We start from the raw sequence: 55,265 nt of genomic DNA on the forward strand, positions 1-55,265 counted from the left end.
AGCGGAATCACATGATCGCCCGGCTTCACCGACATCACGCCCGCGCCGACCTCGCGCACGATCCCTGCGCCCTCATGCCCCAGCACGCTCGGGAACAGCCCCTCGCTGTCGAGGCCGTCGAGCGTGTAGGCGTCGGTGTGGCAGATGCCCGTCGCCATGATCTCGACCAGCACCTCGCCCGCCTTCGGGCCTTCGAGGTCGAGTTCGACGATCTCCAGCGGCTTCTTCGCTTCGAACGCAACGGCGGCGCGGGTCTTCATGGGCGGTCTCCTTCTCGGCGCTCCCAATCAGGCAAATGGGGCGGCATTGCAAGATGCGAGGGGCCGATCCCCACCTTCGTCATCCCGGGCTTGGTCCGGGATCCATTATTCCGGCGCTCGTATGAATGCACCCGGATCAAGTCGGCGATTATCCCGCTTGCATCCGTAGGCGTCATTGCGAGCGCAGCGAAGCAATCTCCAGCTCTCGCAGCACATGGGCGATGGCTGGAAAGTGCTTCGTCGCGACGCTCCTCCCAATGACGAAGGGGGCTACGGATGGTGGCGGGATAATCGCCGATCAAGTGCAGAGTGACGGTGGAGGGAAGCCCCCTCAACACTCCACCACGCTGACCGCCAGCCCGCCCTTCGACGTTTCCTTATATTTGTCGCGCATGTCGCGGCCCGTTTGCAGCATCGTCGCGATCACCGTGTCGAGGCTGACGACATGGGTGCCGTCGCCGATCATCGCGATGCGGCTCGCGTCGATCGCCTTGATCGCGCCCATTGCGTTGCGCTCGATGCACGGAATCTGGACGAGGCCGCCAATGGGATCGCAGGTGAGGCCGAGGTTGTGCTCCATGCCGATTTCGGCGGCGTTCTCGATCTGGGCGTTGGTGCCGCCGAGCGCGGCGGTCAGCCCCGCGGCGGCCATCGAGCAGGCGACGCCGACCTCGCCCTGGCAGCCGACTTCGGCGCCCGAGATGCTGGCGTTGCGCTTGTAGAGCGCGCCGATGGCGGCGGCGGTGAGCAGAAAGGTTCGCACGCCCTTCGCATCGCCGCGGCAGCCGCGGCGGTAATAGCGGATGACGGCGGGGATGATGCCGGCAGCGCCGTTGGTTGGCGCGGTGACGACGCGGCCGCCGGCGGCGTTTTCCTCGTTCACCGCCATCGCCCACAGGTTGATCCAGTCCATCATCGCGAGCGGTTCGGACAGGTTCGCCTCGTGCCGTTCACGGATGTCGGCGGCGATCTGCGGCGCGCGGCGCTTGACCTTGAGCCCGCCGGGCAGCGTGCCGGTGCTGGCGCAGCCGGCGTCGATCGAGGCGTCCATCGCCGCCGCGACCGCGTCGAGCCCCGCCTCGACCTCTGGCAGGCTGCGGCGCGCGAGCTCGTTGTCGAGCATCATCTCGCCGAAACTCTTTCCCGACGCCGCGCCCATCGTCATCAGGTCGGCGCCCGAGGTGAAGGCGAAGGGCAGGTCCACCTCGTCCTCGCCGCCGCGGCTGTTGCGGCCCGCCTCCTCCTCGTCGACGACGAAGCCGCCGCCGATCGAGAAATACATGCGCTTGGCGAGGATTTCGCCCTCGCCGTCGCGCGCGGTGAAGCTGAGCGCGTTGCTGTGGAAGGGCTGGCGCTGCTTCATCTGGAAATGCAGGTCGCGCGCCGGCTGGAAACGGACGCGCACGCGGCCGAGCAGGTCCAGGACACCCTCACCCTCCGCGCGGTCCCAATGCGCGCGGATCGCGGCGAGGCTGGTCGAGGCGGGAATCTCGCCCGCCAGCCCAGCGACGAGCGCGGTGTCGGCGGCGTGCCCCTTTCCGGTCAGCGCGAGCGAGCCGTAGAGGTCGGCCTCGACATGCGCGATGGATTCGAGCAGGGCGTGTGCGTCCAGCCATTCGGCAAAGCGCCGCGCCGCGACCATGGGGCCCACGGTGTGCGAACTCGATGGGCCGACGCCGATCTTGAAGAGGTCGAAGAGGCTGATCGTCATGGCCGCGCCTATAGGCGATGGGGCGCCGTCACGATAGGGCCAGAACCGGAATCCGGAGGGGTACGCGCCGCGGGCGGCGTAACCTTAGTTTGACCGTTCGTGTCGAGCGAAGTCGAGACACCCATCAGCCTTGCGCCGTCCCGATGGGTGTCTCGACTTCGCTCGACACGAACGGATAGAGAGGTGGGGTGCCCCTGCGCAAGGCCAAGACGGCACCCCACCGCTGCGACCAGAAAACAAGCCGCCAAGTCTCGCTGCCTCCCCCCATCAAGGGGGAGGCAGCTCAGGTTACGCCGGGTAGGTCCAGGGCGCGCCGCGCGCGAGATTCTCGGCGGCGAAGTCCCAGTTCAGCAGTTCGTCGACCACCGCGTTGACGTAATCGGGGCGGACATTCTTGCGGTCGATGTAATAGGCGTGTTCCCAAACGTCGATGACGAGCAGCGGCGTGATGCCGGTCGTCAGCTCGGTGCCCGCGTCGTGGGTATCGGTGACCGACAGCGTGCCGTCGCGCGAGACGAGCCAGGCCCAGCCCGACGCGAAATGGTTGACGGCGGTTTCCTTCAGCTTCTTCTTGAGATCGTCGAGCGAGCCGAAATCGCGGTCGATCGCCGCGGCGAGATCGCCCGACGGCGCGGTCTTCGTCGGCGACAGGCTGTTCCAGTAAAAGGCGTGGTTCCACGACTGGGCGCTATTGTTGAACAGGCCCTTGTTGCCCGATCCTTCGGCGTGGTGGATGATTTCCTCGAGGCTCTTGTCCGCAAGGTCGGTGCCTTCGATCGCGGCATTGACCTTGTCGACATAAGCCTTGTGATGTTTGCCATGATGCGTCGCGAGCGTGTCGGCCGAGATGTGCGGCGCCAGCGCGTCCTGAGCATAGGGCAGCGGCGGGAAAGCGATCGTCATGGCAGTCTCCATTTTCTTTTGCGGATGGCCCCTTAACTCGGCCCTTCCCCCGACGGTTGCAAGCCCCCCGAGCGGCAATTTTTCCTTCCCCGCCTTCAAATCTCACGTCACCATCGCCCGCAATGTCGCGATACGGTCGGCCTCTTCGGCGGGCTTGTCGCAGCGGATGCGCGAAATGCGCGGGAAGCGCATGGCAAGGCCAGACTTGTGGCGCTTCGAGGCGTGGATCGAGTCGAACGCCACCTCCAGCACCAGTGTCTTTTCGACCTCGCGCACCGGGCCGAAGCGGTCGATCGTGTGGTCGCGGACGAATTTGTCGAGCCACTTGAGCTCTTCGTCGGTAAAGCCCGAATAGGCCTTGCCCACCGGCAGCAGTTCCCCCGCGTCGGTCCAGCAGCCGAAGGTATAGTCCGAATAGAAGCTCGCGCGGCGGCCATTGCCGCGCTGCGCATATAGCATCACGCAATCGGCGACGAGCGGATCGCGCTTCCATTTATACCAGAACCCGGCGCGGCGGCCCGCGACATAGGGCGCGTCGCGGCGCTTGAGCATCATGCCCTCGATCGCCGCGTCGCGGGCGCCGGCGCGCAATTCCGCCAGTTCGTCGAAATGCGCGGCCTCGATCACCGGCGACAGGTCGAAATGGCTCGCGGCGAGGCGCGGGACGAAGGCTTCGAGCTGGCGCCGCCGCTCGATCCACGACAGGCCGCGCAGGTCGTTCCCGTCGACGGCGAGCAGATCATAGACGCGGACGAAGGCCGGATAGTCGGCGAGCATCCTTTTCGTCACCGTCTTGCGCCCGAGCCGCTGCTGGAGCGCGTTGAAGCTGGCGGCGCCGCCCGCCGCCCCGCCCTGCGCCTCGCCGCGAACGAGCAGTTCGCCGTCGATCACCGCATCCTGATCGAAGGCGGCGAGCAGTTCGGGAAAGGCGCCGCCGATCTCCTCGCCGCCGCGGCTGTAAAGGCGCGTCTCGCCGCCCCCGTGCACGAGCTGGACGCGGATGCCGTCCCACTTCCATTCGGCGGCGAAATCGGAAAGGTCGAGACTCTCGCCTTCGAGCGGATGCGCGAGCATGAAGGGGCGAAAGAAGGCAACGTCGGCGAGGTCGGGGCACGGCGCCCGTCCCTCGCCCCAGGCGAAGAGCGGCGCATAGGGCGGCGGGATCGCGTGCCACAGCTCCTCGACATCGTCGACGGGCACGGCGAAGGCCTGCGCGAACGCCTGTTTCGCGAGCCGCGCCGAGACGCCGACGCGCATCCCACCGAGCGCGAGCTTGAGCAGCGCGTAGCGGCCGTCGGCGTCGAGGCGGTCGAGCAGCGACGCGAGGATCGCGGGCGCGTCGCTGCGGGTGGCGGTGGAGAGGGCGTCGACGGCCTGCGAGATGGATAATCCCCCTTCCCCTTCTGGGGAGGGCCGGGGTGGGGCCTGTTGCAGTTGCGCACCATCGACATGCCCCACCCCAACCCCTTCCCTGAAGGGGAGGGGCTTTTCCGGCCACAGCAGCGCCGCGGTCTCGGCGGTATCGCCGACGAAATGGCGCGACAGGCGGAACAATTCCTCGTCGACGCGGGCGCCGAGCAGGGCGCGCACCGTCCCCGCCTTGACCGCCGGAAAGTCGAGCGCGTCGGTCAGCGCGGCGAGTGCCCAGCCGCGGTCGGGATCGGGGGTGTGTTTCAGATAATCGACGATCAGCGCGAGCTTGCTGTTGCGCGAGCGCGTGTAAACGAGCCGGTCGATCAGGGCCGCGAAACGCTTCACGCCTCCTCCTCCAGATCGCGGCCGACGAGGTGGAGGGCGCGCGCGCGGCGCTGGGTCATCTCGCACCAGCGCAGCAGGCCTTCCTCGCTGCCGTGGGTGATCCAGCTTTCCTGGGGGTCCACCTCGACGATCGTCGCGGTCAGCTCGTCCCAGTCGGCGTGATCGGAGATGACGAGCGGCAGTTCGACCATCCGTTGCCGCGCGCGCTGGCGCACGCGCATCCAGCCCGAGGCCATGGCGGTGACGGGATCGGGCAGCCGCCGCGACCAGCGGTCGTTCAGCGCCGAGGGCGGCGCGAGGACGATCTGGCCTGCCATCTCGGCCTTGTCACTCTCGCCGACGAGCCGCAGTTCGCCGAGGTCGACGCCGTGATCGGCATAGAGCGCGCACATCCGTTCGAGCGCGCCATGGATATAGATCGGGGCCTGCCAGCCCGCGGCGCGCAGTTCGGCGATCACCCGCTGCGCCTTGCCGAGCGCATAGGCGCCGACGAGGACGCAGCGGTCGGGCTCGGCGCGCACCGCGGCGAGCAGCTTGGCGATCTCGTCCCGCGTGGGCGGATGGCGGAACACCGGCAGGCCGAAGGTCGCCTCGGTGATGAAGATGTCGCACGGGACGATTTCGAACGGCGCGCAGGTCGGGTCGGGGCGGCGCTTGTAGTCGCCGGTGACGACGATCCGTTCGCCGCGATATTCCATCGCGATCTGCGCGCTGCCGAGGACGTGACCGGCGGGGTGGAAGGAAAAACGCACCCCGCCACGCTCGAACCCGTCGCCATAAGCAACCGCCTGATTATGGCCCGCCGCCGCGTCGACGCCATAGCGCAGCGCCATGATCGCCAGCGTCTCGGGCGTCGCGAACACCGCATGATGGCCGCTGCGCGCATGATCGGCGTGACCGTGGGTCACCGCGGCGCGCTCGACCGGGCGCGCGGGATCGATCCAGAGGTCGGCGGGCCGCACATAGAGGCCGTGCGGATGCGGTTCGAGCCAGGGTTTCGTTCGCGCCATCAGGCGGCGAGCTTTCGCGCGCGGACGAGGTCGGCGACGAACGCCTGGCGCTCGCGCGCGGCCCGGGCGCGGTCGGGCATGCGGAGGAGGAAGGAGGGATGGATCGTCGCGATCAGCCGGACGCCGCCTTCGAGTTCGACCGCGTCGCCGCGCATCGACTTGATGCTCGCGCTCCGCCCCGTCACTCCGCGCAGCGCGGTCGCGCCAAGCGTCACGATCAGCCGGGGCCGGACCAGCCGGCGTTCCCTATTTAGCCACCAGCGGCAGGCGTCGATCTCGCCCGCGGTCGGCCGCTGGTGCAACCGCCGCTTGCCGCGCGGTTCATATTTGAAATGCTTGACCGCATTGGTGAGGAAGAGCCGGCGGCGGTCGAGCCCGGCCTCCGCGATCGCCTCGTCGAGCAGGCGGCCGGCGGGGCCGACGAAGGGCCGGCCCTGTACATCCTCCTGATCGCCCGGCTGTTCGCCCACCAGCATGATGCGCGCCGACGCCGGCCCCTCGCCCGCCACCCCCTGCGTCGCGTGGCGATAGAGCGGGCAGCGGGTGCAGCGGTCGACCGCGCGGACAAGGTCGTCCAGCGTTTCGAGGGGAGCGGCGGCGTCGGGCACGGCATGTCCTTCCTTCGTCGGACAAACGGCCGCGAACCCCCTTCCGTTCCGCCGCGGCGGCGCAGCCGTCACCGCCGCGCGAGCCGCATCCGGAAGGCGTCGAGATGGAAATAGCCCGGATCGAAATCGCACATTTCGGCGAGCCTGTCGGGGGCGAGGAAGCGGATCCACTGCCGGTTCATTTCGATCAGCCCGGCGCGGACCAGCCGGCGCAGCACGCGGTTGGTGTGGATCGGCGTCAGCCCCAGCGTGTCGGCGATCTGCGTCTGGGTCAACGGCAGCGGCATGGCATCGGCGCTCGCCTGGTCGACGATCTGGGCGCGGCGATGGAGTTCGAGCAGCAGGTGGCCGATCCGTTCCTGCGCGGTCTGGCGGCCGTTGCGGACGATCTGTTCGCGCAGGAACGCCTCTTCCTGCACCTGCGTCCACCAGAAGGCCATGGTCAGCGGGCCCGATCCGGCGAGCATCTTGCGCACCGCCGCGGGCGCCACCGCATAGAGCGAGCCGTCGGTCACGGTGACGACGCTGTGGTCGGCCTCGGCCGCGACGAGCACCTGGAGATCGAAGATATCGCCGGGAAGCAGGATATTGAGGATCTGGCGACGGCCGTCCTCGAGCGTCTTGAACCGCGCCGCCCAGCCTTCGCGCATCACCAGCACGGCGTCCATTTCCTGGCCGGCGGTGATAATTTCGCTGTGGGCGCGGAAGTTGCGGATAGTGCCGCGCAGCGTTGCCAGATCGGCCCGGTCGGCATCGTCGAGATCGCTGTAGAAACTGAGGCGTCGAATCAGCGCATCCAATAGGTTAACCCCTGATTACAGGGAATAATCCCCGCACCTACGCCTCGCGCCACCTGGCGGGGAGCGCGATGGTCACGACCAGCCCCGCCGGGTCCCAGCGGCGTTCGATCGTGCCGCCGAGATTATTACGCACGCTGCGTTCCATCAGCAAGGTGCCGAAACTGGTACGCTGCGGCTCGGAAATCGCGCCTTCCCCGCCGCTTTCGGTCCAGATCAGGCGGAACTGGCGATCGTCCACATCCGCGCCGTCCTGGGTCCAGTGTATTTCGACGCGGCCCGAATCGGACGATAGCGCGCCATGCTTGACCGCGTTGGTCGCGAGTTCGTTGAACAGCAGCGCCATCGCGACCAGCGCGTTTTCGGGCAGCAGCAGATCGGGACCCGACCAGCGCAGGCGCGGAAAGGCCGCCTCCACCTCGCGCATCAGGGCGTGCATCGACCCGGTCAGGAAATTGGCGCCGAGCAGGACATTCTGCGCCCGGTTGAGCGCGTCGAGCCGGCTGCTGATCCGCTCGACATAATCATCGACGTCGCGCGCCGAATGGCGGGTGAGCGAGATGATCGCGCCGACGGTGGCGAACAGGTTGCGCATCCGGTGATGCAGCTCGCGCATCAGCAGATTGGCATTTTCCTGCCGGCTCTTCTGCTCGGTGATGTCGATGCAGATGCCGGTCAGGATCGCATCGTCGGAGCGCACGTCCCAGTCGCCGCGCCCCGCGATCCAGCGCACGCCGCGTTCGGGATGGTCGATGCGATATTCCATCGCATAGGGATCGCCGGTCGCGATCGATTCCTGAAGCGCGCGGCGCACCGCGTCGCGATCGCCGGGATGGACGCGCGCATAAAAGCCCTCGCCGGTCGCGAGCGCGCTTTCATAGTCGGCACCCCACAGCGCGGCGGTCGCGCCGTGCCAGCGCAGCGCATCGGTGCGCGGGTCGAGCTGCCATGTCGCGATGGAGGAAAAGTCGAGCGCGCGTTCGAGCATATGCTGCGCTTCGTCGCGCTCGATCGCGGTGCGGCGCAGTTCGGCCTCGGCCATGATGATGGCGGCGAAATCCTCCAGCCGTTCGATGTCGCGCGCGCCCAGCGCCGGGCGCGGCCTGCGGTCGACGATGCAGAGCGCGCCGAGAATCGCGCCATTATAGGCGCGCAGCGGCATCCCGGCGTAGAAACGGATATGGGGTTCGCCGGTGACGAGCGGATTGTCCCGGAAGCGCGGGTCGGCAGCGGCATCGGGGACGACCAGCGGCTTTCCGGTCGCGATCGCATATTGGCAGAAGCCGATGTCGCGCGGGGTTTCGGGCCGGTCGAACCCGTGCGCCGACTTGAACCATTGCCGGCTTTCGTCGATCAGCGACACCAGCGCGATCGGCACGTCGAACAGGTCGGCGAGCAGCTTGGTCACCCGGTCGAAGCCGGGTTCGGGGGCGGTGTCGAGAAGATGGTATTCGCGAAGGGTGCGCAGCCGCCGGGCTTCCTCGGCCGCCGCATCCCTGCCCCCATCGTCTGCCAAATCCCGCCCCTCGCGCTCCGCCGATGCACCGGCACCGGTCTTGTCCGCGGGCCGCTGTGCCATGAATCCGGTCCCTAAAAAAGCTTGCTGGCGGCGCACGTCGCAAGGCGATGATATTCCACCCTTTCCTCCCGCGGTTTCCCTTTGCCTGGGTAGAGTCTACGCACCGGGCGGCGACAAGTTGCGCGGTACGCGGCGCTTTTTCGTCCCGAAGCGGGAACCCGATATCGCGCGGCGGCGTATGATCTGATCAAGAGGGAGGTTTTCGAATGAGCCTGGGCGACGAAATCCGCGGACATCTTCCGTTCCTGCGCCGCTATGCGCGCGCGCTGACCGGCAGCCAGCAGCATGGCGACAATTTCGTCCACACGCTGCTGGAAGTGGTGGTCGCGGCGCCCGACGAATTTGCCTCGGTGCACGGCACCCGCATCGACCTTTACCGCGCCTTTCACCGCATCTGGGAAAGCGCGTTCATCGAGGATGGCGAGGGGCAGGACGACGAGGACCCGCTGCTGCGCGCCGCCGACCGCCGCCTCGCCCGCATCACGCCGCTGGGGCGCCAGATATTGCTGCTGACCGCGCTCGAAGGCTTTTCGACCGAGGACGCGGCGATCATCACCGGCGCCGACGCGGCGACCGTCGAGACGCTGCTGGGCGAGGCGGTCGCCGATCTCGATCGCGAATCGCGCACCTCGGTGCTCATCATCGAGGACGAGCCGCTGATCGCGCTCGAACTGGAAGCGATCGTGCGCGACCTGGGGCACGAGGTCGCGGGAATCGCGACGACGCACGACGATGCGGTGGCGGCGTTCGAGCAGAGCGACGCCGGGCTGGTGCTCGCCGATATCCAGCTTGCCGACGGGTCGTCGGGGATCGACGCGGTGCAGGACATATTGGCGCTCGCCCCGGTGCCGGCGATCTTCATCACCGCCTTTCCCGAACGCCTGCTGACCGGCAGCCGCGTCGAGCCGACCTTCCTGATTTCCAAGCCGTTCCGCGAGAATACGGTGCGCGCGGCGATCAGCCAGAGCCTGCTCTTCACGCCCGAACTGGCGGCCTGAGGCCGCGATTCAGGCGGCGGCTTCCAGATAGTCGGCGATGTTCTGTCCGGGCTCGGCACGAGATACTTGAGCTGAAGCACGGCGCCGCGCGGACAAATTCCATGCCAGGCGAACGTCCGCTTCGAAACAACGGGTCGGAGGCGATGAAATGGCGGGAACGGGGTGGGGAGCAGTCATTCACCCCACCTTGCCATTCCCGCGAAAGCGGGAATCCAAGGGTTGGGTTAGCCTACGCACATTCTGGATTCCCGCTTTCGCGGGAATGACACGGTTATGAAATGTCGATCATCGCCTATCAGTCGAAACCAGAGGTCAAGGCTTCACCCCCTCACCATAGACCCGCTCGTCGCGGCGCAGGGTCAGGACTTCGACGCCGGTTTCCGTCACCGCGACCGTATGTTCGAACTGGGCGGAAAGCTTGCCGTCGCGCGTCACGACCGTCCATCCGTCCTTCTCTGTCGCGACCTTGCGGCTGCCCTGGTTGAGCATCGGCTCGATGGTGAAGACCATGCCCTCGCGCAGTTTCATCCCCGTACCCGGCCGGCCGAAATGGAGGATATTCGGTTCCTCGTGCATCTCGCGGCCGATGCCATGGCCGCAATAGTCACGCACGACCGAATAGCCGTTCCGTTTCGCGTGCCGCTCGATCGCGAAGCCGATGTCGCCGAGATGGGCGCCGGGGCGCACCTGGCCGATGCCCTTCCACATCGCTTCCTGCGCGACGCGCACGAGCCGCCGCGCGGCGGGCGCGACGGCGCCGACCAGATAGGTCTTGCTCGAATCGGCGATGAAGCCGTTCTTTTCGAGCGTGATGTCGAGGTTGACGATGTCGCCGCCCTGGATGATCGCGCGGGCGTCGGGCACGCCGTGGCAAACGACATGGTTGATCGAGCAGTTCAAACCATAGGCGAAGCCATATTGCCCCTTGCTCGCCGGGCGCGCGGCGAGATCGACGGTGATGAAGCGCTCGACCAGATCGTTGACCGCCATCGTCGAGCGGCCGGCGAGGTCGAGCCCGTCGAGCATTTCGAAGACCGAGGCGAGCAACCGGCCCGATTCGCGCATCAGCGCCAGCTCGGCCGGGGTCTTGACCATGTCAGGCGACGGCCGAATCCGCGAGCCGGACCTGCGCCGCGGCGAACTGCATCCGGACGATCTCGTTGAAGGACAGGGTCGGATGGGCTTCGGCGAGCATTCCGACCTTCATCCAATATTCGGCCTGCGCGTTGATCGAGCGGCACATCACCGCGCTCGCCCGGCGGGCTTCTTCATGCAACTCGTCGTCGATCTTCACGATGCCCACTGGGGTGTCCTTTGACGATGATTAGAGCGGCGTGCCGTAAATCTGCATCACTCATCCCCGTTCGCCCTGAGCTTGTCGAAGGGCTGTTCTTTCTTTCAAGCGTAGCAAGAAAAAGGACGGTGCTTCGACAAGCTCAGCACGAACGGAAGAAAGGGTGATCCAGATTTAACGCACGCCGCTCTAATATACGAAGCGTATATGATCCGTATATTGTCTACTGTCAATGCGAGCGATGGAGTGGCGGTGAAATCTCTCCCGGTCGCGGAGCGATGGAGGCGCCCTCCTACGTTCCCGCCTTGTCGCTCACCGCCCTGATGACCAGCGCCCGGTCGTCGGTCAGATAGCGGCGCGCCAGCGCCTGCAGGTCGGCGGGCGTCGCGGCCTCGATCTCGGCGATCGCGTTGCGGCTGCGGTCGAGGCGGTCGGGGTGGGTCGTCGCCTCGCCGACATATTTCAGCCAATAGGCGTTTTCGCGCCGCGCCTTGGTCGTCGATTCGAGCAACGGGCGGCGCGCCCGGTCGAGCAGGTCGGCGTCGACCGGCTGATCGCGCAGCTTTTTCGCGATGGCGAAGATCGCGGCGCGCGTCGCCTTCAACTCCTTGTAATCGACGTTGCTCCGCGCCAGCAGCCAGCCATAGCCGGGGAATTCGTCGGACAGGTCGGCACCCGCGCCGGGGCTGTAGGTTTCGCCGAGCCGTTCGCGCAGTTCCTCGGTCAGCTCGAGCTGCATCGCCCGCATCAGCAGATTGAGCCGCATCGCCTCCGCCAGATCGCTGTCGTCGCGCGCGGGCCAATAGACGCGGATCTCCGCCTGATCGGCCGGACCTTTATGAATCAGCGTCCGCTCGCTGCGGTCGGCGGCGAAGTGGCGGACGCGTGCCGCTTCGCGCGGGTCGAAAGCCGCGCGTCGCGGCGGCAACGCGCCGAAAGTCGCCGCGATCGCCTGAATCGCCGCCGCCTCGTCGATGTCGCCGACCACCCCGATCTCGATCGCGCCATGCGCGAGGCTGTCGGCGATCGTGGGCTTCAGCCCGGCCCAGTCGAGCGTCATCAGCGTCGCGAGCGGCGGGGTCTGCGCGCGCGGATCGCCGTCCGCGAGGATGCCGCCCACATCGCGCGCGAGCACCGCGGCCGGGGTCGCGTCATTGGCGGCATAGCGCTGCGGCAGCACGCGGCGGATCAGCGCCAGTCCGTCGGCGCGATAGCCGGGATGGGTGAGATAGGCGGCCATCAGATCGGCCTGGAACCGGAAATCCTGGGACGAGGTCAGCGCGCTGCCGCCAAAGGCATCGACGCCCGTGCCGAAGCTGGGGTTCACCGTCTTGCCGGCGAAGATCGTCCGAAGATCGTCGAAGCTGTGCGCCTGAAGCCCGCCGACGGCGAGCGACCCGGCGAGCGCCACCCGCGTCGGATCGTCGCGGGTCGCGAGCAAGGTGCCGCCATCGACGCGCACCGACAGCCAGACCTTGTCCTTCTGGAAATCGGTGGTCTTGATGTTCAGCATCACATTGTTGGCGAAGCGGATGCGGCGGATGCCGAGGTCGGCGATGCGGTCGTCCGACACGATTCGGCCGGGGGCGCCGAAATCGGTGTAGGCGAAGGCAGCGCCGGTCGCGACGGCGGGCGGCGCGACCGCGACCTGCTGCGATTCGCGGAACGCGGCGAGCATGGCATCGGCGCCGCCCGCGACCGGCGTCTTGCCCGTCACCCAGACGAGCGGCGGGCTCATCCCCGCAACGCGCTTGCGGAAGGCCTCGGTGACCGCCGCCGCGTCGAGTGTCGGCGCCGCCGCATCGAACAATGTCTGCAGGGTTTCGGGGCGGACGAAGACGAAATCGCCCTCGGCCGCGCCCGCCAGCGCGTCGGCGAGCGTCGCACTGCGCCGCGTCGTCACGCCGGCCACGGCGTTCCGCAGCGCGGTGCGGCGGATGGCGAGCTGTTCGTCGACCTCGGCCTGGGTAAAGCCGTGGTCGACCGCGCGGCGATATTCCTGCTCGACGAGCGCCAGCGCCTCTTTCCACGCGCCCTGCCTGGCGACGGCGCTGACGGTGATCTGATCGAAGACCTTCCACCCGGCCGCCTCGCTGAACGCGCCGGTGAGGATCGGCGAATCCTCGTCGAGCGCGATCCGGGCGAGCCGGCGGCTGACGATCGCCTCGCCGATTTCCTCGGCGAGATTGCGGGCGCGCTTGGCGCTGGTGTCCGGCACGACCACCCAGGGCTTGAAGCTGGCGATAGCGACGGTGTCGCCGATCGCCGGATCGACGAATTCGCCGGCCGCCGTCGCGCGACGATAGTCGATCGTGCCGATGTCGGGATCGGCGCCGGCGGGACCGCGGCCCTGCCAGTCCGCGAAGCGCGCCCTGACCTTTGCCTCGACCACCTTGGGATCGAAATCGCCGACCATCACCAGCGTCGCGCGTTCGGGCCGGTAAGTGCGGTCGTAAAGATCGCGCAGGCGCGCGGCCGGCGCGGTGCGGATCACCGCTTCGGTGCCGACCGGAATGCGGTTCGCCACCGTCATGCCGGGCATCTGGAAGGCGAGCTGCTCGATCAGGCCGCGGAGCTGATAGGTGTCGCGCGCGCGCCGCTCGGACAGGATCACGCCGCGTTCGCGGTCCACCGCCTCGGGCGCGATCGTCAGCTCGCTCGCGGTTTCGCGCATCAGCATCAGCCCGGTGTCGATCAGATCGTCGGTCGCGTGCGGCAGGTCGAGCTTGTAGACCGTCTGGTCGAAGCCGGTCGAGGCGTTGGTGTCGGCACCGAAGGCAAGCCCCTTGCGCTCGAGGAGCTTGATCATCTCGCCCTCGGGCACATGGGTCGAGCCGTTGAACGCCATATGCTCCAGGAAATGGGCCAGCCCGCGCTGATCCTCGGCCTCGTCGAAGCTGCCGACGTCGAAGCGCATGCGGATGACGACGCTGTCCTTCGGCGTGCCATTGTGCAGCAGCGCATATTTCATCCCGTTGGGAAGCACGCCGAAGATCACGTTCGGGTCGACCGGCAGGTCGCTGTCCGCATAGTTCCACGCGCGTGCGGCGTCGGTCTGCGGATTGACCGGGGCCGCGAGCCCCGCGGCCGGGCCGGCAGGGGCCGAGGCGACGGCGGTGGCGGCGACCAGGAGGAGCGGCGACAGCGCGGCTGCGGCGCGCCGGAAGAAGGGAGAGGTCATGCGGAGGGTCTGGCGGCCCTTGCGCGGAGGGTCAAGCCGCCGGGCCGGCGCTTTCGACGGGCGACATGGCGGGTCGGCGAAAGCGGTCCGTCGTCTGCGACGTTCCGAGGCGATGCGCGCTCAGTCCACCTCGCCTTCCCGTTCGTGTCGAACGGAATTGAGGCAATGCCGTTTTACGCAGCCCCTAGCTGCCCTTTTTCTTGCGGTGCGTTTCGAGGTCGAGCACCGCATTGTCGCCGCCCTCGGGCATCAGGCCCAGCCGGCGCGCGACCTCCTGATAGGCCTCGACCTCGCCGCCCAGGTCGCGGCGGAAGCGATCCTTGTCGAGCTTTTCATTGGTGACCATGTCCCACAGGCGGCAGCCGTCGGGGCTGATCTCGTCGGCGAGGATGATGCGGCTGTAATCGCCGTCCCAGATGCGCCCGAATTCGAGCTTGAAGTCGATCAGGCGGATGCCGACGCCGGCGAACAGCCCCGACATGAAATCGTTGATGCGCAGCGCCATGTCCTGAATGTCGTGCAGTTCCTCGCGGCTGCACCAGTTGAAGCATTCGATATGGTCCTCGGCGATCAGGGGGTCGCCAAGCGCATCGTCCTTGTAGCAATATTCGATCAGGGTGCGGGGAAGCTGCGTCCCCTCCTCAATTCCCAGCCGCTTCGACAGCGTGCCCGCGGCGACGTTGCGCACGATCACCTCGATCGGCACGATCTCGACCTGGCGGATCAACTGTTCGCGCATGTTGAGGCGGCGGATGAAATGGTGCGGCACGCCGATATTGCCGAGCAGGGTGAAGACATGCTCGGAAATGCGGTTGTTGAGCACGCCCTTGCCGTTGATCGTCCCACGCTTCTGCGCGTTGAAGGCGGTCGCGTCGTCCTTGAAATACTGGATCAACGTGCCCGGTTCGGGGCCTTCGTAGAGGATCTTGGCTTTGCCTTCGTAAATCTGGCGGCGGCGGGCCATGGGCAGGAACTTTCTGTCGGAACCAAATGAACGGCCCCGGCGACAGGCGACTCAAGGACGAGGCGCGGCGCCGGGGCGACGCGGGCCCTATAGCGGCAAAGCAAGGGCGCGTCATCCTTCACGTCGCCGGTGCGCGGGCGGATATCTTTACGTTTACGTCAACTAGAGCTTGCCTTCGCCGCCGCCGCTTGCGACCCTGCCGCAAAGGCAAGGAGAGAGATGGATGAGCTTCGACCAGATTCGCCTCGACAAGCAGGAGGGCATCGCGCTGCTGACGCTGCACCGGCCCGACCGGATGAACGCCTTCACCACCGAGATGATGCTGGAGATCGTCGCGGCGCTCGACGAGTGCGACGCCGACGATGCGGTGCGCGCGGTGATCTTCACCGGGGCGGGCGAACGTGCCTATTGCGCGGGGGCGGATCTGGGCGGCGGCGGCGCGACGTTCGATTACGACAAGCGCAGCGACAAGGCGGTGCTCCTCCCGGAAGGCGTCCCGGCAAGTCCGGTCGCGCAGGACGGAACCATCGACTGGTCGCACCCGCTGATCCGCGATTCGGGCGGGCGCGTGTCGATGCGCATCTTCGAGGCGAAGAAGCCGGTGCTGGGCGCGATCAACGGCGCGGCGGTCGGCATCGGGGCGACGATGACGCTGCCGATGGACGCCCGGCTGGCGAGCGAGACGGCCCGCTATGGCTTTGTCTTCGCGCGGCGCGGCATCGTGCCCGAAGCGGCGTCGAGCTGGTTCCTGCCGCGGCTGGTCGGCATCGCGAATGCGGTCGACCTGTGCTTCTCGGGGCGGCTGATCGACGCCGCCGAAGCGCGGGACAAGGGGCTGGTGCAGTCGGTTCACAAGCCGGGCGAGTTGATCGACGCCGCGATCGCCAAGGCGCGCGAGATGACCGAGCATAGCGCGCCGGTGTCGGTCGCGCTGACCCGCCACATGCTGTGGCGGATGATGGGCGCGTCGCACCCGATGAGCGCCCACCGTTGGGACAGCCGCGCAATCTTCGCGCGCGGGCGCAGCCCCGACGCGGCGGAAGGCGTGACGAGTTTCCTGGAGAAGCGGCCGCCGAATTTCACCGCAAGCGTCGCCAACGACTATCCGTGGTTCGATGAGTTCGAGGAGGCGCCGCCTTATCGTTGACTCACCTTCCCCTTCATGGGGGAGGCAGCGAGACTTGGCGGTTTGCCGCCTAGTCGCAGCGGAGGGGGTGCGGTCTCGGCCTGAAACGACGGCCGAAGGATGCACCGTCACCCCCATCCAACTGCGCCTAATCGCGTTGCGATAAGGCTTCGTATCCTTCCTCCATCAAGGGTGAAGGACATTGGCATCACCGCGGTGCCTTTGCCGCATTGGCGGCGACCGCCTCGCGCACCAGCGCCTTGAAGGCCTCCGCGTCGATGCCATCGCCCTCGAACAGGTCGATCGCGCGGCGGGTGCCCCCGTCGAGGCTGGCATTGAAGAGCCGCGCGGGATCGGCGAGCGACGCGCCGCGCGCGAAGGTCAGCTTGACCTTGTCCTTGTAGGTTTCGCCGGTGCACAGGATGCCGCCATGCTCCCACACGGGAACGCCGAGCGGGTTCGACGGCTTGCGCCACTTGATCGTTTCGGTCACCCCGGGCTCGGCCTCGCGGATCAGCGCGCGCAGGTGCGCGAGCGTATCGGCGCGCCAGCCGCCGAGTTTCGCGATCTTTTCGTCGATCAGATGCGACGCCGATTCCTCGTCCTTGGCCATGTTCGCCCTTCCTATTGTCCGGTGATCCAGCCGGGGATCGCCGCCGCCTGCTTCAGCCAGCTCGCGAGCCGCTTCCCGTCGACATCCTCGTCCTCGTGGATGTGGAGATAACGCGTGTCGGGGTCCTTCGATCTGACCGGGGGCAGCGGGTCGAGCGCCGCGCCCTTGAAGAAGGTGATCTTGATATAGCGGGTGAAGCAATGGAAGCTGACGAACCAGCCCTTCCCCTCGACGCCGTAGAAGGGCGAGTTCCAGCGCACGGCCTTTTGCACCCCCGGCACGCTCCGTTCGATCAGCGCGTCGAGCCGCTCGCCCGCGGCGCGCTTCCATCCCGGCATGGCGGCGATATAGGCCTGCACCGGCGCGTCGCCGTCGCCTTTCGGAATCTGGGGATTGCCGCCCGACAGCAGCCTGGGCGTCTTGTCCGTCATGCCGCCTGCCCCCGCGCCGCATAGGGCCGGAAGAACATCCAGAGCCCGGTGAGCGTCATCAGCGCCAGTGGAGCGAGCGGCAGATAATAGACCCATTGCACCGGCTCACGGCCGAGCCCCAGCGTCAGGAAGATCGCCGCGACGATCAGAGCGAAGAGGATCGACAGCCAGCGATGCGTCTGGCGGATCAGGGCATTCCATTTCATTCGTATCTTCTCCCTTGATGTCAGTCGATCCGCGCGAGCAGGTCGGCGAGCGCGGTCAGGAAGCGCGGCCAGCCGGCCTTCGCGCCATGATAGGCAAGCGTCTGGTCGGGCCGGAAGCCGGTCTGCTCCATGCGCAGATGGGTGCCCGCCGCGGTCGGAGTCAGCGTCCAGGTCACGATGCTTTCGAGCCCCTTGCCGTCCCAGCTATAGGCGAGCGTGCGTTCGGGCTCGACCGCGATGACCTCGCAATCCACATGCCCCCAGTCGGCGCCGAAGCGGAAACGGTGGCCGGGCGTGGACACGACGTCGCCCGCCATCAGCCATTCGGCGACCAGATGCGGCTGGGTGAGCGCGCGCCAGACCTTTGCCGGCGGGTGCGCGAATTCGCGCTCGACGATCACGGTGCGCGTTTCGGCGGCGGTTTCGGTCATTGATCCATCCTTCCCAGCAGATCGTCGAGATCGTCGAAGCGCGCCTGCCAGAAACGCGTCATCCGCCCCGTCCAGTCGGCAAGCGGCGCGAGCGCGGCGGGCCGGGCGCTGTAATGCGCCTGCCGCCCCTGCTGGCGGTCGATCACCAGCCCGGCCTGCCGCAGGATGGCGAGATGCTTCGACACCGCGGGCTGCGACACGCCGGCGTCTGCCGTCAGCGCCCCGACCGTCTGCTCGCCATGCTCGCACAACCGCTCGAACAGCGCACGGCGCGTCGGATCGGCCAGCGCCCTGAACAGACTATCGCGTGTTTCGACCATGAACCCATAACCTTCTGATTATGGGTCTTCCATAACCATATGGCTATCTATCGGTCAAGGGGTCGATTATCCCATCGCGCCCAGCGCCAGCAGCAGCGACATGAACAATGTCACCGCCAGGGCGCAAAAGACGAGGAGTAGCGTCATGCGCGCGAGCGACCCGATCCGCGACGAGCGATAGGCGCCGCGCAACTGGCGATACATGTGGAAGGGCACGTAGAGCACCGCGAGGCTGGTTACCCATCCGCCGATCGCGGTCATCCCCAGCAGGCGCACGACGACGAACAGCAGCAGCATGAAGCTGATCGAATAAGTGACGAAGACGAAATGATCATAGGCGTGGAACCGCCGGCTGAACGGGTAGAGCAGCCACAGGAAGGGAATCGACAGCGGAATCAGCGCCCAGGCGAATTTATAGGCGTTCGCCTGCACCTTGTAGAGCATCAGGCCGGGATTGGTCTGCGCCTTGGCGATGCCATGGTCGACGAAGGCGATTCCCGTCTCGATCCGGGCGCGCTCGAAGCGTCCCTCGTCGCCCGTCTTGTCCGCGCTCGCGGAGGCGTCGTGGTCGAGCAGGCCCAGAAATTCGGCGCTTTGCATCAGCGTGTGGCGCTGATCGGTCAGCAGCTTGCGCTGCTCGGCGGAGAGATCGGCCCTGGCGAGCCGGGTGTCGATCGTCGACACCTCCTGCTCGAGCCGCGAGCGGACCGCGCTCGTTTCGGTCTGGTCCGCGACCATCTCCTGCAGCCCGTGGCCCGAGCCGCTGCCGACGAAGGACAGCACCGCATAGGTCAGGAAGACCGCGAACAGGAACAGCGACAGCGGCGAGATGAAGCGGGCGCGCTCGCCGTGGATATAGCGACGCGTCAGGTCGCCGGGGCGCCAGGCGAGCAGCGGCAGCGTGTTCCACAGCTTGCCCTCGAAATGGAAGATCGCGTGGACCAGATCGTGGCCGATCGCGGCGAAGCTGCGGTGGACGTCGACGCGCTGGCCGCAGCGGTGGCAATGCGATCCGATCAGCGTTGTGCCGCAATTGCGGCAGCGCTCGCCCGCATGCCCGCCCGCCGCTTCGCCATGGCGCGGTTCGAGCGCGGCGCTCGCCAGCCCCGCGGTCACCGCCGCCCCGATGCCTTCGATATCCCCGCTCATGCTGCCTGCCTAAAGCGAGGCGGGCGGCGACGCAACGGGCCTTTCGTCCGCGCCGCAAAGCGTGATAGGGCGAAGGTCATGAGCACCGAGACGCTGATAGAACCGCCCCTTCAGGACGCCGACGCGCTGATCGCCGACATGGGCGGGCGCGCGCGCGCCGCTGCAAAAATCATGGCGACCGCACCGACCGCGAAGAAGGCCGAAGGCCTGCGCGCCGCCGCGGCGCAGCTTCGCGGGCAGGCGGACGCGATCCTCGACGCCAATGCCCGCGACATGACGGCGGGCGAGGCGAACGGGCTGACGTCGGCGATGCTCGACCGGCTGCGGCTCGACGCGGGCCGGCTCGGCGGGATCGCCGACGCGGTCGAGGCGATCGCCGCCCTTCCCGACCCGGTCGGCGCCGAGGTCGACCGGGCGGAGCGCCCCAACGGGCTGGTGCTGCGCCGCGTGCGCGTGCCGCTGGGCGTGATCGGCATCATCTATGAAAGCCGGCCCAATGTGACCGCCGACGCCGCGGCGCTGGGACTGATGTCGGGCAATGCGGTGATTCTGCGCGGCGGCAGCGAGGCGGTGCGTTCGAACCGCGCGATCCACGCCGCGCTCGCCGCCGGGCTGTCCGAGGCGGGGCTTCCCGCCGAGGCGGTGCAACTCGTCCCGACGCAGGACCGGGCCGCGGTCGGCGCGCTGCTGCGCGCGCAGGGGCTGGTCGACATCATCATTCCTCGCGGCGGCAAGGGTCTGGTCGCACGCGTGCAGGACGAGGCGCGGGTGCCGGTGCTCGCGCATCTCGACGGCATCTGCCACACCTATATCGACGCTGCCGCCGACCCCGACACCGCGGTCGCGCTCGCGGTCAACGCCAAGATGCGCCGTACCGGCATCTGCGGCGCGACCGAGACGATCCTGATCGACCGCGCCTATGCCGCGCCGCGCGCCATCGTCGACGCGCTGGTCGCCGCGGGGTGCGAGGTGCGCGGCGACACGGACATCGCGGCGCTGAGCCCGCACGTCACCCCGGCGAGCGCGACCGACTGGGACTGCGAATATCTCGACGCGATCGTCTCGATCGCCGCGGTCGACGGGGTCGCGGGCGCGCTCGCGCATATCGACGCCCATTCGAGCCGCCACACCGACGCGATCGTCACCGAGGACGCCGCCGCCGCAGACCGCTTCCTCGCCGAGGTCGACAGCGCGATCGTCATGCACAACGCCTCGACCCAGTTCGCCGACGGCGGCGAGTTCGGCCTGGGGGCGGAGATCGGCATCGCGACGGGGCGCCTCCACGCGCGCGGGCCGGTCGCTCTCGAAGGGCTGACGACCTACAAATGGCTGGTGCACGGGACCGGCCAGACGCGTCCTTGAATCATTTGTATACAAGTGATACATTACGGCCATGACCAGGCATTCCGTCATCTCGACACGTATCGATGCCGACACCATGGCGCTGATGGACAACCTCGCTACGGCGCAGGGTCGCAGCAGGGCCTGGCTGGTCGCGCAGGCCGTGCGCGAATATGCCGAACGCGAAGCCGAAATGCTGGCTTTTATCGAAGAGGGCGAACGATCCGCTCGCGAGGAGCCTCTGATCTCCGCCGAAGAGATGCAGGAATGGATTGCCGCCAAGCGGAGGGAAATCCGGGCCAAGCGAAATAAAGACGCGGCGTGACGCCGGTTCACTGGTCCCGTCTTTCACGTCAAGACCTGAACAGTGCGGTTGATCGTCAAGTCGATGCGAATTTCGACATGGCGGACGCCCTGCTCGAAGAAGCGGCCAAAGCAACTGTTTTCCTCGCCACCTCGCCCCGCGGCGGCACACCGGTCGGCGCGCAAGGCCGGCGAAAATGGCGTCTCGGAAGGCTGCCATACGCCCTGATCTACCACGTCGATTCGAAACGCGTTCTGACCCTCCGAGTCTCGCATTTGCGCAGCGACTGGCAAACCCTGCCGTGATCGCCACCGGCCTTCTCGGCGGCAGCTTCAACCCGGCGCATCGCGGGCACCGGGCGATCAGCCTGAATGCCATCGATGCGCTCGGCCTCGACGAATTGTGGTGGCTGGTGTCGCCGGGCAATCCGCTGAAGCCCGCGAAGGGCATGGCGCCGCTGTCCGCCCGCCTCGCCGCGGCGCAGCGGATGGCGCGGCGTTCGCCGATCCGCGCGACAGCGATCGAAGCCGAACTCGGCACGCGCTACACCGTCGATACGCTGAAGAAGCTGATCCGCCGCTATCCGAATCGCCGTTTCATCTGGATCATGGGCGCCGATAATCTGGCCCAGTTGCCCCGCTGGCGCGACTGGCGGGGAATCGCGCGATTGATGCCGATTGCGGTCGTCGCGCGGCCGGGCTATAATGGCCGCACCCACGCCGTGCAGGCGATGGGCTGGCTGCGGCGCTTCGTCCGGCCCACAGGCCAGAAGCTTCATTGGACGGACTGGAGACCGCCCGCCCTCGTGTTCCTGCGATTTTCGCCCGACGTGCGATCCGCAACTGCGATACGGCAGGCCGACCCCCGCTGGTTCGAACGCCTTGAAGGCCGCGCGCCGCGCGACCCGATTACGCGTTCGCGCCGGGGGATCTCCGAAAGGAAAGGACCCGCTTGATAGCCGCCGACAAGGATGCCGCGCCCGGCGCCGCACCCGCAAAAGACAGCGTGGACGCGCTCCACGCGCTGATCCTCCACCAGCTCGACGAGGATCAGGCCCAGGAAACCATTTCCATCCCGCTCGCCGGCAAGAGCAGCATCGCCGATCATATGGTGATCGCGAGCGGCCGGTCGACGCGCCATGTCTCGGCCATCGCCGACAAGCTGGCGCAGCGGATCAAGCAGGAGGCGGGCCGCAGCGTCCGCGTCGAAGGGTTGCCCAACGCCGACTGGGTGCTGATCGACGCCGGCGACGTGATCGTCCACCTGTTCCGGCCCGAAGTGCGCAGCTTCTACAACCTCGAGCGCATGTGGTCGTTCGGCGACGCGCCGCCGGTCGCGGCGGTGAATTGACGTTTTTGCGGCGTCGAGGCTAGACCGGTCGCAAGGCTGACGCGCAGCGAGGTGGAAATGAAGTTCGTGACATCCTCCATCGTCATCCTGACCCTCCATCATCACCCTGAACTGGTTTCAGGGTCCATGGCCCGTCCTTGAATGAAAGGCAGCGTCGAAGGAGAGGTTCGGCCATGGATGCTGAAACAAGCCCAGCATGACGATCTCCATGTGATGAATTTCCGTTTCAGGTGACTAGGGTCAGGGGTGCCATGGACCGCAGCGCGAAGATCGGCGGAGGCTGACGCCCCATGCTCCTCCACATCATCGCGCGGGGACGCATCGGGCGCGGGCCGGAGGCCGAGCTGGTCGCGCGCTACATGAAGCGCGTGAGTTGGGCGCAGAAGATGTCCGAGCTTCCCGATACCGGCGGGCGCGTCCCCGTCCCGCAGGACAACAGCCGCACCGTGCTGCTCGACGAGGGCGGCGAGCAGCTATCCTCGCTCGAATTCGCCAAATTGCTCGAAACATGGCGCGACGGCGGGGTGCGCGAGACCCGCTTCTGCCTCGGCGCGGCCGACGGCTTCACGCCCGAGGAGCGCGCGGGCGCCGACATGGTCATCGCCTTCGGCCGCGCGACCTGGCCGCATCTGATGGCGCGCGCGATGCTTGCCGAACAATTGTGGCGCGCGACGAGCATCCTTGCCGGCCATCCCTATCATCGCGAGGGCCGGCAATGAGGCGCGCGCTCGCCGCGCTGGCGGGTCTTGCTGCCCTGGCGGGCGGCGCGCTGGCACTCGCGCAGGCGGACGTGTTCGATCCGCAGGCCATCGCCGCGCGCGAGCGCGCGCAACTGATCGCCGCCAAGCATCAGTCGACAGAGGCCATGGCGCGCAGCGGTGCGCTCGAAGCGCAGGCGCAAAAGGCGACCAACGCGGCCGACCGGCTGAAGAAGCGTGCCGCGGCGCTCGCTGCGCGCATCCAGGCGGCCGAGGCCGACATCGACGCCGGCGAAGCGCGCGTCGCGCTGGTGAACCGCCGCCTCGCGCTGCGGCAGGCGCGGCTCGCCGAGCAGCAAAAGCCGCTGCTCGAACTCGCGGCCTCGCTCCAGCAGCTTTCGCGCCAGCCGCCGGTCACGGTGCTCGCGCAGCCGGGGTCGCTGCGCGACATGGTGCATGCCCGCGCCGTGCTCGATGCGGTAATGCCCGTCATCCAGAAGCGCACCGCGGGCGTGCGTGCCGAACTCGCGGGCCTCAGGCAGACGCACCGGCAACAGGCGGTCGCGCTTCGGGCGCTCGCCGCGAGCAAGACGGAACTGGCCGACCGCCGCGACGAGCTGACCCGGCTCGAGAATGAGGGACGCATCCACGCCCGCGAGTTGATGAGCAGCGCCCGGCTCGAAGCCGACCGCGCGCTCGGCCTGGGTGAGAAGGCGCGCGATATCGTCGAACTGATGGACGCGCTGGAAGCCGACAGCGCGGTGCGCGAGGAACTGGCGGCGCTGGCCGGGCCCCTGCCCCGCCCGCGCGATCCGACGCGCGCCGCCATCGCCGCAGCGCCACCGGTCGCCGAGACCGTGCGGCCGATACGCGGCGCCTATCGCCTGCCCGTCGTCGGGCGAATCGTCGCGGGGCTGGGCGAGGTGAACGAAAGCGGGGTGCGCTCGCGCGGCATCACCGTCGTCGCACGCCCCGGAGGCCAGGTCGTCACGCCGGCGTCCGGCCGCGTCAGCTTCGCCGGCGACTACAAGGGCTATGGCAAGATCGTCATCATCGACCATGGCGGCGGCTGGACCTCGCTGCTGACCGGCATGATCGCCCTGTCGGTCAGCGTCGGCGACACGCTGGACGCCGGCGCCCCGGTCGGCCGCGCCGGATCGGACGACAGCCGCATCACCATCGAGCTGCGCCGCGCCGGACGGCCCGTCGACGTCGCCGCGATGATGGGGTGAGCGCCGATCCTTTCCAGGACGCGCAAAGCGGTTGGACGCGCGCGCGGCGGGGCGTATAAGCGGCGCTTCCCGCAAGGACGAAGGACGCCCATGACCGAATCGACCAAGACCCCATCCTCCGGGCGCCGCTTCGCCCTCTGGCAGGGCGCCGCGGCCCTCAGCACGCTCGCGCTCGTGCCGCTGGCGACCGGGGCGATGGCCAGCGTCGACGCCTCGACCACCGACGAGATTTCGCGCTTCATGGACGTGCTGCTGGAGGTGAAGGCCAATTATGTCGAGCCGGTCAGCGACGAGACGCTGATCGACGGCGCGATCAACGGCATGCTCGCCAGTCTCGACCCTCATTCGGGCTATCTCGACGCCAGCGACTATTCGAACCTGCGCACCCAGACCGACGGCGAATATGGCGGGCTGGGCCTGTCGGTGACGATGGAGGACGGGGTGGTCAAGGTGATCGCGCCGACCGCCGACACCCCCGCCGACCGTGCCGGCATCAAGGCGGGCGATTATATCACGCATATCGACGGCCAGCTCATCTTTGGCATGACGCTGGACGAGGCGGTCGCGCAGATGCGCGGGCGGCCCGGCACCAAGATCGAGATCACCGTGGTGCGCGAGGGGCAGGACAAGCCGCTGGAACTGACGCTGACGCGCGAGATCATCGACCTCAAGCCCGTGAAATGGGAAGTGAAGGACGATGTCGGCGTGCTGACGATCAGCAGCTTTTCGGCCGACGCCACCACCGACCTGAAGGCGGCGATGGTCGCGGTCGAGAAATCGCTGGGCCGCGCGCCGCGCGGCTGGATTCTCGACCTGCGCTCGAACCCCGGCGGGCTGCTCGACGAAGCGGTCGGGGTCAGCGACATCTTCCTAGAGCGCGGCGAGATCGTGTCGCAGCGCGGGCGCCGCAAGGGCGATATCGAACGCTATTTCGCCGAACCCGGCGATCTGGCGCAGGGCGAGCCGGTGATCGTGCTGATCGACGCGGGTTCGGCCTCGGCCTCCGAAATCGTTGCCGGCGCGCTGCAGGATCAGCATCGCGCGCTGGTCATGGGCGAACGCAGCTTCGGCAAGGGGTCGGTGCAGACGGTGCTGCCGCTGACCGACACCACCGCGCTCCGCCTGACCACCGCGCGCTATTACACACCGTCGGGCCGCAGCGTGCAGGAAGGCGGCATCGACCCCGACATCCGGGTGCCGCAATTGTCCGATCCCGATTATGCCTCGCGCCCCTCTTTCCGCGAAAGCGATCTGCGCCGTCACCTGATCAACGAGAAGAAGGTCGACAATGCGCTGCTCGAGAAGGACGAAAAGGCCGACCCGCGCTTCACCGCGACCGCGGAGGAATTGAAGACGAAGGGCATCGAGGATTTCCAGCTCCATTATGCGCTGGAAACCATTGGTCGCATCGGCCCGCAGGCCGCCCGCATGGCGCAGCGCGGCAAGCCCGCCGCGGCGCCGCGCAACTGACCGGGCCGCGAGGGGACCATGCCGACCAACCGCTACGCCGCGCCGCTGGTGGCGCTCCTCGCGCCGCTGCTCCTCTATGGCGGGGCGCTGGTGTCGCAATATGGCTTCGGCCTCTATCCGTGCGAGATGTGCTATTGGCAGCGCTGGCCGCACCAGGCCGCGATGGTGCTCGCCGCGCTCGCGCTGCTGCTGCGCCGGAACGATGCCGCGATGCGGACATTGACCCTGCTTGCCGCGCTGGCCATCGCGATCAGCGGGCTGATCGGCATCTTCCACGCCGGGGTCGAATATGGGTTCTGGGAAGGGCTGACGACGTGCAGCACGACGCAGAGCGGCCCGGTCACGCTCGACAGCATCATGGCCGCGCCGCTGATCCGCTGCGACGTGCCGCAATGGACGCTGTTGGGCATCTCGCTCGCCGGCTTTAACGCGATCATCTCGCTCGCCGCGGCGGCGCTCGTCTTGACCTTGCTCCGCCGCCGGCCCACATCGGCGACATGACCGACGATACGCCACCCAGGGCCGACCGGCGCACCGCGTCGATGATCCGCGTCGATCAGGCGGGCGAATATGGCGCGACGCGAATCTATGCCGGCCAGCTCGCGGTGATGGGCGACCGCCACCCGATGGCGCGCGAGATCGCGCATATGGCCGAACAGGAAGAGCGGCACCGGAAATTTTTCGACGCCCTCGTCGCACGGCGCGGTGTGCGGCCGACCGCGCTGCAACCGGTCTGGGACGTCGCGGGCTTCGCGCTCGGCGCCGCGACCGCCGCGATCGGCCCGCGCGCCGCCATGGCCTGCACCGCAGCGGTCGAGACCGAGATCGACCGCCATTACCGCGAGCAGCTCGACGAACTGGGCGACAGCGATCCCGAACTCAGCGATGCGGTCGCCGAATTCCGTGCCGAGGAGCTGGAGCACAAGGCGGCGGCGATCGCCGCGGGAGCGGAAAGCGCGCCCGCCTATCCGCTGCTCAGCCTCGCGATCCGCACCGGCTGCCGTGCAGCCATCGCGCTGTCGAAGCGTATCTGATAGGGATATTTCGCAACGGACGCGCGATGTTCATCGGCCATGCAGAGAGCCGATGCCATCCCGCCCGAAACGATGAAGGAAAAGCCGATGATCCGCCTGCCCCTGTTCGCGCTGACCCTCGCCGCCGCCCTGCCCGCCGCAGCGCAGGAGGCCGAAGGCCCGGCGAACGAAAAGGTCAACCAGGTCATCGTCTATGGCGACGACAAGTGCGAGCCGAGCAGCCCCGACGAGATCGTCGTCTGCAACCGCCTGCCGGAGGCCGACCGCTATCGCGTGCCCGAGATTTTTCGCGGCGGCGACCCGCTCGACCCGCGCAACCAGGCGTGGCTGAACCGCGTCGTCGCGATGGAGCGCGTCGGCCGTTTCGGCACCGATAGCTGCTCGCCGGTCGGGCTCGGCGGCTTCACCGGCTGCACCCAGCAATTGCTCGCCAGCGCCAAGGCCGAACGGCAGGCGAAGGACAAGACCGACTGGCAGGCGATGATCGCCGACGAGCGCGCCAAGCGGCTCGCGGGCATCGACGAGGCCGCGGCAGAGGTACAGGCCGCGGTCGACGCCGAGCAGAAGGCGCTCGAGGAGCGGCAGAAGGCGGCCGAGGAATTGCAGCGGCAGGCGGATGGCGAGACGGCCGCGCCGCCGGCTCCGGCCCCCGAAACCGCCACGCCCGACGCCGAACCGCTGCCCGAACCGCGTCCCTGAGCGGCACCCCTGAGCGGCACCCACGACGTCGTCGGCCGAATCGAGACGTCGCCGCTTCCGCTTCGCCATCGGCGGCCTTCTCTAATCGTCGCGCGCGCAAAGCCGTCCATCGCTAAGTGCTGGCAGGCGGCGCTGAAGGGCGCGATGCCCGCCGCGTTCGAGCGGCGATGCCATCGCAGGCTTGCTCTCTAACGCACTTTGTGCAATGCAAAAAACGATACGGGCGAAAAGCGCGAGGACATGGGGGGCGCAAAACAGGTGACGCCGGGGATCGGAGGGGCGTCGTCAATCCCGGATTGAGAAATAGCCATGAAATTCGATTCCTTGGCCGACGCCCCCCGTAGGATTTCGCCGGGTCTGACCGGCCTTTCGCCGTCCCCTGCACCCAAGCTCGACTGGCACGGCGCGATGACCCGACTGACACGATTGGCAAGCAAGAAGAGGCGCCGCACCATCCTGTCGGCATGGGCGGTGGCGGTCGATCTGGCCGCGATTTCGGCGGCGTTCCTGGTCGCCAGCCTGCTACGCATCGGCTCGATCGACGAAGATCAGCTCGTCCGCATCCTGGTTTGCATCCTGCCGATCTACATGGGCGTCGCGCTCAACAACCAGAGCCATCATGTGACGACCCTCCTCAACGACTTCAAGAGCGCCTGGCGCGCGGCGACGGCGCTCGCCTTTGCCGCGGGCGCGATGCTGCTCGTCGCCTTCTTCATGAAGATCGGCGAGGATTTTTCCCGCCTTCTCTTCGGCGTCGGAACCGTGCTCGCGCTCACCCTGCTGGTCCTGTGGCGCTATGGTCTCGCGCGGATCGGACAGCGCTATCTGGGCGATTCGCCGTTCGCCGATCTGTGCATCTATGACGGCGTCGAGCGCAGCGCGCTCAGCGGCGCGGAAGCGATCGACGCCGATGCGGTCGGCCTCTCCTCGCCCTATCCGAACGATCCCGCGGTGGTCGCCAACCTGGCGCGCGTCGCGCACGGCATGGATCGGGTGATCGTCCACTGCCGGCCGGAACAGCGGACGCAATGGGCCTTCATGCTGCGGTCGCTCGACGTGCCGAGCGAGATCGTCACGCCCGAACTGACCGACCTTTATCCGCTCGGCATCGGTCGCCGGTCGGGACAGGCCAGCCTGTTGCTGGGCGGCGGCACCCTGTCGTGGAGCCAGCGCCTGCTCAAACGATCGTTCGACCTGGCCGTTACCGTGCCGGTCCTGCCGCTGCTGCTGCCGCTGCTGGCGGCCATTGCGCTGGTCGTGAAGCTCGACAGCCCCGGTCCGGCCTTCTTCCGGCAAGAGCGGATCGGCCTTGGCAATCGCAAATTCCATATCCTGAAGTTCCGCACGATGCGGGTCGAAAGCTGCGACGCCAACGGCGATCAATCGACCTCGCGAGCCGACGACCGGATCACACGGGTCGGCAGTTTCCTCCGCCGCAGCAGCCTCGACGAGATTCCGCAATTCCTCAATGTCCTGACCGGCAGCATGAGCATCGTCGGCCCCCGCCCGCACGCCATGGGGTCGCGGGCGGAAAATGCGCTGTTCTGGGATATCGACGATCGCTATTGGCACCGCCATTCGGTCAAGCCGGGCCTGACCGGCCTCGCGCAGGTCCGCGGCTATCGCGGCGCGACCGAGATCCGGTCGGACCTGACCAACCGCCTGCAGTCCGATCTCGAATATATCGAGGAATGGTCGCTGCCCACCGACGTCCGGATCATCTTCCAGACCTTTTCGGTGCTGCTGCACAAAAACGCCTTTTAAGTAGGCGATCGGCCGCCGGCTGCGACGTCGCAAATCGCCGCGACGAAGCCCGCGGGATCATTCTCCTGCACGAAATGCCCGCCGCTCAGCGTCCGATGCGCCATGCCGTGCGCGCCGGGCACGCGTTCGGCGAACAGCGCGTCGCCGCCGCGGGTGATGGGGTCGCCGTCGGTGAAGCAGCAGAGAAAAGGCTTGTCGAACCGCTCGAGCGCCGTCCACGCCCGCTTCTGATCGGGCACCGCGACATTGGCGCCGAGCGGAACGAAGGACGGGAAGATCCGCGCCGCGACCTTCGACGCGCGGGTCGGAAAGGGCGCGTCATAGGCGGCGATCTCGGCATCGCTCAGCGCTCGTTTCGCGCCGGCGTTGACGATGCGCCCGATCGGAAAGAACGGACTGTAGCGCGAGAAGGCGCGCCAGATCGCGAAGGCGCGCGGCACCGGCTGCCCCTCCGGCAGCCCGCCGTTCGACAGCGCGACCCCGGCGAAGCGCTCGGGCATCTCGGCGACGAGGCGCAGGCCGATCAGCGATCCCCAGTCCTGGCACGCGAGGATCATGTTCCGAAGGTCGAGCGCCTCGATCCACGCACGCATCCACGCAACCTGGCCCGCATAGCTGTAAGCCGCCCGGTCAAGCGGCTTGTCCGAGCGGCCGAAGCCGATCAGGTCGGGCACCACGGCGCGAAAGCCCGCATCGACGAGCGGCCCGATCATGTGCCGGTAGAGATAGCCCCAGGTCGGTTCGCCGTGCAGCATCAGCACCGGCTGCGCGTCCGGCGCGCCTTCGTCGACATAATGGACGCGCAGTCCGTCCGATATATCCCGGTATTTCGGCGCATAGGGCCAGTCCGGCAGCGCCGCAAAGCGCTCGTCCGGCGTGCGATAGACGCGCATGATGATCTCCCCCACTTTGGTCGCCGTCAGCTTAGGGTGTCGATCCGGCGGTGCAAGCGCTTCCGTTTTCGCGAGCGTCGTGCCACCTAGCGAAGCATGAGCCGCACCATCCTCGTCTTCTATGGAAGCTATCGCCGCGACCGGCAGGGCATCAAGCTCGCGCGCTGGATCGTCGAAGCCCTCGCCGCGCGCGGCGACCGCGCCGAACTGGTCGACGCGAAGGCCGTCGACCTGCCGATGCTCGACCGGCGCCACAGCGACTATGGCGAGGGCGAAGCGCCCGCGGCGATGGACGCGCTCGCAACGGCCATCGCGGCCGCTGACGGCTTCGTCTTCGTCACCGGCGAATATAATGGCGGGCTGCAACCCGGCCTCAAGAACCTCGTCGACCATTATCTGCCGCAATTCGCGTGGCGGCCGGCGGCGATCGCCTCCTATTCCGCCGGCCCCTTCGCCGGCGTCCGCGCCGCGACCGCGTGGCGCACGACGCTGGGCGCGATGGGCATGGTCGTGACCTCGACCCCGCTCAGCCTCGCGCGCATCGGCAGCGCATTCGATGCGGACGGCCGGCCGGCGGGCGAGGACGGGACGCGGATCGCCAAGGCCTTTCCGCGCTTCGCCGACGACCTGTGCTGGTGGGTCAACGCCGCAAGGGCGCAGCGCGCCGCGGACGGCCCGCCTTTCTAGCCCGACTTGAGCTCGCGCCCGAGGCGCAGGCTCGCGCGCCAGAAGAAGAAGGCGGGGATCAGCCCCAGCCACGCAGCGCCATAGAGGACATAACGCACACTTTCCTCGCCATAGGTCGGCGCGAGCGCGTCGGACAGCACGCCGAACAGGAAGGGCCCGAAACCGAGCCCGATCAGATTCTGCCCGAACAGCATGATCGACGCCGCGACCGCGCGCGCCTGCGGCCGCACCAGCCCCTGCACGCAGGCATAGGCGGGGCCGTAATAGGCCGAATTGACGATGCTCGGCACGATCAGCAGCGCCATCGCGATCCGCCAATCCTCCATGTGATAGCCCAGGAACAGCAGCGGCGCGACGATCGCCATGCCATAGGCGGGCAGGGTCAGGATATGCCGTTTGTCGCGCCGCCCGAAGATATCCGCCGCCTTGCCGCCCAGCCAGGTGCCGAAGGCGGCCGCCAGCCCGAGGACGACCGCCATCGACAGCCCCGCCTCGGTCGTCGACAGTCCGTGGCTGCGGATGAAGAAGCTGATCGTCCACAGCGCCTTGCCATAGCCGAGGAAGGCGGTGACCGACGCCGCGATCAGGATGTAGACGAAAGCGCGCGAGCCGAAGATCTCGCGCATCGCGGCGCCCGCAGGAAGCCTTGCGGGCGTGGCCGGTGCCTCGGCCGCGCGGCGATGGCGCGGCTCGCGCAGGAAGAGAAGGACGACGAGCGCGAGGAGCAGCCCCGGCGCGCCGACGAGCATCAGCGCGATGCGCCAGCCATAGAGGTCGTTGACGATGCCGCCGAGGATCAGCCCGAGCAATGAGCCCACCGGCACGCCAAGACCATAGAAGGCAATCGCCGACGAGCGTTTCTCCGCCGGCACGCTGTCGGTAATCAGCGAATGGGCGGCGGGCGTGCATCCCGCCTCCCCCACCCCGACGCCGATGCGCGCGAAAAGGAGCTGGACGAAATTCTGCGCGAGACCGCACACCGCGGTCATCGCCGACCAGATGGCGAGCGCGAGCGCGATCAGCCGCACCCGGTTCGACCCGTCCCGGTCGGCATGGCGCGCGATCGGAACGCCGAGCAGCGCATAGAAGACCGCGAACGCCGGCCCCGCGAGCAGGCCGAGTTCGGTGTCGGTCAGGCCGAGGTCCGCCTTGATCGGCTCGGCCAGGATGTTGACGATCTGCCGGTCGAGGAAATTGAAGATATAGACGATCAGCAAGATCCACAGCATCGCGCGCGTCTGCGCGGCGGCGCTGTCGGCGGGGGGCGACCCGGCGCCCATCGCAAGAGCGGGCTTTTCGTTCATTCTTCTCTCCCGCCGCCAAGGAGCAGAGCCGAAGCAAGCCTGTCAATGCCGCTGCGCCGGGGCGAAAATTGCCGCTTGCAATTGCCGTTACGGCGGCCAAGCCTGCGCGCCATGAGAAAATTTCGCTCGCTCGCCGCGCTGGTGGCCATCGCAACCCTGATCCCGCTTTCGTCCGCCGGCGCGATGCCGCCGCCGCTCGCCGACGTCGAGGGCAAGGACGCGGCGAGCCTCGCGGCCGCGATGACGGCGGGCGAGACGAGCAGCGAGGAAATCGTCGCCGCCTATCTTCAGCGCATCGCCGAAATCGACGATGCCGGCCCGACGCTCAACGCGGTGATCGCCACCTTCCCCGACGCGATGGCGGTCGCGCGCGAACGCGACGCCGAGCGCAAGGCGGGCAGGCTGCGCGGGCCGCTCCATGGCATCCCGGTGCTGCTCAAGGACAATATCGAGGCCGCGGGGCCGGTGCCGACGACCGCGGGCTCGCTCGCGCTAAAGGATAATGTGACGAACCGCGACGCGCCGCTCGTCGCGCGGCTGCGCGAGGCAGGCGCGGTGATCCTCGGCAAGGCCAATCTTTCGGAATGGGCGAATATCCGCTCGAACAGCTCGACGAGCGGCTGGAGCGCGGTCGGCGGGCTGACGAAGAACCCCTATGCGCTCGACCGCAACACCTGCGGATCGTCGGCGGGAAGCGGCGCGGCGATGGCGGCGAGTCTCGCGGCGCTGACGGTCGGCACTGAAACCGACGGCTCGATCACCTGCCCCGCGGGACTGAATGGCATCGTCGGTTTCAAGCCCACGGTCGGCCTCGTCAGCCGCACCTTCATCGTGCCGATCAGCCACAGCCAGGACACGGCGGGGCCGATGACGCTGAGCGTGCGCGACGCCGCCGCGATGCTGAGCGTCATCGCGGGCCGCGATCCCGCCGACCCCGCGACCGCCGAAGCCGACGCGCACAAGGCCGATTTCGTCGCCGCGCTGTCCCCCGTCGCCCTGAAGGGCAAGCGCATCGGGGTGCTGCGCGACCGCATCGGCACGCGCGCCGACATCGCCGCGCTGTTCGACGCGGCGCTGAAGCAGATGGCCGATCTTGGCGCGACGATCGTCGAGATAGAGGATAGCCAGGCCGGTCTCGAAGGGCTCGGCGAAGCCGAATTCGAGGTGCTGATGACCGAGCTCAAGGCCGACATGGCCGCCTATCTCGGGGGCCTGCCCGCAAAGGACGGGCCAAAGACACTCGCCGACCTGATCGCCTTCAACAAGGCGCACCCGGAGGAGCTGCGCTGGTTCGACCAGTCGCTGTTCGAGCTGGCCGAGACCAAGGGCGGGCTGGACGATCCCGCCTATCTCAAGGCGAAAGCCAAGGCGGCGCGGCTCGCGGGGCCCGAGGGGATCGACAGGCTGCTCAAGGATCATGGCGTCGACCTGCTCGTCGGCGTGACCAACGGTCCCGCCTGGACCACCGACCTCGTCAACGGCGATCATTATAGCGGCCCGAGCGTCAGCGACCTGCCAGCGGTCGCCGGCTATCCACACCTGACCGTGCCGATGGGCGCGATCGAGGGGTTGCCGGTGGGGCTGTCCTTCATCGGGCCGAAATGGTCCGACGGCGCGGTACTCGCGGCGGGCTATGCCTATGAGCAGGCGAGCGCCAAGCGGATCGCGCCGACCTATAGGGCGAGCGTGGCGCCCTAAAAACGTCATTGCGAGCGAAGCGAAGCAATCCAGAGCGGTTTACGCGCGCGCTGGATTGCTTCGCTTTGCTCGCAATGACGAACCGAAGACTAACGCCGCTGCTGCTGCCGCCAGCCCATGTCCTCGCCCTCGAGCAGGTCCATCGGTACCTGGATCGCGCGGATGGCGAGGCGGACCTCGAGGAGGAAGAGCAGCAGCGACACGAGCAGCAGCAGCATCGCGAGCGCGAAGGCCCACGACGCCGCGACGCCGAGGTTGAGGCCGGTGAAGGCCTGGGTGAACAGCAGCGCGACGAGCAGGCAGACGACGATGCCGCACGCGACCGCGGCGAGGATCGAATTGTTGATGACCCGCATCCGCCGGTCGGCGGCGCGCAATTCGGCGACCACCCGCCCATGTTCCTCGCCCTCGGTCTCGGGCCAGCGCGCCATCAGCACCCGCGAGCGGTCGACGACGCGCGACAGCCGCCCCGCGAGCACATTGAGCAGGCTGCCGGTCGCCACCAGCAGGAACACCGGCGTGACCGACAACTGGATCGTCTGGGCTATCGCGCTCGCGTCGGGGGTCATCGCCGCACCATCAAATAGGGACTGTCCCTATTTATCGCTCCCGGCACGGCATCAGTTCCCGCCTGCGGCGACCGACGGCGTGTTGACGCCGTGCATCGACAGGAATTTGCGGATGTTGCGCGCCGCCTGGCGGATGCGCTGCTCGTTCTCGACCATCGCAATGCGGACGAAACCCTCGCCATCCTCGCCATAGCCGACCCCCGGCGCGACCGCGACCTTGGCATGGGTGAGGAGTTGCTTCGAGAATTCGAGGCTGCCCATCTCCCTGAGCGCGGGCGGCAACGGCGCCCAGGCGAACATCGACGCGGGCGGGCTGGGGATCTCCCAACCGGCGCGGCCGAAGCTTTCGACCATCACGTCGCGGCGCTTCTGATACAGCTCGCGGTTCCGCGCGACGATATCCTGCGGGCCGTTGAGCGCGGCGCAGGCCGCGGCCTGGATGGGCGTGAAGGCGCCGTAGTCGAGGTAGGATTTGACCCGCGTCATCGCCGCGATCAGGCGCTTGTTGCCGACCGCGAAGCCCATGCGCCACCCCGCCATCGAATAGGTCTTCGACATCGAGGTGAACTCGACCGCGACGTCCTTGGCGCCGGGCACCTGCAGGATCGAGGGGGTCGGATTGCCGTCGTAATAGAGTTCCGAATAGGCGAGGTCGCTGAGGACCCAGACCTTGTTCTCCTTCGCCCAGGCGACGAGCCGCTCGTAGAAGGCGAGGTCGACCGCCTCGGCGGTGGGGTTCGACGGATAGTTGACGACGAGGATCGACGGGCGCGGCACGGTGAAGGCCATCGCGCGGTCGAGCGCGCGCCAGTAATTCTCGTCGGGCGTCGTCGGCACGCTGCGGATCGTCGCCCCGGCGATAATGAAGCCGAAGGTGTGGATCGGATAGCTGGGGTTCGGCGCAAGCACGACGTCGCCGGGGCCGGTGATCGCGGTCGCGAGGCTCGCGAGCCCTTCCTTCGACCCCATGGTCACGACAACCTCGCTTTCGGGGTCGAGCTCGACGTTGAAACGGCGCGCATAATAATTGGCCTGCGCGCGGCGGAGGCCCGGAATGCCCTTCGACTGCGAATAGCCGTGCGCGTTCGGCTTCTGCGCGACCTCGCACAGCTTGTCGATGACATGCTGCGGCGGCGGCAGGTCGGGGTTGCCCATCCCCAGGTCGATGATGTCCTCGCCCGCCGCGCGTGCTGCCGCTCGCATCGCATTCACTTCGGCGATGACGTAGGGCGGCAGCCGCTTGATGCGATAGAATTCATCTTCGGACATGGGAAACTAGAACAACTCCTTTGCGTTGAATGATGAAGGCCGCGCGAAGGGCAGTCGCCAGTCGCGCTGCGGCTTGTTATAGGCAAATTGACGGCACTGACCAGCGGGAACGAACATGAGCGATGCGGGCACCGACAAGGGTGGGGACGATATCACCGACACGCTGAACCCCTTCATGCCCTCGCCCGAGGATCTGCAGCATTGGACCAGCGTCATGGCGCGCGCGCAGCAGATGATGCTCGACTTTGCACTGGGTCAGGCCGATGCAGGCAAGGCCGCCGCGCCGCTGTTTGATCCGACCAGATGGCTGGGCAGCGACGGCGCGCAGATGTGGGCCGAGCAGAGTGCGAAGATGTGGGAACAGGGCGCTGCCTTCTGGACCCAACTCGCGACGCTGACCCCCGGATTCACGCCGGCCACCCCTGCCGAGTCCCCTAAGGACCGGCGCTTCGCCGACCCCGACTGGACCGCGAACCCGGCCTTCGCGCTGATCCGGCAGACCTATGGCCTGCTGTCCGATCAACTCCTCGAAACGACGCGTCAGCTTTCGGGCCTCGACCCCGAGGCGCGCGTGCGAATGGAGTTCGCCGCGAAATCGATGACCGAGGCGCTGTCGCCGACCAACCTCGCGATCACCAATCCCGAGGTCATCAAGCGCGCGGTCGAGACGCGCGGCGAAAGTCTGCTCAAGGGCCTCAGGCACATGCTCGCCGACCTGTCGCGCGGGCAGCTCAGCCATGTCGACCCCGACGCCTTCGAGATCGGCGTCAATATCGCGACGACGCCGGGCAAGGTGATCCACGAGACCGGGCTCTACCAGCTCATCCATTATACGCCGGCGACGAAGGACGTCTTCACCATCCCGCTCGTCATCTTTCCGCCGTGGATCAACCGTTTCTACATCCTCGACCTCAACCCGCAGAAAAGCTTCGTCAAATGGGCGGTCGAACAAGGATTGTCGGTGTTCATGGTGTCGTGGAAATCGGCCGACGCGACGATGAAGGACGTAGTCTGGGACGATTATGTCGCGGCGCAGGTCGACGCGATCGACACGATTCGCGACCTGCTGGCGGTGCCGCACGTCCATGCGATCGGCTATTGCGTCGCCGGCACCACCCTCGCCGCGACCCTCGCGATGCTGGCGGCGAAGGGGGAGGCGGACAAGGTGAGGTCGGTGACCTTCTTCACCGCGCAGGTCGATTTCGAACTGGCGGGCGACCTCAAGATGTTCGTCGACGAATCCTATCTGACGCTGCTCCAGCAGCTTTCGGCCCAGGGCTATCTCGACGGCCGCTACATGGCCGCGACCTTCAACGCGCTGCGCGGGCGCGACCTGATCTGGAATTATGTCGTCAGCAATTATCTGCTCGGCAACGACTATCCGCCCTTCGACCTGCTCTACTGGAACGGCGACGTCACAAACCTGCCCGCAAAATGGCACCGGCAATATCTGGTCGATCTCTATCGCGACAATCGGCTGGTCGTCCCGAACAGCCTGTCGGTGTGCGGCACCCCGATCGACCTGAGGAAGATCGAAACTCCCGCCTATATCCAGGCGGGGCGCGAGGACCATATCGCCCCGCTCGCCAGCGTGTGGCGGCTGATGGACCATCTTTCCGGTTCCAAGACCTTCGTGCTCGCGGGATCGGGGCATATCGCCGGAGTAGTCAACCCGCCCGCGGCGGGCAAATATCAATATTGGACCGGCGACAACGCCGCCGCGAGCCTCGACGACTTTACCGCCTCGGCCGCCGAGACCAAGGGAAGCTGGTGGCCGCACTGGATCGGCTGGATCGCGCAGCAGGACGGCGCGAAGACCCCGGCCAAGGGCGCCCGCATTCCCGGCAAGGGCAAGAAGAAGGCGATCGAGGACGCCCCCGGCCGTTACGTCAAACAGCGGTAATATCCCGCGATTATTCAGCCGTGGCGGCAGTTCTCGGAATATTTTTGTGCGCTGCACAAAAATTCTCTTGAAATCGCCGTGAACCTCCTATATTGTGCAGTGCAACATAAAGGAGTTGTCCGATGGCTACCAAGATGGACAGTGCTGAAAAGGCTTTCGAAGCCGCGACGCTGGAACCCGCCGCCAAGCCGGCGACTCCCGCGGCCCCGGCTGTCGCCGAAGCCGCCGCCCCGACCCCCGCGAAGGTCGAGGCGCCCAAGACCAAGACCGTGAAGGCCAAGGCCAAGCCGGTCCAAAAGAAGGCCGCAAAGCCGGCCACCAAGGCCGCTCCCAAGAAGGCGGCCGCGAAGACGATTGCTCCCAAGATCAAGGTCGCGCCGAAGCCGGTCGCCGCCGCCACCAAAGGATTCAAGACCATGAACGACACCGTCAAGAAATTCGCCGAAGACGCCAAGGCCCGCACCGAGGCCCTGACCGCCGACTTCCAGGAACGCTCGAAGGAAGCGCTCGCCAAGTCGAGCAAGCTCGCCGAGGAAGCCGTCGAGTTCAACAAGGCCAATGTCGAAGCGCTGGTCGAAGCCGGCAAGATCGCGGCCAAGAACCTCGAGACGCTGGGCCAGGAAGGCGTCGCCTTCGCCCGCAAGAGCTTTGAGGACACGTCGGCCGCGCTGAAGGGCTACACCGCCGTCAAGTCGCCGGCCGAGTTCTTCAAGCTCTATGCCGAGAACAGCAAGAAGGCGTTCGACGCCGCCGTCGCGCAGACCTCGAAGACCAGCGAACTGGTCGTCAAGATGGCGAACGACAGCTTCGCGCCGATCTCGAACCGCGTGTCGGTCATCAGCTCGAAGATGAAGGCAGCCTAAGGGCCTTCCTCTTCCCGTTGGCGCGGGCCTCTCTCCCCTCCTCCCCGCCTGCGCCGACGACCCCAGGACCGCTCGTATCCCTCGTGGATGCGGGCGGTTCCTGTTTTCCTTCCCCCTTCTGGGAGACGTTCGGCACAGGCGATCGGCCAACCGCGCAACGCGGCGCGGCGTATTCGGCGACACCGGCTCCATGTGCGGCCTCCCTTGCCGGAATCGCGCACCCTCGCTAGGGGAAGCGGCAGCCGGAAAGGAACCCTGCATGTTCAAGCGCCTGTTCGTCGATCATCCGAAGAGCGTCGATGAAAATTACATCGAGCATTTCGGGGTTGCCTCGCGCTTTGGGCTGACGATGATCCGGGGCGGACTTTGCGCACTGGTCCACGCCTTCGTCCCCGGCTGGTGCATCACCACCGGCAGCGACACGATCCAGCGGCTCAACCGCATCATGGTCGAGCAGCGCCGCGCCAAGGGCCGCGCGGTGATGCAGATGCAGACGGTCGACTGGGTCATCTGACCGCATCCGTGGCCGATATTTCCCCCGCGCAGCATCTCGACCGCGCCGGCCGGCCGCGGCTGGCCTATCGTCATGTCGCGGGCGCCGGACCGACGATCGTCTTCCTTCCCGGCTATATGTCCGACATGGAGGGCGGTAAGGCGACCGCGCTGTTCGCCTGGGCCGCTGCCGAGGGGCGCGCCTGCCTGCTGCTCGATTATGCCGGTTGCGGGTCGTCGGACGGACTGTTTTCCGAACAGACATTGCTCGACTGGCGCGGCGACGTGCTCGACCTGATCGACGCGAAGGTCGACGGGCCGGCGTTGCTCGTCGGATCGTCGATGGGCGGCTGGCTGATGCTGCTCGCGGCGCTGATGCTCGTCCGCCGCGACGGGCCGGGGCGCGTCGCGGGGCTGGTCGGCATCGCCGCCGCGCCCGACTTCACCGACTGGGGTTTCACGCCGGAAGAAAAGGCGATCATCCTCGCCGAAGGCGCGCTGGTCGAGGACACGCCCTATGGCGACCAGCCCTATGTTACCACCCGCGCCTTCTGGCAATCGGGCGAGGCGAATCGGCTGCTGGGCGCCGCCATCCCCCTCGCCTGCCCGGTGCGGCTGCTGCACGGGCAGGAGGATGGCGACGTGCCGCCCGACGTCAGCCTGCGCCTCGCCGCCGCACTGACGAGCGAGGACGTGCAGGTGACGCTGGTCAAGGGCGGCGATCACCGCCTGTCGCGCGATGGCGACATCGCGCTGCTGATCGATACCGTCGCGCGGCTCGCGACGCCCCATATCTGACCGAAGGACAATCATGGCCCGCAGCGACTTTCGTTTCCACGTCAGCAAGCGCGTCCGCTATGCGGAGATCGACGCGCAGCGCGTCGTGTTCAACAGCCGCTATCTGGAATATTTCGATATCGGCATCACCGAATATTGGCGCGCGGTCGGCGTATACGACCGCTGGCCCGACCACAGCAGCCCCGAGTTCCACGTCGCCCGCGCCGAGGTCGATTACAAGGTGCCGATCCTGCTCGACGAAGAGATCGACATCTGCGTGCGCTGCTCGCGCGTCGGCCGAAGCTCGATGACCTTTCTGTTCGAACTCCACGGCAAAAGCCGCGACGACCTGCGCGCCACCGGGATCGAGGTCAGCGTCCATGTCGCGGAGGCGCAGGGCGCGCCGGCGCCGGTGCCCGACGAGCTGCTGGCGATGTTCGAGACGTTCGAGGGCCGGGCCTTGCGGGGGTGATGGCGGCTTGAGTCCTTGCTGCTCCCCCACTTCGTCATGCTGAACTTGTTTCAGCATCCATGGCCAGATCTCTCTTTCTCCGCTGCACTTATATTCGAGGTCAGGCCATGGACCCTGAAACAAGTTCAGGGTGACGAGAGACGCGCCGAATGCAAAGCTGTTTGCAATCGACAATCGCCTCTGAAGAGGAAGGGCGCCGGTTCCATTCCGTCGTCGGGGCACTATGTTGGGCGCATGACCAAATATCTTCACACCATGATCCGGGTTACCGACCCCGACGCCACCACCCGTTTCTTCCAACTGATCGGACTCGAGGAGGTTCGCCGCTTCGACAATGAGGCGGGCCGCTTCACGCTGATCTTCCTCGCGCCGCCGGGGCAGGAAGGGGTCGCCGAGGTCGAGCTGACCTATAATTGGCCGCCCGAGGACGGCAGCGCGCCCGAAACCTATGCCGGCGGGCGCAATTTCGGCCACCTCGCCTATCGCGTCGACGATATCTACGCCACCTGCCAGCGACTGATGGACGCCGGCGTGACCATCAACCGCCCGCCGCGCGACGGGCATATGGCCTTTGTCCGCTCGCCCGACGGCATTTCGATCGAACTGCTGCAGGACGGGCACCTCGAACCCGCCGAACCCTGGGCGTCGATGCCCAATACGGGAATCTGGTAGGAACCAAGGCCGGCGCCGGCCCGTTCCGTCAAGGAGCCAGAGGCCGGAGCGAAAGGAGATCGTCGTGGCAGTGCTCGAAATCGTCCGCATCCCCGTCCTCAGCGACAATTATGTCTGGCTGGTCCACGACCCCGAAAGCTTCGAGACGATGGTGGTCGACCCCGCGGTCGCCGATCCGGTGCTGGCCGAGGCCGACGCGCGCGGCTGGCCGATCACCGCCATCTGGAACACCCACTGGCACCCCGATCACACCGGCGGCAATGCCGACATCAAGGCAAAGACCGGCTGCGAGATCATCGCCCCCGCCGCCGAGCGCGAGCGCATCCCGACCGCCGACCGGCTGGTGTCGGGCGGCGATCAGGTGCGGCTGGGCGCGCATGTCGCCGACGTCTGGGACGTGCCCGCGCACACCGCGGGCCATATCGCCTATCATTTCGCCGACGACAGCGCGATCTTCGTCGGCGACACGCTGTTCGCGATGGGCTGCGGCCGGCTGTTCGAGGGGACGGCGGAGCAGATGTTCGCCAACATGCAGCGGCTCGGCACGCTGGGCGATGCGACGCGCGTCTATTGCGCGCACGAATATACGCTGTCGAACGCCCGCTTCGCGGTGACGGTCGATCCCGACAACGCCGCGCTGACCGCGCGGCTGGCCGAGGTCGAGGCGGCGCGCGCGGCGGGCGAGGCGACGGTGCCGACGACGATTGGCGCCGAGCGCGCGACCAACCCCTTCCTGCGCGCGCCGAGCGCCGCCGAACTCGGCCGGATTCGCGCGCTCAAGGACGCCGCGTGACGACACTTAGGCAAGGAGTAGACCCATGGCCAAGACGTTTCCCCTTTGCGCCGCCGCCCTGCTGACGGCCGCCCTGCCTCTGATCGCCGGCTGCGCGCCCGCCGGCAGCGCCGAGGCCGGCGCGTCGGCGCTGACCCCCAAGCAGGCGAAGACGCTGGACAAGCAACTTGCCGGCAAGGTCGCGGGCAAGCCGATGAATTGCCTGCCGAACTATCGCACCACCGACACGATCCGCGTATCCGACAATATCCTGCTCTACCGGTCGGGCGGCAACCTCGTCTATCGCAACGACCTGAAGGGCGGGTGCCCCGGCCTCGCGCGCGACAGCGACATCATGGTCGTCGAGCAATTCGGATCGCAGGTGTGCAGCGGCGATTTCTTCCACCTCGTCGACCGGTCGAGCGGCATCCGCGGCCCGACCTGCGTCTTCGGCGACTTCGTCCCCTATCGCAAACCGGCGGGGGACAAGGGCTGAGCCACCGGCTCGGCGACGGGCGGGTTTCGGTTTGCACCGAAGCTCTTCGGGTCGCATCCCCGTCCGTCATCCATCTTATCCACGCCCTCCCCTTCAGGGGAGGGCAGCGAGACTTGCCAGCTTGCTGGTTAGTCGCAGCGGGTGGGGTCCATCAGCCTTGCGCAAGGCCGATGGACCCCACCCCAACCCCTCCCCTGAAGGGGAGGGGCTTATGACCCCCGATACAGCGCCGCGATCCTGTCGGCGTATACGTCCTTCAGCACATGGCGGCGGATTTTCATCGAGGGGGTCATCTGTTCATTCTCGATCGTGAAGGGTTCGTCGGCGAAATCGAACTTACGCACCTTCTCGATCACCGAGAGCTGATCGTTGACGCGATCGATCGCGGCGCGCACCGCGGCGCGGAATGTCTCGTGCTCGCGTAGCAGGTCCATTTCCTTCGGCAGTCCTTCCGCCTCGGCCCATTCGGCCGCCCACTCGGGGTCGGGGACGAGGATGGCGACAAGGTGCGGGCGCTTGTCGCCATAGACCATCGCCTGAAGGATTTCGGGCTGGAGCGTCAGCATCCCTTCGACCCGCTGCGGCGAGACATTGTCGCCCTTGTCGTTAACGATCAGGTCCTTCTTGCGGTCGGTGATGACGATGCGGCCTTGAGGGTCGATATGGCCGATGTCGCCGGTATGGAGCCACGGCCCCTTGTCGGGCTCCGCCGGGTCGGGGACGAGGACGCGCTGCGTCTCGGCCTCGTTGCGCCAATAGCCGTGCATGACGAGCTCACCGCGCACGCAGATTTCGCCGTCGTCGGCGATCCGCACTTCGGTGTTCATCAACGGCGGCCCGACCGTATCCATCTTGAGCCCTGCCGCGGGGCGGTTGCAGCTTATGACCGGCCCCGCCTCGGTCTGGCCATAGCCTTGCAGCAGGGTCAGGCCGATCGAATGGAAGAAGACGCCGATTTCGGGGTTGAGCGGCGCGCCGCCCGACACCAGCGCCTTCATCCGGCCGCCGAAACGCTGCTGGATTTTCGGCCGGAACAACCTGTTGAGGATCAGGTCGACCGGGCGATCGAAAACGCCCATGCGCCGCTCATAATCCTTTTCGCCGACGCGCAGCGCCTGGTTCAGCATCCAGTTCGCGAGCTTGCCCTGCTTTTCGACCGACTTGATCATCCGCGCACGGATCACCTCGAACAGGCGCGGGACGACGACCATGATCGTCGGCCCGGTCTCCTCGATGTTCGAGACGAGCTTTTCGAGCCCCTCGCTGTAATAGATTTGCGCGCCGACCATGATCGGCAGGAACTGCCCGCCCGAATGCTCATAGGCGTGGCTGAGCGGCAGGAAGGAGAGGAAGGTCTCATTCTCGCCGATGCCGAAGTCGTTGACCAGGATTTCGGCGGCGCCCGCACCATTGTGCAGGATCGCGCCATGATGCTGCATCACCCCGCGCGGCGCCCCGCCGGTACCGCTGGTGTAGATCAGGCAGGCAAGGTCCTCGCGCGTCATCGCGAGGCCGCGCGCCTTCGCTTCCTCGACATGCGCCTCACCGCCGGTGACGAGGCCGTCCCAGTCGTGGACCGCGACGTCGCCCTGCTGCCCGACGCGCAGACTTTCCATGCTGATGACGAGGCTGGCGTTCGAGCGCATCACCGCGGGCATCAGCGCGCGTGCGAGCTTCGCGGTCGACACGATCACCGCGCGCGCGCCGCTATTGTCGAGGATATGCTGATGATCGCGCTCGGTATTGGTGGTGTAGGTCGGCACGGTGACGCAGCCCGCGGCCATGATGCCCAGGTCGGCGATGCAGAATTCGGGGCGGTTCTCGCTGACCAGCACCACCCGGTCACCTTCCCTCAGCCCCAGTTCGCGCAGATTGTGGGCGAGCGCCGACACCTGGTTCGCGACCTGCCGCCAGCTCAGCGGCTGCCACGCGCGGTCGGCCTTGCGCCACAGGAACGGGTCTTCGCCGCCGCGCGCGGCGCGGTCGAAGAACATCGCGACCAGGCTGGGAAAATGGTCGAGATGCGGGTTTTCGAGCTTCATGCCTCTTCTCTCCCGGGGAGGATCGTCGTCCGTTTTGTTATTCGGCGGCCGCAGCGGCGGGCTGATCGGTCGTCCAGGTGCCGGGGCTGCGCGGATCGGCGGCGCCGCGCCAGCCGGTCGCGATGCGCTCGACCGCATTGACCTTCGACCCGAAATCCTCGGCCCGGAAGGGGTTGCCGAACACCGCCGATTCCTGCGCCAGCTTCCGGCCCATCGCGTCATTCTCGATGATCGCGCCGGCATCGTCGAAGAAGAGATTGGGAAGCGCGATCGCCTCCTTCGCCGACAGCCCCCAGTCGAGCACGCCGACCAGCGTCTTCGCGACGTGCATGATGATGCGCTTGCCGCCCGCCGAGCCGAGCGCGAGGATCACCTTGCCGTCGGGGCCATAGACGATCGTCGGCGACATCGAGGACAGTGGACGCTTGTTCGCCTCGACCCGGTTGGCGACGGGCTTGCCGTCCCGCTCGGGAACGAAGGTGAAATCGGTCAGCTCGTTGTTGAGGACATAGCCGTTGGCGACGAGCTGGCTGCCGAAGATCGATTCGACGGTCGAGGTCATCGACGCGACATTGCCGTCGCGGTCGACCGCGACGAAATGGGTCGTGCCATGTTCGGCGACCGGCCCCGAGGCGGTGCGCGGTTCGGCGCCCGGGGGCGAGCCCGCGGGATAATCGCTGCGCACGGTGAAGGGCGAGATCAGCATCCGCCGGCTTGCCAGATATTGCTTGTCGAGCAGGCCCTTCACCGGCACGTCGACGAAATCGCTGTCGCCGAGATATTGGGCGCGGTCCGCATAAGCGAGTTGCATCGCCTCGGCCAGCAAGTGCCAGCCCATCACATTGTCCTTGCCCATCGCCTTCATGTCATAGGCTTCGAGCATGCCGAGGATGCCGAACACGGTCGTCGCGCCTGACGAGGGCGGCGCCATGCCGCAGACCTTGTAGACGCGGTAGGTCGTGCAGACCGCCGGCCGCTCCTTCGCCTGATAGGCCGCAAGGTCGGCGAGCGTCATTTTCGATCGGTTGCGCGGCGCCTGCGTCACCGCCTTGACGATCGCCTGCGCGTTGGCGCCGGTGTAGAAAGCGTCGGCCCCGCGCGCCGCGAGGTCGCGCAGCAGCTTCGCATAGGCGGGGTTCCTGATGATCGTCCCGACCGGCGCGGGCTTGCCATCGACATAGTAGATGGCGCGGATTTCCGGGAAATCCTTCCAGACGTCGGCATAGGCGGTCATGAAATTGACCAGCGCCGGGGTCGCCTCATACCCTTTTTCGGCCAGGTCGATCGCGGGCTGGAAGATATCGGCCCAGGGCAGCTTGCCCCAGCGCTCGTGGACGGCCTCCATCAGGCGGATATTGCCGGGAACGCCGACCGACAGGCCGCCCGGGACGACGTCCATGAAACCGCGCGGCTGGCCGTTCGCGTCGAGGAAGCGGTCGGGCGTCGCCGCGGCGGGCGCTGTTTCGCGGCCGTCGATCGTCGAGATCTTGCCGGTCTTCGCGTCGTGATAGACGAAGAAGCCACCGCCCCCGACGCCGCTCGACTGCGGCTCGACCAGCGTCAGAGCCAGCATCATCGCCATTTCGGCATCGGCCGCCGAGCCGCCCTTCATCAATATCTCGCGCCCGGCCTCGGTTGCGCGCGGATCGGCGGAAGAGGTGACGCCCTGCGCCGCGGCGAGCGACGGGAGGGCGATGACGAGCAGGCTGAAGACAGCAAAGAGTCGTTTGATCATGCGCGCGACATTGGCGCGAGGGACCGGGCTGCGCAAGCCCGGCCGGGATAATCCCTCTCCCCTAGCCGGCCGTCCCCACCGCGTCCGATACTTTCGCGAAACCGTCGCGGGCGGCGAGGCGTTCGAGACCGCGGGCGATGCGGGCGGCGAGGCCGGGGCCTTCGTAGACCATCGCCGAATAGATCTGCACGAGGCTGGCGCCGGCGCGGATGCGGTCCCAGGCCTGTTCGGGGGTCGCGATGCCGCCGACCCCGATCAGCGGCACCTGCCCGCCGCTCGCGGCGCGGAAATCCCGAAGCCGTTGCAGCGCCAAGGCGGCGAGCGGCGCGCCCGAAAGGCCGCCCGCTTCGCTCGCGTGGCGCGAGGACAGCGCGGGGCGCTCGATCGTGGTGTTCGACACGATGATCGCCGCGAGTCCCCTGTCCACCGCCACGGCCACGATGTCGTCGATGTCGGCGGACTCGAGATCGGGCGCGACCTTCAGGAACACCGGCTTCGCCGCCGTCCCCTGCTCCGCCGCGACGCCGTCGAGCAGCGCCTCGAGCGCGCCCTTGTCCTGTAGCGCGCGCAACCCGGGCGTGTTGGGCGAACTGATGTTGACGGTCAGATAATCCGCGAGCGGCGCCATCGTCGCGGCACCCTTCGCATAGTCTGCGATGCGGTCGGCGCTGTCCTTGTTCGCGCCGATGTTGATGCCGAGCGGCACCGGCAGGCCATGGCGGCGCAGGCAGGCGATGCGCCCGGCCGCCGCCGCCTGCCCGCCGTTGTTGAAGCCCATGCGGTTGACGACCGCGCGGTCCTCGACCAGCCGGAACAGGCGCGGGCGCGGATTGCCGGCCTGCGGCAGCGGGGTCAGCGTGCCGACCTCGACGAAACCGAAGCCGAAATGCGGCATCGCATGCGCGACACGCGCGTCCTTGTCGAAACCGGGCGCGAGGCCCACCGGGTTGGGAAAGGCGAGGCCCGCCAGCCCGGTCGCCAGCGCCGGGCTGGTCAGGGCGCGGCGCGCACGCGGCAGCGGCTGGAGCGCGGCGAGGGTCAGGTCGTGCGCTGCCTCGCCATCGCTGGCGTGGACGAGCGGGCGGACGAGCGCATAGGCAGCGTCGGCGGCGGAGGCGAGGAGCGACATGGCCGATCCCTTGCGATGCAATGCGCCCGATGACAAGCGGATTGCCCCCGGCGCGCGATGGCAACCCGAAATTCCTTGGGTGAGCGCCGGACGGCCGATTGCCGCTTGGCGCCGTCACAAACCAAAATTATAAGAGGTTCCAACAGGCGGCAACAAAGCTGCCGGGGGTTGCGTCGCATCATGTCGAATCCATCACCACCGCGCGAGGGGGGCGCCGAGGGCGACACACCGTTCGCGCTGCAATATTTTCCGCCCGAAGCGGACCTCGCCGACCTTGTCTCCACCTTTTACTTCGTGCGTATCGACCGGCCGCCGTTCGACGAATATGAGCGCGCCGACCGGCCGCAATTCCGACTGATGACCCACCCGAACGGCGAATATGTCTTTCCCGACGGCCATCGCTTCGCCGCAACCCGCGCAACGATCGTCGGCCCGACCAGCGGCAGCGTGCGCGCAATCTGCCGCGGAGCGACGCGCGTCTTCGGCTTCGGGATGTTGCCTGCGGGCTGGGCGACGCTGATGGGCGAGGACGCCGACAAGCTGACCGACCGGGCGCTCGACGCGGTGCAATTGTTCGGAAGCTGGATGGACGAGGTGGTCGCGACGCTGGAGGGGGCCGCCGACGATGCCGAGCGGCTGGTCGCCGCCAATAATTTCGTGCGCGAGATCATGAAGCGCAACGAGCCGGCACCGCTGTGGTTCATCCGCATCGCCGACCGCTGGCTGACCGAATCCCCCTCGCCGCAGGTCGCCGACCTGGTCGCGGCGACGGGCATGTCGATCCGCTCGGTCGAGCGGATGACCAAGCATTATTACGGCCTGTCGCCGCGCATGCTGGCGCGCAAATATCGCGCGGTGCGGGCCGCCGCCGCGATCGCGCGCGGCGAGACGATCGACACCGACGCGCTCGGCGACGCCTTCTACGACCAGTCGCATCTGATTCGCGAGATCAAGCGCTTCGCCGGCGCGACGCCGGGCCAATTGCGCACGCCCTCGCCCTACACCGCTGCGACGACGCAGGGCCGCAAGCAACTCGCCGGCAAGGTCAGCCCGCTGGTTTCGGAGACCTGAGGGGAGGGCCGCACACGCCCCTCCCTTCGCCATTCCCGTGAAAGCGGGAATGACGAAGAAGGGATGGATTCCCGGATGTGCGATGCGCCAGCGAAATCACCCGAATTGCTTTCTGTCGCAAGGTGATAGCGTTAACCATGAAAAATTGCGCCGCGGGTCGATTTGGCGTTTTCGTCCAATCGCGACTCGCGGCGTACGCCTATCGGATGTCCCGCGACCCAGAAGAGCTCTTTCCTCTCTCGAGGACCGAGATCTTCATCTCGGCACCCGTTCGGCTCAGGCCGGATGGGTGTCTTTTTTTGCGCCGACCGCAGCACCGCTTGAACCGACGCGGGCTTTCCCCTACATAATCGGAAGAATTTACTCCAATTAAGAATCGTTCGCGATTTCGCGGGAAAGACGCATGCGCCTGTCCAACCTTGCCGACTATGCCGTGGTGCTGATGAGCGCCGCCGCGCGCCAGTGCGGGTCGGTGCCGCTGCACGCCGCGCTGCTGGCCGAACAGACGGGGATTCCGGCGCCGACCGCGCAAAAGCTGGTCAGCCTGCTCGCACGCGCCGGGCTGCTCGTGTCGTCGCGCGGCAGCGGCGGCGGGGTGCGGCTCGCACGGCCCGCGGCGGCGATCAACGTCGCCGAGATCATCGAGGCGGTCGAAGGCCCGATCGCGCTGACCGCCTGCTGCGACGAGGGACGCCACGATTGCGGCTTCGAGGGAAGCTGCCAGATCCAGCCGCATCTGGGCGTTGTCAACGGCGCGGTGCGCGCGGCGCTGGCGGGAATCAGCCTGGCGAGCCTCGTTAAGCCCCTCCCGCTTGCGGGAGGGGTTTGGGGAGGGCCTGTAGCGGCCACCAACCCAACGAACATTCCCTCCCCCAACCCCTCCCGCAAGCGGGAGGGGAGGATAGAAGCATGACCGACAACACCGAACTCCCCGTCAAGGACCAGGCCGCACACGAGGCCGCAGCCAAGGTCGCCGACTACGAACATGGCTGGTCCTCGGCGATCGAGACCGACTTCGCGCCCAAGGGCCTGTCCGAAGACACGGTCCGCTTCATCAGCGCCAAGAAGAACGAGCCCGAATGGATGCTCGACTGGCGGCTGAAGGCCTATCGCCACTGGCTGACGATGACGCCGCCCGACTGGGCGAAGCTCAACGTGCCGCCGATCGACTATCAGGACGCCTATTATTACGCCGCCCCCAAGGCGAAGCCGAAGCTGAACAGCCTCGACGAGGTCGACCCCGAAATCCTGGAAGTCTACAAGAAGCTCGGCATCCCGATCGAGGAGCAGAAGGTGCTCGCCGGGGTCGAGGGCGCGCGCAAGGTCGCGGTCGACGCGGTGTTCGACAGCGTCAGCGTCGCGACGACCTTCCGCGAGGAGCTTAAGAAGGCGGGCGTCATCTTCCTGTCGATCAGCGAGGCGATCCGCGAGCATCCCGATCTGGTGAAGAAATGGCTCGGCAAGGTGGTGCCGCAGCACGACAATTATTTCGCGGCGCTCAACTGCGCGGTCTTTTCGGACGGAACGTTCGTTTACGTGCCCGAGGGCGTGCGCTGCCCGATGGAACTCAGCACCTATTTCCGCATCAATGCCGAGAATACGGGGCAGTTCGAACGGACGCTGATCGTCGCCGACAAGGGCGCTTACGTCTCCTATCTCGAAGGCTGCACCGCGCCGATGCGCGACGAGAACCAGCTCCACGCCGCGGTGGTCGAGCTGGTCGCGCTCGACGACGCCGAGATCAAATATTCGACCGTCCAGAACTGGTACCCCGGCGACGCCGAGGGCAAGGGCGGCATCTATAATTTCGTGACCAAGCGCGCGCTCTGCCAAGGCAAGCGCTCGAAAGTGTCGTGGACGCAGGTCGAAACGGGCAGCGCGATCACCTGGAAATATCCGAGCTGCGTGCTCAACGGCGACGACAGCGTCGGTGAATTCTATTCGGTGGCGGTGACGAACAATCATCAGCAGGCCGACACCGGCACCAAGATGATCCACAACGGCAAGCGCACGCGCTCGACCATCGTCAGCAAGGGCATCAGCGCGGGCCAGTCGAACGGCACCTACCGCGGGCTGGTGCGCGTTGCGCCGAACGCGGAGGGCGTGCGGAATTTCACGCAATGCGACAGCCTGCTGCTGGGCGACCGCTGCGGCGCGCATACGGTGCCGTACATCGAGGTCCGCAATCCCTCGGCGCAGGTCGAGCATGAAGCGACGACCAGCAAGATCAGCGACGACCAGCTCTTCTACGCGATGCAGCGCGGGCTGGGGCAGGAAGAGGCGGTGGCGCTGATCGTCAACGGCTTCGCGAAGGACGTGCTGCAGCAACTGCCGATGGAGTTCGCGGTTGAGGCGCAGAAATTGCTGGGGATCAGCCTTGAGGGGAGCGTGGGGTGAGCAAGATATTCATCGATACGGAAGATGGCACGGCTTCAGGGCATTACGATTTTGCGTCGATCCCTCGCACCGGAGACGTAGTTTTCATTCAGACAGAAGATGGCGAGATCAAGCTTCGAGTGAAATTGGTCGAGCACTACGTAGTCGGAAAGGGCGACGCGATGCACCCGGTTTCCCCGATAACGTTGCAATGTGAACGAGTTGAATATTAATGCTTAAAATTGAAAACCTCCACGCCACCGTCGCCGACAAGCCGATCCTGAAGGGGCTATCGCTCACCATCAATGCGGGCGAAATTCACGCGATCATGGGGCCGAACGGCGCGGGCAAGTCGACGCTGGCCTATGTGCTCGGCGGGCGGCCGGGGTATGAGGTGACCGAGGGATCGGTGAGCTTCACCCCCTCCCCTTGTCATCCCCGCGAAAGCGGGGACCCAGGGGCGACCTTAGCTGACGCCACTCTGGGTCCCCGCTTTCGCGGGGATGACAAAGGTGAATTGGACCTCCTCGCCCTCGAACCGCACGAGCGCGCCGCGGCGGGGTTGTTCCTCGGCTTCCAATATCCGGTCGAAATCCCGGGCGTGTCGAACGTCCAGTTCCTGCGCGAGAGCCTGAACGCCCAGCGCAAGGCGCGGGGGCAGGAACCGCTTTCGGGCGGCGATTTCCTGAAGCTGGCGCGCGAAAAGGCGGGGCTGCTCAAGCTCGACATGGACATGCTCAAACGGCCGGTGAACGTCGGCTTTTCGGGCGGCGAGAAGAAGCGCAACGAGATGGTGCAGATGGGCATCCTCGACCCGACGCTCGCGATCCTCGACGAGACGGACTCAGGCCTCGACATCGACGCGCTGCGCATCGTCGGCGACGGGATCAACGCGATCATGCGGCGGCCCGACAAGGCGGTGCTGCTGATCACCCATTATCAGCGGTTGCTCGACTATGTGCAGCCCGATTTCGTCCATGTCCTCGCCGCCGGGCGCATCGTCAAGTCGGGCGGGCCCGAGCTGGCGCGCGAGCTGGAAGCGCATGGCTATGCGGAGGTGGCGGCGTGACCATATACGCGCACCCTTGCTTCCATCGTCATGCCGAACCTGATCCGGCATCCCGCTTTTCCGAGGTTGGAAGCGGGACCCCGGATCAAGTCCGGGGTGACGAAATATGGGAGGTGACGGCATGACGGCGGCATCGCTCCCCACCCACCGCGACGAAGCGTGGCGCTATAGCGATATCGACGCGGTCGCCGCCGCGTGGCCCTTGCCCGCGCCCGAGAGCATCATGGTGCCCGCAGGCGGCGAGCTGCGCCGGGCGATCGTGCAGGATGAAGGCGCGATTCGGCAAATAGAGCTCACCCTTGGCAAGGGTGCGGTTGCCAAGCTGCATGTGCTCAACATCGGCGGCGCCTATGGGCGGATCGAGCTCAACGTCACCCTCCACGAAGGCGCCGATTTCGCGCTCGGCGCGGCGCAGATCGGCGGGGGCGAGCAGGTGCTCGAAATCATCACCACCGTAACCCATGCCGAGCCCGGCGCGACCTCGCGGCAGAGGGTGCGCTCGGTTCTCGGCGGCACCGCCACCGGCACTTACTTGGGCAAGGTCGCGGTCGCGCGCGGGGCGCAGCAGACCGACAGCGAGCAGGACGTGAAGGCGATGCTGCTCGACCGCAGCGCGACCGCCAACGCCAAGCCCGAACTCGAAATCTTCGCCGACGACGTCAAATGCGCGCACGGCTGCGCGATCGGCGAACTCGATGCCGAAGCGCTTTTCTATCTCCAGTCGCGCGGGATGCCGCCCGCCGAGGCGAAGAAGATCCTGTTGCAGGCCTTCGTCGCGGGGGTGTTCGACGGAGCCGAGGATGAAGCGCGGTTGCAGGAACTGGCGCTGGCGAAGCTGGGAGAGCTGGTGTGACGGATGCCGACATCTCATCTCCCCTCCCGCTTGCGGGAGGGGTCGGGGGAGGGCCTGTTTCATCAGCGCCTGGCCTCGACATGCCCTCCCCTAACCCCTCCCGCAAGCGGGAGGGGGACATAAGGGCCGATTTCCCCGGCCTGACTCCCGGCTGGCATTATCTCGACAGCGCCGCGACAGCGCAGAAGCCGCAGGCGGTGATCGACGCGACCGTCGCCGCGATGGGGCGCGATTATGCGACGGTGCACCGCGGCGTCTATGCCCGCTCGGCCGACATGACGCTCGCCTATGAAGCGGCGCGGCGGCGGATCGCGGCGTTCATCGGCGCGGCCGAGGAGCAGGTGGTGTTCGTGCGCGGCGCGACCGAGGCGATCAACCTCGTCGCCTACAGCCACCCCCGCAAGGGCCGCGTGCTGCTCTCGACCCTCGAGCATCACAGCAATATCGTGCCGTGGCAGCTCGCGGGGTGGCAGGTCGACGTCTGCCCGCTGACCGCCGACGGACGCATCGACCTCGATGCGGCGGAAAAGATGCTGACCCCCGATCACACGATGGTCGCCTTCGCGCATGTCTCGAACGTGCTCGGCAGCCCGCTCGACGTCGCGCGCGCGGCGGAGCTCGCGCACCGCGTCGGCGCCGAGTTGCTGGTCGATGGCTGTCAGGCGGTGCCGCGGCTACCGGTCGACGTCGCGGCACTCGGCTGCGACTATTATGTCTTTTCGGGGCACAAGCTCTATGGGCCGACCGGCATCGGCGTGTTGTGGAGCGACAAGCTCGACGCGCTGGCGCCGTGGCAGGGCGGCGGGTCGATGATCGACCGGGTGACGTTCGGGCGCACGACCTACGCCCCCGCCCCGACGCGCTTCGAGGCGGGGACGCCGGCGATCGTCGAGGCGCTGGGGCTGGCAGCGGCGGTCGATTATATCGACGCCATCGGGGTCGAGGCGATCCACGTGCACGAATGCGCGCTGGTCGGCAGCCTTCGCGAGCAGCTCGCGCGGCGGAATAGCATCACCCTGTTCGGCCCGGACAACAGCGCCGGGATCGTCAGCTTCGCGATGGCGGGGGTGCATCCGCACGACATCGGCACGATTTTGGACGAGAGCGGGGTCGCGATCCGCGCCGGGCATCATTGCGCGCAGCCGCTGATGGCGCATCTGGGCGTGCCGGCGACCGCGCGCGCCAGCTTTGGACTCTATAGCAACGACGACGATGTGGCGGCGCTGATCGACGGCCTGTCGCGCGTCGAAAGGATTTTCGGATGAACGAGGAACGCACGATCCGGGTCGAGGAAGTGGACAGCGTGGCGCCGCCGCCCAAGGCGCGCGTCGAGGACGCCGAGCTCGCGCCCGAAACAATGGGCGACAAGCTGGAGCGCAAGCGCGACTATCTGGAGGGCTTCCTGGCCGCCAAGCCCGCCGCGACCGATCCGCACGGCGTCGGCGGCGACCTGTACGAAGCGGTCATCGACGCCCTCAAGGAAATCTATGACCCGGAAATCCCGGTGAATATCTATGATCTGGGCCTGATCTACAATGTCGAGATCGACGAGGGGCATGTGCTGATCACCATGACGCTGACGACGCCCCATTGTCCGGTCGCGGAATCGATGCCGGGCGAGGTCGAGCTGCGCGTCGGCGCGGTGCCGGGGGTCGGCGATGCCGAGGTCAATCTGGTGTGGGACCCGCCGTGGAGCCCCGCGAATATGAGCGACGAGGCCCGGCTGGAACTGGGGATGCTCTAGCTTGCGGGCAGTTAGGGGTGGGCGCAGGCCCGCATCATCCCTATATTGTGACCGAACCCACCCCCGTCCCCTCCCGCCAGCGGGAGGGGGGAGATGACGATGACCGACACCAAGACCCGCACCCGCCCCGCCGCGGTGATCCTGACTCCCAACGCCGAGGCGCGCGTCGCGGCGCTGATGGCTTCGGCGCCCGAAGGCGCGGTCGGGGTCAAGCTGTCGACCCCGCGCCGCGGCTGTTCGGGGCTCGCCTATTCGGTCGACTATGTGACCGAAGAGGAGAAGTTCGACGAGAAGATCGAGACCCCCGGCGGCATCTTCTATATCGACGGCGCCTCGGTCCTCTATCTGATCGGCAGCGTGATGGACTGGGTCGAGGATGATTTCGCCGCCGGCTTCGTGTTCCAGAACCCCAACGCCAAGGGAAGCTGCGGCTGCGGCGAGAGCTTTACCGTCTAGGACGACGCAACTTAAATCGACATTGCCTCAATTCCGTTCGTGTCGAACGGAGATAGACGGGGCGCATCAAACGCGCTCCACTCTAATGACAGATCGACCAACCCGCCGTACGCACCGCCATGTCGAGGTGGAAATGATCGGCGTGGGCGCGGTTATAGTCGGGTGACAGGACGGTGCTGAACAGGTCGCACGATCCGTCGCGCACCGCGTGCAGATATTCGCTCCGGCGGTCGCCGCCCGCCCAGTCGTTGATCAGCGAAATGCGCGTGCCGTCGGCGAGGACGAAGGCGGAAATGTCGATCGCATTGGCGGTCGAATGCTCGCTTTGCGCCTGCCGACCCGCGATCTTGCGGCAATTATAGCTGCCGAGATTTTCGAGCTCGACCACCTTTTGCCCGAAATGGGCGTGCGCGAGCGGCTGAACGACGTCGCGGGTCCACAGCGCCATCGCGGCGGTGACCGCGCAGCCGGGCGCGGCATTCGCCGGGCGCATGGTCGGCACCAACCGGTCGCCGGTCAGGATCATGCGCTGGCGCGCGCGGCAGATGCCCTCGCCCATCGCGGGCCGCCGCAGATAGCCCGCCCCGGCCCGGTCGAAGGCGGCGAAACAGGCCGCGTCGTCCCGCACGAGGCCAAGAAGCTTGCGGTGCGTCGCCCAGCCCTGCGGGTGCGCGAGTTCGAAGCGCGCGGCC

Annotated in this window: 59 protein-coding genes (1 of these 59 running past the window's edge); 33 read left to right on the top strand and 26 right to left on the bottom strand. The window is 67.2% G+C overall.

Translation table 11 applies throughout. The annotated features are described in order from the left end of the window. The 8 genes from FHR21_RS14070 to FHR21_RS14105 all read right to left on the bottom strand — a co-directional run. A partial coding sequence (locus FHR21_RS14070; RefSeq protein ID WP_184099408.1) for an alcohol dehydrogenase catalytic domain-containing protein occupies window positions 1-260 on the bottom strand: 260 nt, incomplete at its 3' end. Window positions 261-591: 331 nt separating this feature from the next. Beyond that, window positions 592-1,971 (bottom strand): L-serine ammonia-lyase, encoded by a 1,380-nt coding sequence (locus FHR21_RS14075; protein WP_184099410.1) that lies wholly within the window; start codon window positions 1,969-1,971, stop codon window positions 592-594. A 288-nt stretch (window positions 1,972-2,259) separates the two neighbouring features. After that, window positions 2,260-2,874 carry a superoxide dismutase gene (locus tag FHR21_RS14080; protein WP_184099412.1) on the bottom strand — a complete coding sequence of 205 codons (615 nt, stop codon included), beginning with the start codon at window positions 2,872-2,874 and terminating at the stop codon, window positions 2,260-2,262. 102 nt (window positions 2,875-2,976) lie between these two features. Continuing rightward, entirely contained in the window at window positions 2,977-4,632 is a 1,656-nt protein-coding gene (locus tag FHR21_RS14085) for a cisplatin damage response ATP-dependent DNA ligase (RefSeq protein ID WP_184099414.1), read from the bottom strand. After that, entirely contained in the window at window positions 4,629-5,642 is a 1,014-nt protein-coding gene (locus tag FHR21_RS14090; RefSeq protein ID WP_184099416.1) for a ligase-associated DNA damage response exonuclease, read from the bottom strand. Before FHR21_RS14090 ends, FHR21_RS14085 begins: the two co-directional genes overlap by 4 nt. Beyond that, the gene (locus tag FHR21_RS14095; RefSeq protein ID WP_420825292.1) at window positions 5,642-6,250 is read right to left on the bottom strand and encodes a UdgX family uracil-DNA binding protein; all 609 of its coding nucleotides are present in this window, start codon (window positions 6,248-6,250) and stop codon (window positions 5,642-5,644) included. Before FHR21_RS14095 ends, FHR21_RS14090 begins: the two co-directional genes overlap by 1 nt. A 68-nt stretch (window positions 6,251-6,318) precedes the next feature. Further along, window positions 6,319-7,050: a Crp/Fnr family transcriptional regulator gene (locus tag FHR21_RS14100; protein ID WP_184099420.1), complete on the bottom strand. Its 732-nt coding sequence runs from the start codon at window positions 7,048-7,050 to the stop codon at window positions 6,319-6,321. Between the two features lie 37 nt (window positions 7,051-7,087). Then, entirely contained in the window at window positions 7,088-8,626 is a 1,539-nt protein-coding gene (locus FHR21_RS14105) for a sensor histidine kinase (protein WP_184099422.1), read from the bottom strand. 206 nt (window positions 8,627-8,832) lie between these two features. On the opposite strand from FHR21_RS14105, the gene FHR21_RS14110 reads away from it, so the two are divergent. Beyond that, window positions 8,833-9,624 carry a response regulator gene (locus tag FHR21_RS14110; protein ID WP_184099424.1) on the top strand — a complete coding sequence of 264 codons (792 nt, stop codon included), beginning with the start codon at window positions 8,833-8,835 and terminating at the stop codon, window positions 9,622-9,624. A gap of 312 nt (window positions 9,625-9,936) precedes the next feature. Here the strand turns inward: FHR21_RS14110 and map are convergent, their stop codons facing one another. The 4 genes from map to purC form a co-directional block, all read right to left on the bottom strand. After that, a complete protein-coding gene (gene map, locus FHR21_RS14115; protein WP_184099426.1) occupies window positions 9,937-10,719 on the bottom strand; it encodes a type I methionyl aminopeptidase in 783 nt (260 codons plus the stop codon). A gap of 1 nt (window position 10,720) precedes the next feature. Beyond that, on the bottom strand, window positions 10,721-10,927 hold the full coding sequence (locus tag FHR21_RS14120) for a TA system antitoxin ParD family protein (RefSeq protein ID WP_184099428.1): 207 nt from the start codon (window positions 10,925-10,927) through the stop codon (window positions 10,721-10,723). A gap of 283 nt (window positions 10,928-11,210) precedes the next feature. Further along, window positions 11,211-14,099, bottom strand: a complete 2,889-nt coding sequence (locus FHR21_RS14125; RefSeq protein WP_184099431.1) for a M16 family metallopeptidase — start codon at window positions 14,097-14,099, stop codon at window positions 11,211-11,213. A 184-nt stretch (window positions 14,100-14,283) separates the two neighbouring features. Further along, entirely contained in the window at window positions 14,284-15,063 is a 780-nt protein-coding gene (gene purC / locus FHR21_RS14130; RefSeq protein ID WP_184099433.1) for a phosphoribosylaminoimidazolesuccinocarboxamide synthase, read from the bottom strand. A 223-nt stretch (window positions 15,064-15,286) separates the two neighbouring features. Between purC and FHR21_RS14135 the strand changes: the two genes are divergently transcribed. Beyond that, window positions 15,287-16,210, top strand: a complete 924-nt coding sequence (locus tag FHR21_RS14135) for a crotonase/enoyl-CoA hydratase family protein (RefSeq protein ID WP_184099435.1) — start codon at window positions 15,287-15,289, stop codon at window positions 16,208-16,210. A 187-nt stretch (window positions 16,211-16,397) separates the two neighbouring features. On the opposite strand, the gene FHR21_RS14140 is transcribed toward FHR21_RS14135, so the two are convergent. The 6 genes from FHR21_RS14140 to FHR21_RS14165 all read right to left on the bottom strand — a co-directional run bounded on the left by FHR21_RS14140 (window position 16,398) and on the right by FHR21_RS14165 (window position 19,339). Further along, on the bottom strand, window positions 16,398-16,802 hold the full coding sequence (locus FHR21_RS14140; protein WP_184099437.1) for a DUF1801 domain-containing protein: 405 nt from the start codon (window positions 16,800-16,802) through the stop codon (window positions 16,398-16,400). An 11-nt stretch (window positions 16,803-16,813) separates the two neighbouring features. Next, a complete protein-coding gene (locus tag FHR21_RS14145; protein ID WP_184099439.1) occupies window positions 16,814-17,233 on the bottom strand; it encodes a DUF1801 domain-containing protein in 420 nt (139 codons plus the stop codon). Next, window positions 17,230-17,439, bottom strand: a complete 210-nt coding sequence (locus tag FHR21_RS14150; RefSeq protein WP_184099441.1) for a hypothetical protein — start codon at window positions 17,437-17,439, stop codon at window positions 17,230-17,232. The genes FHR21_RS14145 and FHR21_RS14150 overlap by 4 nt, the downstream gene beginning before the upstream one ends. Before the next feature lie 20 nt (window positions 17,440-17,459). Next, a complete protein-coding gene (locus FHR21_RS14155) occupies window positions 17,460-17,870 on the bottom strand; it encodes an SRPBCC family protein (protein WP_184099443.1) in 411 nt (136 codons plus the stop codon). Beyond that, window positions 17,867-18,190: an ArsR/SmtB family transcription factor gene (locus tag FHR21_RS14160; RefSeq protein WP_184099445.1), complete on the bottom strand. Its 324-nt coding sequence runs from the start codon at window positions 18,188-18,190 to the stop codon at window positions 17,867-17,869. Before FHR21_RS14160 ends, FHR21_RS14155 begins: the two co-directional genes overlap by 4 nt. A gap of 66 nt (window positions 18,191-18,256) precedes the next feature. Then, the gene (locus FHR21_RS14165; protein ID WP_184099447.1) at window positions 18,257-19,339 is read right to left on the bottom strand and encodes a DUF3667 domain-containing protein; all 1,083 of its coding nucleotides are present in this window, start codon (window positions 19,337-19,339) and stop codon (window positions 18,257-18,259) included. Between the two features lie 78 nt (window positions 19,340-19,417). Here FHR21_RS14165 and FHR21_RS14170 point away from each other — a divergent pair, with 78 nt between their 5' ends. The 12 genes from FHR21_RS14170 to FHR21_RS14225 all read left to right on the top strand — a co-directional run bounded on the left by FHR21_RS14170 (window position 19,418) and on the right by FHR21_RS14225 (window position 29,231). Continuing rightward, window positions 19,418-20,701 carry a glutamate-5-semialdehyde dehydrogenase gene (locus tag FHR21_RS14170; RefSeq protein WP_184099449.1) on the top strand — a complete coding sequence of 428 codons (1,284 nt, stop codon included), beginning with the start codon at window positions 19,418-19,420 and terminating at the stop codon, window positions 20,699-20,701. A gap of 31 nt (window positions 20,702-20,732) precedes the next feature. Beyond that, window positions 20,733-21,005 (top strand): CopG family ribbon-helix-helix protein, encoded by a 273-nt coding sequence (locus tag FHR21_RS14175; protein ID WP_184099451.1) that lies wholly within the window; start codon window positions 20,733-20,735, stop codon window positions 21,003-21,005. Further along, on the top strand, window positions 21,002-21,289 hold the full coding sequence (locus tag FHR21_RS14180; RefSeq protein ID WP_184099453.1) for a type II toxin-antitoxin system RelE/ParE family toxin: 288 nt from the start codon (window positions 21,002-21,004) through the stop codon (window positions 21,287-21,289). The genes FHR21_RS14175 and FHR21_RS14180 overlap by 4 nt, the downstream gene beginning before the upstream one ends. Continuing rightward, window positions 21,286-21,939, top strand: coding sequence for a nicotinate-nucleotide adenylyltransferase (locus tag FHR21_RS14185; protein WP_184099455.1), 654 nt, complete (start codon window positions 21,286-21,288; stop codon window positions 21,937-21,939). Before FHR21_RS14180 ends, FHR21_RS14185 begins: the two co-directional genes overlap by 4 nt. Next, a complete protein-coding gene (gene rsfS, locus FHR21_RS14190) occupies window positions 21,936-22,334 on the top strand; it encodes a ribosome silencing factor (protein ID WP_184099457.1) in 399 nt (132 codons plus the stop codon). Before FHR21_RS14185 ends, rsfS begins: the two co-directional genes overlap by 4 nt. Window positions 22,335-22,624: 290 nt before the next feature. After that, a complete protein-coding gene (locus tag FHR21_RS14195; protein ID WP_184099459.1) occupies window positions 22,625-23,053 on the top strand; it encodes a 23S rRNA (pseudouridine(1915)-N(3))-methyltransferase RlmH in 429 nt (142 codons plus the stop codon). Next, window positions 23,050-24,264 carry a murein hydrolase activator EnvC family protein gene (locus FHR21_RS14200; protein WP_184099461.1) on the top strand — a complete coding sequence of 405 codons (1,215 nt, stop codon included), beginning with the start codon at window positions 23,050-23,052 and terminating at the stop codon, window positions 24,262-24,264. Before FHR21_RS14195 ends, FHR21_RS14200 begins: the two co-directional genes overlap by 4 nt. A 90-nt stretch (window positions 24,265-24,354) precedes the next feature. After that, window positions 24,355-25,734: a S41 family peptidase gene (locus FHR21_RS14205; protein ID WP_184099463.1), complete on the top strand. Its 1,380-nt coding sequence runs from the start codon at window positions 24,355-24,357 to the stop codon at window positions 25,732-25,734. An 18-nt stretch (window positions 25,735-25,752) separates the two neighbouring features. Then, window positions 25,753-26,235: a disulfide bond formation protein B gene (locus tag FHR21_RS14210; RefSeq protein ID WP_184099465.1), complete on the top strand. Its 483-nt coding sequence runs from the start codon at window positions 25,753-25,755 to the stop codon at window positions 26,233-26,235. Beyond that, the gene (locus FHR21_RS14215; protein ID WP_184099470.1) at window positions 26,232-26,768 is read left to right on the top strand and encodes a demethoxyubiquinone hydroxylase family protein; all 537 of its coding nucleotides are present in this window, start codon (window positions 26,232-26,234) and stop codon (window positions 26,766-26,768) included. The genes FHR21_RS14210 and FHR21_RS14215 overlap by 4 nt, the downstream gene beginning before the upstream one ends. 39 nt (window positions 26,769-26,807) lie before the next feature. After that, the gene (locus FHR21_RS14220) at window positions 26,808-27,467 is read left to right on the top strand and encodes a hypothetical protein (protein WP_246427245.1); all 660 of its coding nucleotides are present in this window, start codon (window positions 26,808-26,810) and stop codon (window positions 27,465-27,467) included. A gap of 309 nt (window positions 27,468-27,776) precedes the next feature. Further along, window positions 27,777-29,231 carry an exopolysaccharide biosynthesis polyprenyl glycosylphosphotransferase gene (locus FHR21_RS14225; protein ID WP_221235186.1) on the top strand — a complete coding sequence of 485 codons (1,455 nt, stop codon included), beginning with the start codon at window positions 27,777-27,779 and terminating at the stop codon, window positions 29,229-29,231. Here the strand turns inward: FHR21_RS14225 and FHR21_RS14230 are convergent. Beyond that, a complete protein-coding gene (locus tag FHR21_RS14230; RefSeq protein WP_184099481.1) occupies window positions 29,228-30,124 on the bottom strand; it encodes a haloalkane dehalogenase in 897 nt (298 codons plus the stop codon). The genes FHR21_RS14225 and FHR21_RS14230 overlap by 4 nt on opposite strands. Before the next feature lie 96 nt (window positions 30,125-30,220). On the opposite strand from FHR21_RS14230, the gene FHR21_RS14235 reads away from it, so the two are divergent. Beyond that, on the top strand, window positions 30,221-30,811 hold the full coding sequence (locus tag FHR21_RS14235; protein ID WP_184099483.1) for an NADPH-dependent FMN reductase: 591 nt from the start codon (window positions 30,221-30,223) through the stop codon (window positions 30,809-30,811). On the opposite strand, the gene FHR21_RS14240 is transcribed toward FHR21_RS14235, so the two are convergent. Continuing rightward, complete coding sequence (locus tag FHR21_RS14240) at window positions 30,808-32,115, bottom strand: spinster family MFS transporter (protein WP_184099485.1); 1,308 nt, start codon at window positions 32,113-32,115, stop codon at window positions 30,808-30,810. The two genes, FHR21_RS14235 and FHR21_RS14240, sit on opposite strands and share 4 nt — an antisense overlap. A 111-nt stretch (window positions 32,116-32,226) precedes the next feature. Here FHR21_RS14240 and FHR21_RS14245 point away from each other — a divergent pair, with 111 nt between their 5' ends. Further along, window positions 32,227-33,813 carry an amidase gene (locus tag FHR21_RS14245; RefSeq protein WP_184099487.1) on the top strand — a complete coding sequence of 529 codons (1,587 nt, stop codon included), beginning with the start codon at window positions 32,227-32,229 and terminating at the stop codon, window positions 33,811-33,813. Window positions 33,814-33,902: 89 nt separating this feature from the next. Here FHR21_RS14245 and FHR21_RS14250 read toward each other — a convergent pair whose 3' ends face one another. Both FHR21_RS14250 and FHR21_RS14255 read right to left on the bottom strand, forming a co-directional pair. Beyond that, a complete protein-coding gene (locus tag FHR21_RS14250) occupies window positions 33,903-34,382 on the bottom strand; it encodes a DUF2721 domain-containing protein (RefSeq protein ID WP_184099489.1) in 480 nt (159 codons plus the stop codon). A 51-nt stretch (window positions 34,383-34,433) separates the two neighbouring features. Beyond that, a complete protein-coding gene (locus tag FHR21_RS14255) occupies window positions 34,434-35,651 on the bottom strand; it encodes an LL-diaminopimelate aminotransferase (RefSeq protein ID WP_184099491.1) in 1,218 nt (405 codons plus the stop codon). Window positions 35,652-35,766: 115 nt separating this feature from the next. Here FHR21_RS14255 and FHR21_RS14260 point away from each other — a divergent pair, with 115 nt between their 5' ends. From FHR21_RS14260 to FHR21_RS14295, 8 genes are all read left to right on the top strand, one after another. Continuing rightward, a complete protein-coding gene (locus tag FHR21_RS14260) occupies window positions 35,767-37,554 on the top strand; it encodes a PHA/PHB synthase family protein (RefSeq protein ID WP_184099493.1) in 1,788 nt (595 codons plus the stop codon). 122 nt (window positions 37,555-37,676) lie between these two features. Further along, complete coding sequence (locus FHR21_RS14265; RefSeq protein ID WP_184099495.1) at window positions 37,677-38,417, top strand: phasin family protein; 741 nt, start codon at window positions 37,677-37,679, stop codon at window positions 38,415-38,417. A gap of 259 nt (window positions 38,418-38,676) precedes the next feature. Continuing rightward, window positions 38,677-38,931 (top strand): DUF6356 family protein, encoded by a 255-nt coding sequence (locus FHR21_RS14270; RefSeq protein WP_184099497.1) that lies wholly within the window; start codon window positions 38,677-38,679, stop codon window positions 38,929-38,931. An 8-nt stretch (window positions 38,932-38,939) separates the two neighbouring features. Next, a complete protein-coding gene (locus tag FHR21_RS14275) occupies window positions 38,940-39,707 on the top strand; it encodes an alpha/beta fold hydrolase (RefSeq protein WP_184099499.1) in 768 nt (255 codons plus the stop codon). Window positions 39,708-39,720: 13 nt separating this feature from the next. Next, window positions 39,721-40,158 carry an acyl-CoA thioesterase gene (locus tag FHR21_RS14280; protein WP_184099501.1) on the top strand — a complete coding sequence of 146 codons (438 nt, stop codon included), beginning with the start codon at window positions 39,721-39,723 and terminating at the stop codon, window positions 40,156-40,158. Between the two features lie 234 nt (window positions 40,159-40,392). Next, window positions 40,393-40,830 (top strand): VOC family protein, encoded by a 438-nt coding sequence (locus FHR21_RS14285; protein WP_184099503.1) that lies wholly within the window; start codon window positions 40,393-40,395, stop codon window positions 40,828-40,830. A 70-nt stretch (window positions 40,831-40,900) separates the two neighbouring features. After that, complete coding sequence (gene gloB / locus FHR21_RS14290) at window positions 40,901-41,623, top strand: hydroxyacylglutathione hydrolase (RefSeq protein WP_184099722.1); 723 nt, start codon at window positions 40,901-40,903, stop codon at window positions 41,621-41,623. Window positions 41,624-41,648: 25 nt separating this feature from the next. Then, window positions 41,649-42,098 (top strand): hypothetical protein, encoded by a 450-nt coding sequence (locus FHR21_RS14295; protein WP_184099505.1) that lies wholly within the window; start codon window positions 41,649-41,651, stop codon window positions 42,096-42,098. 209 nt (window positions 42,099-42,307) lie between these two features. Here FHR21_RS14295 and FHR21_RS14300 read toward each other — a convergent pair whose 3' ends face one another. The 3 genes from FHR21_RS14300 to FHR21_RS14310 all read right to left on the bottom strand — a co-directional run bounded on the left by FHR21_RS14300 (window position 42,308) and on the right by FHR21_RS14310 (window position 47,004). Further along, window positions 42,308-44,140: an AMP-dependent synthetase/ligase gene (locus tag FHR21_RS14300; RefSeq protein ID WP_184099507.1), complete on the bottom strand. Its 1,833-nt coding sequence runs from the start codon at window positions 44,138-44,140 to the stop codon at window positions 42,308-42,310. Window positions 44,141-44,177: 37 nt separating this feature from the next. Next, window positions 44,178-45,875 (bottom strand): gamma-glutamyltransferase, encoded by a 1,698-nt coding sequence (ggt, locus tag FHR21_RS14305; protein WP_184099509.1) that lies wholly within the window; start codon window positions 45,873-45,875, stop codon window positions 44,178-44,180. Between the two features lie 61 nt (window positions 45,876-45,936). Further along, the gene (locus tag FHR21_RS14310) at window positions 45,937-47,004 is read right to left on the bottom strand and encodes a quinone-dependent dihydroorotate dehydrogenase (protein WP_184099511.1); all 1,068 of its coding nucleotides are present in this window, start codon (window positions 47,002-47,004) and stop codon (window positions 45,937-45,939) included. A gap of 180 nt (window positions 47,005-47,184) precedes the next feature. Here FHR21_RS14310 and FHR21_RS14315 point away from each other — a divergent pair, with 180 nt between their 5' ends. The 9 genes from FHR21_RS14315 to FHR21_RS14355 all read left to right on the top strand — a co-directional run bounded on the left by FHR21_RS14315 (window position 47,185) and on the right by FHR21_RS14355 (window position 54,573). Then, the gene (locus tag FHR21_RS14315) at window positions 47,185-48,075 is read left to right on the top strand and encodes a helix-turn-helix domain-containing protein (protein WP_184099513.1); all 891 of its coding nucleotides are present in this window, start codon (window positions 47,185-47,187) and stop codon (window positions 48,073-48,075) included. A gap of 403 nt (window positions 48,076-48,478) precedes the next feature. Continuing rightward, the gene (locus tag FHR21_RS14320) at window positions 48,479-48,988 is read left to right on the top strand and encodes an RrF2 family transcriptional regulator (RefSeq protein ID WP_184099515.1); all 510 of its coding nucleotides are present in this window, start codon (window positions 48,479-48,481) and stop codon (window positions 48,986-48,988) included. Continuing rightward, window positions 48,985-50,472, top strand: coding sequence for a Fe-S cluster assembly protein SufB (gene sufB, locus FHR21_RS14325; RefSeq protein ID WP_184099518.1), 1,488 nt, complete (start codon window positions 48,985-48,987; stop codon window positions 50,470-50,472). Before FHR21_RS14320 ends, sufB begins: the two co-directional genes overlap by 4 nt. Further along, the gene (locus FHR21_RS14330) at window positions 50,469-50,684 is read left to right on the top strand and encodes a hypothetical protein (RefSeq protein WP_184099520.1); all 216 of its coding nucleotides are present in this window, start codon (window positions 50,469-50,471) and stop codon (window positions 50,682-50,684) included. Before sufB ends, FHR21_RS14330 begins: the two co-directional genes overlap by 4 nt. Next, window positions 50,684-51,520: a Fe-S cluster assembly ATPase SufC gene (gene sufC, locus FHR21_RS14335; protein WP_184099522.1), complete on the top strand. Its 837-nt coding sequence runs from the start codon at window positions 50,684-50,686 to the stop codon at window positions 51,518-51,520. Before FHR21_RS14330 ends, sufC begins: the two co-directional genes overlap by 1 nt. A gap of 121 nt (window positions 51,521-51,641) precedes the next feature. Continuing rightward, entirely contained in the window at window positions 51,642-52,373 is a 732-nt protein-coding gene (locus FHR21_RS14340) for a SufD family Fe-S cluster assembly protein (protein WP_184099524.1), read from the top strand. A gap of 80 nt (window positions 52,374-52,453) precedes the next feature. Then, window positions 52,454-53,638 (top strand): aminotransferase class V-fold PLP-dependent enzyme, encoded by a 1,185-nt coding sequence (locus FHR21_RS14345; RefSeq protein ID WP_184099526.1) that lies wholly within the window; start codon window positions 52,454-52,456, stop codon window positions 53,636-53,638. Then, window positions 53,635-54,117, top strand: a complete 483-nt coding sequence (locus FHR21_RS14350; RefSeq protein WP_184099528.1) for an SUF system Fe-S cluster assembly protein — start codon at window positions 53,635-53,637, stop codon at window positions 54,115-54,117. The genes FHR21_RS14345 and FHR21_RS14350 overlap by 4 nt, the downstream gene beginning before the upstream one ends. Before the next feature lie 93 nt (window positions 54,118-54,210). Continuing rightward, a complete protein-coding gene (locus tag FHR21_RS14355) occupies window positions 54,211-54,573 on the top strand; it encodes a HesB/IscA family protein (RefSeq protein ID WP_184099530.1) in 363 nt (120 codons plus the stop codon). A gap of 82 nt (window positions 54,574-54,655) precedes the next feature. Here the strand turns inward: FHR21_RS14355 and FHR21_RS14360 are convergent, their stop codons facing one another. Next, window positions 54,656-55,265: the 3' portion of an extensin-like domain-containing protein gene (locus FHR21_RS14360; RefSeq protein ID WP_184099532.1), read on the bottom strand. Its footprint extends 107 nt past the window's final position; 610 of the gene's 717 nt are visible here — the last part of the coding sequence; the start codon falls outside the window, past its right edge; it ends in the stop codon at window positions 54,656-54,658.

The organism is Sphingopyxis panaciterrulae (assembly GCF_014199295.1).
GTDB classification, from domain to species: domain Bacteria; phylum Pseudomonadota; class Alphaproteobacteria; order Sphingomonadales; family Sphingomonadaceae; genus Sphingopyxis; species Sphingopyxis panaciterrulae.

Coding starts and splice junctions, on each gene's coding strand:
- FHR21_RS14195 (WP_184099459.1), top strand. CDS start 22,625: ATGCTCCTCCACATCATCGCGCGGGGACGCATCGGGCGCGGGCCGGAG.
- FHR21_RS14250 (WP_184099489.1), bottom strand. CDS start 34,382: ATGACCCCCGACGCGAGCGCGATAGCCCAGACGATCCAGTTGTCGGTC.
- FHR21_RS14075 (WP_184099410.1), bottom strand. CDS start 1,971: ATGACGATCAGCCTCTTCGACCTCTTCAAGATCGGCGTCGGCCCATCG.
- FHR21_RS14240 (WP_184099485.1), bottom strand. CDS start 32,115: ATGAACGAAAAGCCCGCTCTTGCGATGGGCGCCGGGTCGCCCCCCGCC.
- FHR21_RS14170 (WP_184099449.1), top strand. CDS start 19,418: ATGAGCACCGAGACGCTGATAGAACCGCCCCTTCAGGACGCCGACGCG.
- FHR21_RS14155 (WP_184099443.1), bottom strand. CDS start 17,870: ATGACCGAAACCGCCGCCGAAACGCGCACCGTGATCGTCGAGCGCGAA.
- FHR21_RS14110 (WP_184099424.1), top strand. CDS start 8,833: ATGAGCCTGGGCGACGAAATCCGCGGACATCTTCCGTTCCTGCGCCGC.
- FHR21_RS14220 (WP_246427245.1), top strand. CDS start 26,808: ATGCAGAGAGCCGATGCCATCCCGCCCGAAACGATGAAGGAAAAGCCG.
- FHR21_RS14145 (WP_184099439.1), bottom strand. CDS start 17,233: ATGACGGACAAGACGCCCAGGCTGCTGTCGGGCGGCAATCCCCAGATT.
- FHR21_RS14135 (WP_184099435.1), top strand. CDS start 15,287: ATGAGCTTCGACCAGATTCGCCTCGACAAGCAGGAGGGCATCGCGCTG.
- FHR21_RS14210 (WP_184099465.1), top strand. CDS start 25,753: ATGCCGACCAACCGCTACGCCGCGCCGCTGGTGGCGCTCCTCGCGCCG.
- FHR21_RS14230 (WP_184099481.1), bottom strand. CDS start 30,124: ATGCGCGTCTATCGCACGCCGGACGAGCGCTTTGCGGCGCTGCCGGAC.
- FHR21_RS14350 (WP_184099528.1), top strand. CDS start 53,635: ATGAACGAGGAACGCACGATCCGGGTCGAGGAAGTGGACAGCGTGGCG.
- FHR21_RS14295 (WP_184099505.1), top strand. CDS start 41,649: ATGGCCAAGACGTTTCCCCTTTGCGCCGCCGCCCTGCTGACGGCCGCC.
- FHR21_RS14090 (WP_184099416.1), bottom strand. CDS start 5,642: ATGGCGCGAACGAAACCCTGGCTCGAACCGCATCCGCACGGCCTCTAT.
- FHR21_RS14205 (WP_184099463.1), top strand. CDS start 24,355: ATGACCGAATCGACCAAGACCCCATCCTCCGGGCGCCGCTTCGCCCTC.
- FHR21_RS14140 (WP_184099437.1), bottom strand. CDS start 16,802: ATGGCCAAGGACGAGGAATCGGCGTCGCATCTGATCGACGAAAAGATC.
- FHR21_RS14175 (WP_184099451.1), top strand. CDS start 20,733: ATGACCAGGCATTCCGTCATCTCGACACGTATCGATGCCGACACCATG.
- FHR21_RS14315 (WP_184099513.1), top strand. CDS start 47,185: ATGTCGAATCCATCACCACCGCGCGAGGGGGGCGCCGAGGGCGACACA.
- FHR21_RS14285 (WP_184099503.1), top strand. CDS start 40,393: ATGACCAAATATCTTCACACCATGATCCGGGTTACCGACCCCGACGCC.
- purC (WP_184099433.1), bottom strand. CDS start 15,063: ATGGCCCGCCGCCGCCAGATTTACGAAGGCAAAGCCAAGATCCTCTAC.
- FHR21_RS14165 (WP_184099447.1), bottom strand. CDS start 19,339: ATGAGCGGGGATATCGAAGGCATCGGGGCGGCGGTGACCGCGGGGCTG.
- FHR21_RS14150 (WP_184099441.1), bottom strand. CDS start 17,439: ATGAAATGGAATGCCCTGATCCGCCAGACGCATCGCTGGCTGTCGATC.
- FHR21_RS14310 (WP_184099511.1), bottom strand. CDS start 47,004: ATGTCGCTCCTCGCCTCCGCCGCCGACGCTGCCTATGCGCTCGTCCGC.
- FHR21_RS14105 (WP_184099422.1), bottom strand. CDS start 8,626: ATGGCACAGCGGCCCGCGGACAAGACCGGTGCCGGTGCATCGGCGGAG.
- sufB (WP_184099518.1), top strand. CDS start 48,985: ATGACCGACAACACCGAACTCCCCGTCAAGGACCAGGCCGCACACGAG.
- FHR21_RS14225 (WP_221235186.1), top strand. CDS start 27,777: ATGAAATTCGATTCCTTGGCCGACGCCCCCCGTAGGATTTCGCCGGGT.
- FHR21_RS14340 (WP_184099524.1), top strand. CDS start 51,642: ATGACGGCGGCATCGCTCCCCACCCACCGCGACGAAGCGTGGCGCTAT.
- sufC (WP_184099522.1), top strand. CDS start 50,684: ATGCTTAAAATTGAAAACCTCCACGCCACCGTCGCCGACAAGCCGATC.
- FHR21_RS14270 (WP_184099497.1), top strand. CDS start 38,677: ATGTTCAAGCGCCTGTTCGTCGATCATCCGAAGAGCGTCGATGAAAAT.
- FHR21_RS14300 (WP_184099507.1), bottom strand. CDS start 44,140: ATGAAGCTCGAAAACCCGCATCTCGACCATTTTCCCAGCCTGGTCGCG.
- FHR21_RS14320 (WP_184099515.1), top strand. CDS start 48,479: ATGCGCCTGTCCAACCTTGCCGACTATGCCGTGGTGCTGATGAGCGCC.
- ggt (WP_184099509.1), bottom strand. CDS start 45,875: ATGATCAAACGACTCTTTGCTGTCTTCAGCCTGCTCGTCATCGCCCTC.
- FHR21_RS14255 (WP_184099491.1), bottom strand. CDS start 35,651: ATGTCCGAAGATGAATTCTATCGCATCAAGCGGCTGCCGCCCTACGTC.
- FHR21_RS14245 (WP_184099487.1), top strand. CDS start 32,227: ATGAGAAAATTTCGCTCGCTCGCCGCGCTGGTGGCCATCGCAACCCTG.
- map (WP_184099426.1), bottom strand. CDS start 10,719: ATGGTCAAGACCCCGGCCGAGCTGGCGCTGATGCGCGAATCGGGCCGG.
- FHR21_RS14200 (WP_184099461.1), top strand. CDS start 23,050: ATGAGGCGCGCGCTCGCCGCGCTGGCGGGTCTTGCTGCCCTGGCGGGC.
- FHR21_RS14080 (WP_184099412.1), bottom strand. CDS start 2,874: ATGACGATCGCTTTCCCGCCGCTGCCCTATGCTCAGGACGCGCTGGCG.
- FHR21_RS14260 (WP_184099493.1), top strand. CDS start 35,767: ATGAGCGATGCGGGCACCGACAAGGGTGGGGACGATATCACCGACACG.
- FHR21_RS14345 (WP_184099526.1), top strand. CDS start 52,454: ATGCCCTCCCCTAACCCCTCCCGCAAGCGGGAGGGGGACATAAGGGCC.
- FHR21_RS14355 (WP_184099530.1), top strand. CDS start 54,211: ATGACGATGACCGACACCAAGACCCGCACCCGCCCCGCCGCGGTGATC.
- FHR21_RS14280 (WP_184099501.1), top strand. CDS start 39,721: ATGGCCCGCAGCGACTTTCGTTTCCACGTCAGCAAGCGCGTCCGCTAT.
- FHR21_RS14160 (WP_184099445.1), bottom strand. CDS start 18,190: ATGGTCGAAACACGCGATAGTCTGTTCAGGGCGCTGGCCGATCCGACG.
- FHR21_RS14235 (WP_184099483.1), top strand. CDS start 30,221: ATGAGCCGCACCATCCTCGTCTTCTATGGAAGCTATCGCCGCGACCGG.
- FHR21_RS14125 (WP_184099431.1), bottom strand. CDS start 14,099: ATGACCTCTCCCTTCTTCCGGCGCGCCGCAGCCGCGCTGTCGCCGCTC.
- FHR21_RS14215 (WP_184099470.1), top strand. CDS start 26,232: ATGACCGACGATACGCCACCCAGGGCCGACCGGCGCACCGCGTCGATG.
- FHR21_RS14265 (WP_184099495.1), top strand. CDS start 37,677: ATGGCTACCAAGATGGACAGTGCTGAAAAGGCTTTCGAAGCCGCGACG.